Annotated in this window: 66 protein-coding genes and 2 other annotated features (2 of these 68 only partly in view); of the genes, 64 read left to right on the forward strand and 2 right to left on the reverse strand. The window is 43.2% G+C overall.

Features of this window, described 5'->3' with window-relative positions; genetic code table 11:
* The 6 genes from H7992_RS01050 to H7992_RS01075 all read left to right on the forward strand — a co-directional run.
* A protein-coding gene (locus tag H7992_RS01050) for a GntP family permease (RefSeq protein WP_187046443.1) crosses the window boundary here: on the forward strand, window positions 1-1,097 show its 3' portion. It extends 217 nt beyond the left edge of the window; the window shows 1,097 of its 1,314 coding nt (coding positions 218-1,314); its start codon lies off the left edge, out of view; it ends in the stop codon at window positions 1,095-1,097.
* A gap of 76 nt (window positions 1,098-1,173) precedes the next feature.
* Window positions 1,174-2,106, forward strand: a complete 933-nt coding sequence (locus H7992_RS01055; protein WP_187046444.1) for a 3-hydroxyacyl-CoA dehydrogenase family protein — start codon at window positions 1,174-1,176, stop codon at window positions 2,104-2,106.
* Window positions 2,107-2,118: 12 nt separating this feature from the next.
* On the forward strand, window positions 2,119-2,883 hold the full coding sequence (locus H7992_RS01060; RefSeq protein WP_187046445.1) for an SDR family NAD(P)-dependent oxidoreductase: 765 nt from the start codon (window positions 2,119-2,121) through the stop codon (window positions 2,881-2,883).
* A 21-nt stretch (window positions 2,884-2,904) separates the two neighbouring features.
* Entirely contained in the window at window positions 2,905-3,672 is a 768-nt protein-coding gene (locus H7992_RS01065) for a 3-hydroxybutyrate dehydrogenase (protein WP_187046446.1), read from the forward strand.
* A 308-nt stretch (window positions 3,673-3,980) separates the two neighbouring features.
* Window positions 3,981-5,522 (forward strand): aldehyde dehydrogenase, encoded by a 1,542-nt coding sequence (gene adh / locus H7992_RS01070; protein ID WP_067204639.1) that lies wholly within the window; start codon window positions 3,981-3,983, stop codon window positions 5,520-5,522.
* Window positions 5,523-5,798: 276 nt separating this feature from the next.
* Complete coding sequence (locus H7992_RS01075) at window positions 5,799-6,155, forward strand: DUF779 domain-containing protein (protein ID WP_187046447.1); 357 nt, start codon at window positions 5,799-5,801, stop codon at window positions 6,153-6,155.
* Between the two features lie 54 nt (window positions 6,156-6,209).
* On the opposite strand, the gene H7992_RS01080 is transcribed toward H7992_RS01075, so the two are convergent.
* On the reverse strand, window positions 6,210-6,602 hold the full coding sequence (locus tag H7992_RS01080; RefSeq protein ID WP_187046448.1) for a thiol-disulfide oxidoreductase DCC family protein: 393 nt from the start codon (window positions 6,600-6,602) through the stop codon (window positions 6,210-6,212).
* Between the two features lie 194 nt (window positions 6,603-6,796).
* Between H7992_RS01080 and H7992_RS01085 the strand changes: the two genes are divergently transcribed.
* From H7992_RS01085 to bioB, 5 genes are all read left to right on the forward strand, one after another.
* Entirely contained in the window at window positions 6,797-6,979 is a 183-nt protein-coding gene (locus tag H7992_RS01085) for a hypothetical protein (protein ID WP_187046449.1), read from the forward strand.
* A 639-nt stretch (window positions 6,980-7,618) separates the two neighbouring features.
* Window positions 7,619-8,005 carry a hypothetical protein gene (locus H7992_RS01090; RefSeq protein WP_067204654.1) on the forward strand — a complete coding sequence of 129 codons (387 nt, stop codon included), beginning with the start codon at window positions 7,619-7,621 and terminating at the stop codon, window positions 8,003-8,005.
* Window positions 8,006-8,062: 57 nt separating this feature from the next.
* Window positions 8,063-8,248: a histidine kinase gene (locus H7992_RS01095; protein ID WP_156475936.1), complete on the forward strand. Its 186-nt coding sequence runs from the start codon at window positions 8,063-8,065 to the stop codon at window positions 8,246-8,248.
* Between the two features lie 148 nt (window positions 8,249-8,396).
* Complete coding sequence (locus tag H7992_RS01100) at window positions 8,397-8,993, forward strand: biotin transporter BioY (RefSeq protein WP_067204657.1); 597 nt, start codon at window positions 8,397-8,399, stop codon at window positions 8,991-8,993.
* A gap of 1 nt (window position 8,994) precedes the next feature.
* Complete coding sequence (bioB, locus tag H7992_RS01105) at window positions 8,995-9,999, forward strand: biotin synthase BioB (protein ID WP_067204660.1); 1,005 nt, start codon at window positions 8,995-8,997, stop codon at window positions 9,997-9,999.
* 41 nt (window positions 10,000-10,040) lie between these two features.
* Here the strand turns inward: bioB and H7992_RS01110 are convergent, their stop codons facing one another.
* Window positions 10,041-10,625, reverse strand: coding sequence for a GNAT family N-acetyltransferase (locus H7992_RS01110; RefSeq protein ID WP_067204662.1), 585 nt, complete (start codon window positions 10,623-10,625; stop codon window positions 10,041-10,043).
* A 224-nt stretch (window positions 10,626-10,849) separates the two neighbouring features.
* Between H7992_RS01110 and H7992_RS01115 the strand changes: the two genes are divergently transcribed.
* From H7992_RS01115 to rplO, 53 genes are all read left to right on the forward strand, one after another.
* Window positions 10,850-12,550 (forward strand): hypothetical protein, encoded by a 1,701-nt coding sequence (locus tag H7992_RS01115; RefSeq protein ID WP_187046450.1) that lies wholly within the window; start codon window positions 10,850-10,852, stop codon window positions 12,548-12,550.
* Window positions 12,551-13,424: 874 nt separating this feature from the next.
* Window positions 13,425-13,895, forward strand: a complete 471-nt coding sequence (locus H7992_RS01120) for a CtsR family transcriptional regulator (protein WP_067204668.1) — start codon at window positions 13,425-13,427, stop codon at window positions 13,893-13,895.
* Window positions 13,896-13,927: 32 nt separating this feature from the next.
* Complete coding sequence (locus H7992_RS01125; protein ID WP_067204672.1) at window positions 13,928-14,482, forward strand: UvrB/UvrC motif-containing protein; 555 nt, start codon at window positions 13,928-13,930, stop codon at window positions 14,480-14,482.
* Window positions 14,472-15,560 (forward strand): protein-arginine kinase McsB, encoded by a 1,089-nt coding sequence (locus tag H7992_RS01130; RefSeq protein ID WP_067204675.1) that lies wholly within the window; start codon window positions 14,472-14,474, stop codon window positions 15,558-15,560. The genes H7992_RS01125 and H7992_RS01130 overlap by 11 nt, the downstream gene beginning before the upstream one ends.
* 358 nt (window positions 15,561-15,918) lie before the next feature.
* Window positions 15,919-18,393 (forward strand): ATP-dependent Clp protease ATP-binding subunit, encoded by a 2,475-nt coding sequence (locus tag H7992_RS01135; RefSeq protein ID WP_067204678.1) that lies wholly within the window; start codon window positions 15,919-15,921, stop codon window positions 18,391-18,393.
* A gap of 79 nt (window positions 18,394-18,472) precedes the next feature.
* A complete protein-coding gene (radA, locus tag H7992_RS01140) occupies window positions 18,473-19,849 on the forward strand; it encodes a DNA repair protein RadA (protein WP_067204680.1) in 1,377 nt (458 codons plus the stop codon).
* Window positions 19,850-20,036: 187 nt separating this feature from the next.
* On the forward strand, window positions 20,037-21,140 hold the full coding sequence (locus H7992_RS01145) for a PIN/TRAM domain-containing protein (protein WP_067204683.1): 1,104 nt from the start codon (window positions 20,037-20,039) through the stop codon (window positions 21,138-21,140).
* 37 nt (window positions 21,141-21,177) lie between these two features.
* Entirely contained in the window at window positions 21,178-21,861 is a 684-nt protein-coding gene (gene ispD / locus H7992_RS01150; protein WP_187047752.1) for a 2-C-methyl-D-erythritol 4-phosphate cytidylyltransferase, read from the forward strand.
* Between the two features lie 226 nt (window positions 21,862-22,087).
* On the forward strand, window positions 22,088-22,564 hold the full coding sequence (gene ispF, locus H7992_RS01155; RefSeq protein WP_067204689.1) for a 2-C-methyl-D-erythritol 2,4-cyclodiphosphate synthase: 477 nt from the start codon (window positions 22,088-22,090) through the stop codon (window positions 22,562-22,564).
* Window positions 22,565-22,634: 70 nt separating this feature from the next.
* The gene (gene gltX, locus H7992_RS01160; protein ID WP_187046451.1) at window positions 22,635-24,098 is read left to right on the forward strand and encodes a glutamate--tRNA ligase; all 1,464 of its coding nucleotides are present in this window, start codon (window positions 22,635-22,637) and stop codon (window positions 24,096-24,098) included.
* Window positions 24,099-24,139: 41 nt separating this feature from the next.
* Window positions 24,140-24,357 (forward strand) — a binding site (T-box leader).
* A 447-nt stretch (window positions 24,358-24,804) separates the two neighbouring features.
* Window positions 24,805-25,467, forward strand: a complete 663-nt coding sequence (cysE, locus tag H7992_RS01165) for a serine O-acetyltransferase (RefSeq protein WP_067204694.1) — start codon at window positions 24,805-24,807, stop codon at window positions 25,465-25,467.
* Window positions 25,464-26,864 carry a cysteine--tRNA ligase gene (gene cysS, locus H7992_RS01170; RefSeq protein WP_187046452.1) on the forward strand — a complete coding sequence of 467 codons (1,401 nt, stop codon included), beginning with the start codon at window positions 25,464-25,466 and terminating at the stop codon, window positions 26,862-26,864. Before cysE ends, cysS begins: the two co-directional genes overlap by 4 nt.
* A complete protein-coding gene (locus H7992_RS01175) occupies window positions 26,861-27,292 on the forward strand; it encodes a Mini-ribonuclease 3 (RefSeq protein WP_067204700.1) in 432 nt (143 codons plus the stop codon). Before cysS ends, H7992_RS01175 begins: the two co-directional genes overlap by 4 nt.
* Window positions 27,289-28,065, forward strand: coding sequence for a 23S rRNA (guanosine(2251)-2'-O)-methyltransferase RlmB (gene rlmB, locus H7992_RS01180; RefSeq protein WP_187046453.1), 777 nt, complete (start codon window positions 27,289-27,291; stop codon window positions 28,063-28,065). The genes H7992_RS01175 and rlmB overlap by 4 nt, the downstream gene beginning before the upstream one ends.
* Window positions 28,062-28,577, forward strand: a complete 516-nt coding sequence (locus H7992_RS01185; RefSeq protein WP_067204704.1) for an NYN domain-containing protein — start codon at window positions 28,062-28,064, stop codon at window positions 28,575-28,577. Before rlmB ends, H7992_RS01185 begins: the two co-directional genes overlap by 4 nt.
* A gap of 62 nt (window positions 28,578-28,639) precedes the next feature.
* A complete protein-coding gene (gene sigH, locus H7992_RS01190; protein ID WP_370569943.1) occupies window positions 28,640-29,299 on the forward strand; it encodes an RNA polymerase sporulation sigma factor SigH in 660 nt (219 codons plus the stop codon).
* Between the two features lie 198 nt (window positions 29,300-29,497).
* Window positions 29,498-29,647 carry a 50S ribosomal protein L33 gene (gene rpmG, locus H7992_RS01195; RefSeq protein WP_082786457.1) on the forward strand — a complete coding sequence of 50 codons (150 nt, stop codon included), beginning with the start codon at window positions 29,498-29,500 and terminating at the stop codon, window positions 29,645-29,647.
* A gap of 52 nt (window positions 29,648-29,699) precedes the next feature.
* Complete coding sequence (gene secE / locus H7992_RS01200; protein WP_067204707.1) at window positions 29,700-29,885, forward strand: preprotein translocase subunit SecE; 186 nt, start codon at window positions 29,700-29,702, stop codon at window positions 29,883-29,885.
* A gap of 164 nt (window positions 29,886-30,049) precedes the next feature.
* The gene (nusG, locus tag H7992_RS01205) at window positions 30,050-30,583 is read left to right on the forward strand and encodes a transcription termination/antitermination protein NusG (protein WP_187046454.1); all 534 of its coding nucleotides are present in this window, start codon (window positions 30,050-30,052) and stop codon (window positions 30,581-30,583) included.
* Window positions 30,584-30,751: 168 nt separating this feature from the next.
* Window positions 30,752-31,177: a 50S ribosomal protein L11 gene (gene rplK, locus H7992_RS01210; RefSeq protein WP_067204710.1), complete on the forward strand. Its 426-nt coding sequence runs from the start codon at window positions 30,752-30,754 to the stop codon at window positions 31,175-31,177.
* A gap of 120 nt (window positions 31,178-31,297) precedes the next feature.
* A complete protein-coding gene (gene rplA, locus H7992_RS01215; protein ID WP_067204712.1) occupies window positions 31,298-31,999 on the forward strand; it encodes a 50S ribosomal protein L1 in 702 nt (233 codons plus the stop codon).
* 42 nt (window positions 32,000-32,041) lie between these two features.
* Window positions 32,042-32,189: a sequence feature (ribosomal protein L10 leader region), on the forward strand.
* Between the two features lie 31 nt (window positions 32,190-32,220).
* Complete coding sequence (gene rplJ, locus H7992_RS01220; protein ID WP_067204715.1) at window positions 32,221-32,721, forward strand: 50S ribosomal protein L10; 501 nt, start codon at window positions 32,221-32,223, stop codon at window positions 32,719-32,721.
* 67 nt (window positions 32,722-32,788) lie between these two features.
* Complete coding sequence (rplL, locus tag H7992_RS01225; RefSeq protein WP_067204716.1) at window positions 32,789-33,148, forward strand: 50S ribosomal protein L7/L12; 360 nt, start codon at window positions 32,789-32,791, stop codon at window positions 33,146-33,148.
* Between the two features lie 154 nt (window positions 33,149-33,302).
* On the forward strand, window positions 33,303-33,905 hold the full coding sequence (locus tag H7992_RS01230; protein ID WP_067204719.1) for a class I SAM-dependent methyltransferase: 603 nt from the start codon (window positions 33,303-33,305) through the stop codon (window positions 33,903-33,905).
* Between the two features lie 230 nt (window positions 33,906-34,135).
* Complete coding sequence (gene rpoB / locus H7992_RS01235; protein WP_067204721.1) at window positions 34,136-37,669, forward strand: DNA-directed RNA polymerase subunit beta; 3,534 nt, start codon at window positions 34,136-34,138, stop codon at window positions 37,667-37,669.
* Window positions 37,670-37,798: 129 nt separating this feature from the next.
* Window positions 37,799-41,386, forward strand: coding sequence for a DNA-directed RNA polymerase subunit beta' (rpoC, locus tag H7992_RS01240; protein WP_067204724.1), 3,588 nt, complete (start codon window positions 37,799-37,801; stop codon window positions 41,384-41,386).
* Between the two features lie 145 nt (window positions 41,387-41,531).
* Window positions 41,532-41,780, forward strand: a complete 249-nt coding sequence (locus tag H7992_RS01245) for a ribosomal L7Ae/L30e/S12e/Gadd45 family protein (protein ID WP_067204727.1) — start codon at window positions 41,532-41,534, stop codon at window positions 41,778-41,780.
* Window positions 41,781-41,882: 102 nt separating this feature from the next.
* Window positions 41,883-42,305, forward strand: coding sequence for a 30S ribosomal protein S12 (rpsL, locus tag H7992_RS01250; protein WP_067204730.1), 423 nt, complete (start codon window positions 41,883-41,885; stop codon window positions 42,303-42,305).
* Window positions 42,306-42,373: 68 nt separating this feature from the next.
* Window positions 42,374-42,844, forward strand: a complete 471-nt coding sequence (rpsG, locus tag H7992_RS01255; protein WP_067204733.1) for a 30S ribosomal protein S7 — start codon at window positions 42,374-42,376, stop codon at window positions 42,842-42,844.
* Between the two features lie 50 nt (window positions 42,845-42,894).
* Window positions 42,895-44,973, forward strand: a complete 2,079-nt coding sequence (fusA, locus tag H7992_RS01260; protein ID WP_067204735.1) for an elongation factor G — start codon at window positions 42,895-42,897, stop codon at window positions 44,971-44,973.
* 129 nt (window positions 44,974-45,102) lie between these two features.
* A complete protein-coding gene (gene tuf / locus H7992_RS01265) occupies window positions 45,103-46,290 on the forward strand; it encodes an elongation factor Tu (protein ID WP_067204738.1) in 1,188 nt (395 codons plus the stop codon).
* A gap of 220 nt (window positions 46,291-46,510) precedes the next feature.
* Window positions 46,511-47,830, forward strand: a complete 1,320-nt coding sequence (locus H7992_RS01270) for a Na+/H+ antiporter family protein (protein ID WP_067204741.1) — start codon at window positions 46,511-46,513, stop codon at window positions 47,828-47,830.
* 254 nt (window positions 47,831-48,084) lie between these two features.
* The gene (rpsJ, locus tag H7992_RS01275; protein WP_067204744.1) at window positions 48,085-48,393 is read left to right on the forward strand and encodes a 30S ribosomal protein S10; all 309 of its coding nucleotides are present in this window, start codon (window positions 48,085-48,087) and stop codon (window positions 48,391-48,393) included.
* 43 nt (window positions 48,394-48,436) lie between these two features.
* Complete coding sequence (gene rplC, locus H7992_RS01280) at window positions 48,437-49,066, forward strand: 50S ribosomal protein L3 (protein WP_067204747.1); 630 nt, start codon at window positions 48,437-48,439, stop codon at window positions 49,064-49,066.
* Window positions 49,067-49,091: 25 nt separating this feature from the next.
* Window positions 49,092-49,715, forward strand: coding sequence for a 50S ribosomal protein L4 (gene rplD, locus H7992_RS01285; protein ID WP_067204749.1), 624 nt, complete (start codon window positions 49,092-49,094; stop codon window positions 49,713-49,715).
* On the forward strand, window positions 49,715-49,999 hold the full coding sequence (gene rplW, locus H7992_RS01290) for a 50S ribosomal protein L23 (protein ID WP_067204752.1): 285 nt from the start codon (window positions 49,715-49,717) through the stop codon (window positions 49,997-49,999). Before rplD ends, rplW begins: the two co-directional genes overlap by 1 nt.
* Before the next feature lie 46 nt (window positions 50,000-50,045).
* Window positions 50,046-50,876: a 50S ribosomal protein L2 gene (rplB, locus tag H7992_RS01295; RefSeq protein ID WP_067204755.1), complete on the forward strand. Its 831-nt coding sequence runs from the start codon at window positions 50,046-50,048 to the stop codon at window positions 50,874-50,876.
* A gap of 60 nt (window positions 50,877-50,936) precedes the next feature.
* Complete coding sequence (gene rpsS, locus H7992_RS01300) at window positions 50,937-51,215, forward strand: 30S ribosomal protein S19 (protein WP_067204757.1); 279 nt, start codon at window positions 50,937-50,939, stop codon at window positions 51,213-51,215.
* A gap of 19 nt (window positions 51,216-51,234) precedes the next feature.
* A complete protein-coding gene (rplV, locus tag H7992_RS01305; protein ID WP_067204760.1) occupies window positions 51,235-51,579 on the forward strand; it encodes a 50S ribosomal protein L22 in 345 nt (114 codons plus the stop codon).
* A 3-nt stretch (window positions 51,580-51,582) separates the two neighbouring features.
* Window positions 51,583-52,245 (forward strand): 30S ribosomal protein S3, encoded by a 663-nt coding sequence (gene rpsC, locus H7992_RS01310; RefSeq protein ID WP_067204763.1) that lies wholly within the window; start codon window positions 51,583-51,585, stop codon window positions 52,243-52,245.
* 1 nt (window position 52,246) lies between these two features.
* Window positions 52,247-52,681: a 50S ribosomal protein L16 gene (gene rplP, locus H7992_RS01315; protein ID WP_067204766.1), complete on the forward strand. Its 435-nt coding sequence runs from the start codon at window positions 52,247-52,249 to the stop codon at window positions 52,679-52,681.
* Window positions 52,671-52,871: a 50S ribosomal protein L29 gene (gene rpmC, locus H7992_RS01320; protein ID WP_025783856.1), complete on the forward strand. Its 201-nt coding sequence runs from the start codon at window positions 52,671-52,673 to the stop codon at window positions 52,869-52,871. Before rplP ends, rpmC begins: the two co-directional genes overlap by 11 nt.
* Before the next feature lie 17 nt (window positions 52,872-52,888).
* Window positions 52,889-53,155 carry a 30S ribosomal protein S17 gene (rpsQ, locus tag H7992_RS01325; protein WP_067204770.1) on the forward strand — a complete coding sequence of 89 codons (267 nt, stop codon included), beginning with the start codon at window positions 52,889-52,891 and terminating at the stop codon, window positions 53,153-53,155.
* A gap of 40 nt (window positions 53,156-53,195) precedes the next feature.
* Window positions 53,196-53,564 (forward strand): 50S ribosomal protein L14, encoded by a 369-nt coding sequence (rplN, locus tag H7992_RS01330; protein WP_067204773.1) that lies wholly within the window; start codon window positions 53,196-53,198, stop codon window positions 53,562-53,564.
* 36 nt (window positions 53,565-53,600) lie between these two features.
* Window positions 53,601-53,912 (forward strand): 50S ribosomal protein L24, encoded by a 312-nt coding sequence (rplX, locus tag H7992_RS01335; RefSeq protein ID WP_067204776.1) that lies wholly within the window; start codon window positions 53,601-53,603, stop codon window positions 53,910-53,912.
* A gap of 26 nt (window positions 53,913-53,938) precedes the next feature.
* On the forward strand, window positions 53,939-54,478 hold the full coding sequence (gene rplE / locus H7992_RS01340) for a 50S ribosomal protein L5 (RefSeq protein WP_067204779.1): 540 nt from the start codon (window positions 53,939-53,941) through the stop codon (window positions 54,476-54,478).
* 19 nt (window positions 54,479-54,497) lie between these two features.
* The gene (locus tag H7992_RS01345) at window positions 54,498-54,683 is read left to right on the forward strand and encodes a type Z 30S ribosomal protein S14 (protein WP_067204781.1); all 186 of its coding nucleotides are present in this window, start codon (window positions 54,498-54,500) and stop codon (window positions 54,681-54,683) included.
* Between the two features lie 30 nt (window positions 54,684-54,713).
* Window positions 54,714-55,112, forward strand: coding sequence for a 30S ribosomal protein S8 (rpsH, locus tag H7992_RS01350; protein WP_067204783.1), 399 nt, complete (start codon window positions 54,714-54,716; stop codon window positions 55,110-55,112).
* Window positions 55,113-55,142: 30 nt separating this feature from the next.
* Entirely contained in the window at window positions 55,143-55,682 is a 540-nt protein-coding gene (rplF, locus tag H7992_RS01355) for a 50S ribosomal protein L6 (RefSeq protein ID WP_067204786.1), read from the forward strand.
* Window positions 55,683-55,715: 33 nt separating this feature from the next.
* A complete protein-coding gene (rplR, locus tag H7992_RS01360) occupies window positions 55,716-56,078 on the forward strand; it encodes a 50S ribosomal protein L18 (protein WP_067204790.1) in 363 nt (120 codons plus the stop codon).
* Window positions 56,079-56,100: 22 nt separating this feature from the next.
* Window positions 56,101-56,601, forward strand: a complete 501-nt coding sequence (rpsE, locus tag H7992_RS01365; RefSeq protein ID WP_067204791.1) for a 30S ribosomal protein S5 — start codon at window positions 56,101-56,103, stop codon at window positions 56,599-56,601.
* A gap of 13 nt (window positions 56,602-56,614) precedes the next feature.
* The gene (gene rpmD / locus H7992_RS01370) at window positions 56,615-56,797 is read left to right on the forward strand and encodes a 50S ribosomal protein L30 (protein ID WP_067204794.1); all 183 of its coding nucleotides are present in this window, start codon (window positions 56,615-56,617) and stop codon (window positions 56,795-56,797) included.
* Between the two features lie 33 nt (window positions 56,798-56,830).
* A protein-coding gene (gene rplO / locus H7992_RS01375) for a 50S ribosomal protein L15 (protein ID WP_067204796.1) crosses the window boundary here: on the forward strand, window positions 56,831-56,896 show its beginning. 375 nt of this gene lie beyond the right edge of the window; 66 of the gene's 441 nt are visible here — the first part of the coding sequence; the start codon lies at window positions 56,831-56,833; the stop codon falls past the right edge of the window.

The raw sequence follows: 56,896 nt of genomic DNA on the forward strand, positions 1-56,896 counted from the left end.
TGTTCTTGACTGGAGCAATTTTCGGTAAAGTTATGGAAGATAGCGGTGCAGCAGAAAGTGTTTCGAAATGGATTGTAGGCAAGCTTGGTATGAAACGGGCAGCTCTTGCTGTTGTAATCGCTTGTGCAATCCTGACGTATGGGGGAGTTAGTTTATTCGTCGTTGCATTTTCTGTTTATCCAATGGCCATCAGTTTGTTTAAAGAAGCAAACTTACCAAGAAGATTCATCCCAGCGACATTAGCATTTGGATCTACAACGTTTACAATGACTTCTGCGGGTTCACCAGAAATTCAAAACTGGATTCCAATTGAGTTCCTTGGAACAACTGCATATGCTGGATGGCAAGTAAGTGCAATTGTAGCTGCATTTATGGCGATCTTCGGCTATTGGTGGCTGAAAAAAATGATTTCAAAAGCGTTGGCAAAAGGCGAACATTTTGTTGATAGAGAAACGGATCATCATGAGGTGAGGGAGCATTTACCGAGTCCATTGTTAAGTGTAATTCCCTTACTTGTTGTGTTGATTATCTCATTTATATTCCATAACTCATTGGGGACATCTGCGTTAATTGTTGCTCTTACGAGTGGTGTAATCGCAACGTATTTAATCAACAGAAAGTATTTCTCGAACTTTGGGAAAGCGGTTTCAGAAGGAACAATGGGTGCAGTTATTGCAATTGCCAATACAGCCGCGGTTGTAGGGTTTGGCGGAGTCATAAAAGCAACGCCCGCGTTTGGTGACGCTGTTAGTTTTATGACGGCTATACCAGGTAGTCCTCTCATAGGAGGAGGACTTGCTGTAGCAGTTATTGCAGGTTTAACTGGATCATCATCAGGTGGACAGGCGATTGCTTTACCGTTGCTTGCACCACATTATTTAGATTTGGGTGTCGATCCGGATGCGTTACACCGTGTGGTCGCAATTTCTTCAGGCTCTTTGGATTCATTGCCACAGGGCGGTTATGTTGTAACGACAATTCGTTCAATTGCTGGCGAAACGCATAAAGACGCATATCCTGCGTTTGGCGCATTAACGGTCATAGTACCAATACTCGGCGTCGTGTTAGCTGTCGTATTATTCTCATTAGGCATGTAAGTAATAGATACCCAACAAGCTAATTGTTATAGTTTGTTGGGTATTTTATCATATCGAAAAATGGAGGTAGACCGTTATGGAAAAACTAGCAATCATTGGTTGCGGCACGATGGGACATTCAATTGCGCTATCAGCAGCGTGGGCAGGGATAGAAGTCAAAATCTCTGGTATGAATGAACAAGACCTAGCAACAGCAGACAAAGGGCTTCGCAATAAATTAACGGTGATGGTACACAATGATTTATTTAATGAAGCAATGGCTGAGGAAATTCGTAAGCGCATTGTATTTTCAACTTCATTAGAAGAGATTGTACAAGAGGCGACTTTTATAATTGAGGTCATTCCAGAAAATAGTCAAATGAAGCGGGAATTGTATAAAGAGATTGAAGCAATATGTAGTAAAGATACTGTTCTTGCGAGTAATACGTCTGGATTTACGCCAACTTCTTTAGCGGAAGAAATGGAGTACCCGAATCGTTTTATCGTTACACATTTTTGGAATCCGGGACATTTAATCCCCCTTGTCGAAGTGGTTAAAGGAGAGAAAACTGATCAGGAAACGATTGAGCGTGCTATGAATTTATTGAACGAAATGAATAAAAAGCCGATTTTGATAAACAAAGAAGTCCCGGGATTCATCGGGAACCGGCTGCAGTATGCTTTATTCCGCGAGGCACAATCGCTGCTCGATGAAGGTGTTGCGACGAAAGAAGATATCGATGCAGCTGTAACGTATAGCATTGGGAGACGATTGCCGATAACGGGACCGTTAATGACTGCGGACATGGGAGGCCTTGACGTTTTCTCTGCGATTTCAAATTACTTGTTTGAAGATCTTAGCAATGAAAGTAAATCGGGAGTTCACTTATCAAATCTAGTCAATCAAAAGAAATTCGGTGATAAGAGTGGTGAAGGATTCTATATGTGGGATCAAGAAACTTCTGAAACAATCAATGCAGAGCGGGAGAAAACGCTTATTCACTTCCTAAAAAACGATCGGAAAGAGTAGGAGGATGCTAATATGAAACCATACTTTTCAGATTTAGAAAACAAAACGGTTATTGTAACGGGCGGTAGTAAGGGTATTGGAAAAGAAATTGCCCGGACATTCGCTGAACTAAAAGCGAATGTCGTTATCGTAGGTCGAGATGAGAATGCACTACATAACACGCTAGTGGAATTACACCAATACAATACGAAATGTAAATCGATTCAAGCGGACTTAAAGGATATCAAGCAGGTTCGGGCGATGGTTGATGAGGTAGCGACCCAATTTGGAACGGTAGATGTATTGGTGAACAATGCGGGGGTTAATATCGCTAAACCGGCGATAGAAGTGACGGAAGATGATTGGGATCAAGTGCTCGATACAAATTTAAAATCTACGTTCTTTTGCAGTCAGGAAGCCGCTACTTACATGATTCCGCAACGCAGTGGGAGGATCATCAATATCGTATCCCAAATGGCTTTTGTTGGTTATTATAATAGGGCGGCGTATTGTGCAAGTAAAGGTGGAGCGGTTCAACTGACAAAAGCGTTGGCAGTCGAATGGGCGCAAAGTGGAATAAATGTAAATGCCGTTGCTCCGACATTTATTGAAACAGAATTGACGACTAAAATGTTTGAAGATGAAGCATTTAAAAATGATGTAGAAAGTCGAATTCTCTTAGGCAAACTGGCACAACCGGGAGATATTTCAGGAGCGGTTCTTTACTTGGCATCGAACCTATCAAATTTTGTTACAGGTGAAACGATTAAAGTAGATGGTGGATGGACAGCAATCTAAAAGGTAAAGGTGGCAAAGAATATGATGCAAGATCAAGTGTTATTTATAACTGGAGCAGCAAGGGGAATCGGATTCGATATTGCAAAGGCATTTTCTGATGCTGGTGCTAAAGTTGTTATCTCTGATTTAACGCAACAAGCCGTCGATGAAGCACTTTCCAAAATTGAAAAAAATGTCGAAGGAATTGTCTGTGATGTTACAAAAGAAGAGGACATCAAAAAGGCAATTGAATTTACGGTTGAGAAGTTTGGGCGGATTGATATTCTTGTCAACAATGCGGGGATGCAACATGTATCATTTATCGAAGATTTCCCTACTGAAAAGTTTGAACTGCTTGTAAAAATTATGTTGACGGCACCATTTATAGCCATCAAACATGCACTGCCTCATATGAAGAAACAAGAGTTTGGAAGAATTATTAACATGGCTTCTATTAATGGCGTTATTGGATTTGCTGGAAAAGCCGCTTACAACTCTGCAAAACATGGGGTAATTGGTTTAACGAAAGTAGCTGCTCTCGAATCGGCTTCAGATGGAATTACTGTCAATGCGATTTGTCCAGGGTATGTCGATACGCCATTAGTGAGGAACCAATTTGCTGACCTTGCAAAAACAAGAAATATTGAAGTTGAACAAGTTTTAGAAGAAGTACTATACCCATTAGTTCCTCAAAAAAGACTGCTCGATGTGAAGGAGATAACGGATTTAGCTTTGTATATTGCAAGTGACTCCGCAAAGGGTATGACTGGACAAGCGATTATTTTGGACGGTGGCTACACTGCTCAGTAAAACCATTGTTATATAAAGGGCCTACTCGTAAGTCGATTTATAGACTTACGAGTAGGCCCTTTAATTTACCACGCATGGATAATAAAGTAGCTCCCGATGAACATGTCAATCTATGTCGAACGATTATAAAGTCTAGTAGTTGAAATAATCAACATAGTCTGACAGAATAAGAGGACAAGCTTCTTTTTTATTTCAAGTCTGTTGTAAGCGCATACATTAATTGCTTCTGGTAGAGGCGCATACGGAGGAAGTTTGCGACATATAGTGGCATTGTGTGAAAAATTCAACTCACAGGGAGGAATGGAAAAATGGTACAAGCGGTAGAAAATCAGATTTATGCTTTTCCGAATACGGAAGGTGCGAAAGTAAACTTTAAAGAACGCTACGATAACTTTATCGGTGGAAAATGGACAGCGCCGGTTAAAGGGGAATACTTTGATAACGTGACGCCGGTAACGGGGAAAGTATTTACAGAAGTTGCACGCTCGACTGCAGAGGATGTTGAACTTGCGTTGGATGCGGCACATGCTGCAAAAGATGCTTGGGGCAAAACGTCTGTTACGGTACGTGCGAATACGTTACTGAAAATTGCTGATCGCATTGAACAAAACTTAGAAATGCTAGCTGTTGCTGAAACGTGGGATAACGGCAAAGCGGTTCGTGAAACATTGAATGCAGATCTGCCGCTTGCTATCGACCATTTCCGCTATTTTGCTAGTGCAATCCGTGCGCAAGAAGGTGGAGTTAGTCAGATTGACGACGATACTGTAGCATACCATTTCCATGAGCCAATCGGTGTCGTTGGACAGATTATTCCATGGAACTTCCCTATTCTGATGGCGGTATGGAAACTTGCACCAGCACTTGCTGCAGGAAACTGTGTCGTGCTGAAGCCTGCTGAACAGACACCGGCATCAATTCTTGTACTTGTAGAATTGATAGAAGATCTATTACCTCCGGGTGTTTTGAATGTCGTGAACGGTTTTGGTCTTGAAGCAGGTAAACCGCTTGCATCGAGCTCACGTATTGGGAAAATTGCATTCACAGGTGAAACGACAACGGGACGTCTGATTATGCAATACGCTTCACAAAACGCAATCCCTGTCACACTCGAATTAGGTGGTAAATCACCGAATATCTTCTTCGAAGACATTATGGACGAAGACGATTCGTTCTTGGACAAAGCAGTAGAAGGCTTCGTCATGTTTGCACTGAACCAAGGTGAAGTTTGTACATGCCCATCGCGTGCACTGATTCAAGAATCCATTTACGATAAATTCATGGACCGTGCAATTGAGCGTGTAAAAGCGATTAAAACAGGAAATCCGCTTGATCCGACTGTCATGATGGGTGCGCAAGCGTCAACTGAACAGTTGGAGAAAATTCTTTCCTATCTAGATATCGGCAAACAGGAAGGTGCGGAATGCCTGATTGGCGGAGAGCAAAATCAGCTTGAAGGCGATTTGAAAGACGGCTACTACGTCAAGCCAACTGTCTTTAAAGGGAATAATAAAATGCGGATTTTCCAGGAAGAAATCTTTGGCCCTGTCGTTTCGGTTACAACGTTCAAAACAAAAGAAGAAGCGCTTGAAATTGCGAACGATACGCTATATGGCTTAGGTTCGGGTGTCTGGACACGCGACATGAATACGGCATATCGTTTCGGCCGCGGCATCCAAGCGGGAAGAGTCTGGACGAACTGTTATCACATGTATCCAGCGCATGCTGCGTTCGGTGGTTACAAAGCGTCCGGTGTTGGACGTGAAAACCACTTAATGATGTTGAGCCACTATCAACAAACGAAAAACATGCTTGTTAGCTACAGCGAAAACAAACAAGGTTTCTTTTAATTTCATTCAGCGGGGGTTCAAACCCCGCTGAATTGTGGATCTCAGACTAAGAACGCCGCGTCCTGCGGCAACGTCTGAATGACCAACATCCTGTTGGCCCAAAGCCTCCGGCGGATGTCACAGATTTTGAAGGGAGTTAAGGAAGGCAGTCTAAGTTCGCGACTTCCTGTCGCAACGACTGCATGACCTACATCCTGTAGGCCTCAAGCTCAATTCAAAATCTGGACGCAATCACGCCGAGGCGTGATTGATTCGAAAAGGAGGGAGGTAGTGCGGATGACGGAACGCGTACTCGCAACTGACGCTGCACTGGAACTCATTGTGTTTTTGGAAGAGAAACACGGTCCACTCATGTTTCACCAGTCGGGCGGCTGTTGTGATGGCTCATCGCCAATGTGTTATCCGAATGGGGAACTGATTATAGGTGATCAGGATGTCCTACTTGGTACTATTGGTGAAACACCGTTTTATATGCACAAAAACCAATTCGAGTATTGGAGGCATACACAGCTAATCATTGACGTTGTCAACGGTCGCGGCGGCATGTTTTCACTCGAAGGTGTCGAAGGCAAACGCTTTTTGACCAGGTCACGTGCGTTTACGGCTGAGGAAAACAAAGAGCTACAGGTGTAAGTGAATAACAAAAGGGCCCTCGATGAAAACTCGGAGGGCCCTTTTTGTCGTTGGTTAAATAAAGCGTTTCCGCTGTTCTGGCGATGGCAACATACATGCATCTTCTTTTTTGCCAAACCATTTATAGCGATTTTTAGCGACGTAGTTATATACGCCGTCACGGATTTTACGTGGTACGAGTATAAATAGGAAGAATAGATGCCATAATCCGTCCAGTTTTTTTGCGATACGGAGCGCTGCTGAAGACTTGGTGAACGCTTTACCGTTTTCAATCAAAACCAAGCTGTCAACGTCTTCCGGGATAGCATATTTTTTCGTGAGTTCCAGTCCTTTTTCGCTTTGTAATGAAGTAAATAGAAAATGATTGGCAGGATCTCGCTTTATAATGAACTGCACACTTGCATCACAAAAATTACAAACACCGTCAAATAAAATAATTCTTTTCATAAAATAACCTCCCGGCGTACTTATCTTCTATAGTATAGCCTGTTAGTGAATCGATAAAACGTGAAAGGTGTTACTATTTACACATGACAGAATATTTAGTATAATAGTAGTGAAAAGAAATGGAACATGCTATAAACGTTTGGATGTTTTCCACCGCATTTAGCCCCGGCAAAATGATGAGAGGATGATAGACTATGGAACGTTTACCTATTGAATCGTCAGAAATGGAGCTTAGGACTAATAAGGATTTCATCGCCAAATTAAAAATGATTGGCGAAGGTGGTCCTATTTATGAGCAATATGAAATGCTTGAGAAAAGAAGAGAAAAGTCCGATTCTTTCGATGATGGAAAAAAACTTCCGCGTGATTACCAATAACTAAACCTCACAGCGATGTGAGGTTTTTCTGTTTTTTTAATGCTCTATATAGGTTGAAATAAAGAGCTTCGATGAGGCGGAACGAAAAGGGCGAGTGCGAAGAATAATGACTATGAATGGTATTATGGCGAGTTATTCAGTCGCATTGCTGACATTTGTGTTATGGATGAATATTAATATTGATTATGATAGATCTCTCGTCCATAAAGTTATACTGGCTTTTCTGATTGCCAGTTCCATAAGCCCACTCTTTCTAGTGACTCGAGTGTTTCTATACTACAGAAGAATGCGTAATGCAGGAGTTCAAGACTAAGCGCTATAATCTATATTGAATATACGAATACATGTGGAAACTGGGTGAAGGCACCTTAAAAGGGGTAGCCAACCGAACAACGAAGAGTTCGGTTTGTATAATTTTTGCGTACTTTGCATAAATTATACAGTTTATACCAAGAAGTAATTCTATTATTTCCTGTGTCCCTCGTGGGAGGCATCCCCGAGCGCCACAGCGGATTTGAATGGAATCTTTATTTCAACATCTGTAGTTAGTAAACTATCCAATATTCATTAAAGTTCATAGTGTCTATCGCCCGTTTGTCTTCCTTCTTTTCACATCTACTAGAAGGAGGAGGTGATAGTATGATGCAACAAGGTAATTGGCAGCAGCCAAATTGTCATCAAGGGAATATGATGGGTGGTAATCAAGTACGCCCGGTAGTATGTCCGACGCAGTATCGTTGTCACGATCAATTTGTACCGCGTGAAGTTCCTTATATCCATCCGATCGTCAATGTGAATCGGGTGCATAACGTTGAAATTCCACGTCACTATTTCACAGAAACAACACAGAATGTGATGGGGCAAACACTCCCTGCTCGACCAGGTTTCGGTCCAGGAATGGGCGGAATGGGTCCAGGTATGGGACCAGGAATGGGCGGATTCGGTCCACAAGTTGGCGGTATCGGTAATCGTCCTGGCTGTGGACATCGTCCCGGTTGTGGCTGTGGAAATCGCCGCGGCTGGTGATAGGTCAGATTTATGGTAGAATAAAGCTACCATAATGATATACAGTAGGTGAGTTTGTTGAGAGCTTTTAAATTTGTCATTCCAGTCATGCTGCTCGTTGGAGGGTTTGGCTGGATGAAATTGACGAAAGAATTCCAAGAAGTGCCCGGATTAACGCGCTTGGCTATTATAATTGGTGCGATGATTTTGAGCGGGATCATTTCTTACTTTTTATTTCCAAAAGACGAAGGCGAAAAATCCTAAAGAGAGACCGATAGCGAATTTGCTATCGGTCTTTTGTTTATTTGCTAATACGTCATTTGTGTTAACTTTCGTTAAATATTTGTTGACTCATAATGTGTTATCTATTATTCTGTTAAAGATAACATAAACTTTAGGGGTGTATCATATCATGACAACAGCTACAGTAAAAACAAAAAGTAAAAGCGCAATGAGTCCGTTAACACTTGTCTACAGTGGAATGTTCGCAGCACTGATGATGATTGGCGCAAATATTACCGCATTTGTACCATTTCTAGTTGTGGGTGGTGTGCCGATTACATTGCAGACATTTTTTGCGATTCTTGCGGGACTTATTCTTGGTAGTCGCAGGGGTGCACTGGCGATGGCGGTCTATATGTTCATCGGGCTTGCGGGGGCGCCTGTATTTGCGAGATTCAGTGGTGGTTTTGGATCAATTATCAGTCCGACATTCGGATTTATCATATCTTATATTTTAGTAGCATTCATCGTCGGGAAAATCGTTGAAAAGAACGGGAAATTACATGGTTATATTATTGCTGCAATCGTTGGAATGGTTCTAAATTATGTAATCGGAACGAACTGGATGTATTATGCCTATAAGCTCTGGGCTGCGGCACCGGATGCCTTTACATACAAAGTAGCGTGGCTATGGATGGTGCCGCCACTGCCGAAAGATATTATCCTTGCCGTCCTTGCTGGAATCTTTGGACACCGTATGTATAAGGTATTGAAAGTGAGGCGTTAATATGACGAAGTATACTGAGTTAGCTGAACGTGTTCTAGTGGGACATGTCCTGACGGATGAGGAAGCCCTATCGATATTGGGGAGTCCAGAAGAGGACTTGCTGCCGCTTTTGCACGCGGCTTATATAATCCGGAAACATTATTATGGGAATAAAGTGAAGCTTAATATGATAATGAATACGAAATCTGGCTTATGCCCGGAAAACTGCGGGTATTGTGCACAGTCGATTATTTCAAAAGCGCCAATCGAAAAGTATGCCATGATGAAAAAAGAAGAAATTGTAGCAGGTGCAGCTAGAGCAGCCGAATTGAATGCAGGAACCTACTGTATTGTGGCTAGCGGGAGAGGTCCTGCGAACCGTGAACTCGAAATTGTTATCAATTCCGTGAAGGAAATCAAGTCGAAGTATGAGCATATGACCATTTGTGCATGTCTTGGACTGTTAAAACCAGACCAAGCGTCCCGATTGAAAGATGCTGGCGTCGACCGTTACAATCACAACATCAATACGTCGGAAGCCCACCATGGAAGTATCACAACGTCTCATACTTATGAGGACCGCGTAAACACGGTCGATCTTGTGAAGCAGTCGGGTATTTCACCGTGTTCTGGCGTTATCATTGGTATGCGTGAAACGAAACAAGACGTCGTCTCAATGGCACGCAGTTTGTATGCAATGGATGCAGATTCGATTCCGGTGAACTTTTTACATGCCGTGGATGGGACACCCCTTGGCGGGACAGACGAGTTAACACCGATCTATTGCTTGAAAGTACTATGCTTGTTCAGATTCATTAATCCCACAAAGGAAATCAGGATTTCCGGCGGGCGTGAAGTGAACTTACGCAGTCTTCAGCCGTTAGGGCTATACCCGGCAAACTCGATTTTTATTGGGGATTATTTGACGACAACCGGCCAGGAAAGTGAAAGAGACTATCAAACGCTGAAGGATATGGGATTCGAAATAGACTTAGAACCTTTAGCAAAACAGCCTGTTCCAGTGTGATTGAAAAATGGACATCCCATTTCGACGGGATGTCCATTTTTTCATTCAGGTGTATCAAATGGTTGCAGAATATCTCTTTTGCCTTTTGTGTGAAAAATAAGTACTTTATCAGTAGGATCGTACTTTTTACCATAAAATGTTTCATCTTTATAAGTGTGGATTTCATCGTACGTCTGTGTCATTGCATTGTAGATTTCTTCTTCACCTGAATCAGTTGGTGACCAGTATAAGATTTCAAGTACCGTATTTTCGCCTGTTGCAAGGGAGCGACGATTATAGCCGATGCGCTGTGCATGTGTGAAGTTTTCACGTGAGTAAAATTTAAGTCGTTTTGCAGTATCTGTATCTTCATAATCGACTGGCTCCACTTCAAGGAGAATCGGTTTATTCTTGGATTTTAACATTGTTAATAATTTGCTGCCAAGTCCCATGCCGCGTGATTGTGTTGAAACGAACAAGTAGTCGACGAATATAAACTTCTCGAACTCGACATACATGAGCACATGATGAGGTCCTTCATCCTTCTTATAAACACTTTTCTTGTCAGTTAGTAACGCATCCATATGTTCCTTTGACTTCATCTCTTCAACGGGGAAGTATTCATTTAGCTTCTCATACCAATTCAAAATGTGTTGCCTCCAATGGTTTATTTACCCCGGAGTTTTTTGTTTTGGATTGTGAGACCGAGGAAAAAAGAAGGGTAGTAAAAAATCCTCTATTCTACTGTATACCCATTATTTTAAATAAATAAACTTGCTCGGTTTTAATTAAGTAAATGAAACTATTTCCTAGATTATCCGTATACTTAGCTAACAACAAAAAATCTTACTCAGTGGAAAAGGGTGTATATATGTTTAATTTACTTATATTCTCAATTATTGTGGGCATCGTGTTCAGTCTAGTTATTGTCCCATTTATATTAAGTACTCAAGCGAAGCGCGGTGCGGATGAGGAAGCTGTAAAAACTCCTTTTAATAGAGGAGCTGCGATTGCTACCGTAGCTATATTATCTGCTATAGCCGTATTCGTGTTTTACTATACGACAAACATGGACCGTAACTGGACGTCTCTGTGGATGGTGCTTTTAGTCGTTACTTTGCTAGGTGCTTTGTCGGCAGGTGGCAAAGACCGCAAAGTGAAATTGGTCCTGTTCCTCGGTGCACTTGTTTTTGGGGCATATATACTTAGCGCGCCGCTCTTCAACGCCGACAAGAAATACAAAGCAGTTGAAATGGATCAGCAAGTGGAGATTTCAGCGTTCGATGAAACAAAAACGCCGGCAAGTGTTCCACCGAAGTTTGCACGCAATAAGATGAAGAAAGCATTCGGGCAAGTTCCGAATACGAGTTACTATGAGCTCGGCAGTCTGCAAATTCAAAAAGTCGATGGCAAATTTGTCTACATTGCACCCGTGGAGTTTTCGGGCTTCTTTAAATGGTGGAGTGCTGATACAACGCCTGGCTACTTTACGATGAGTGCAACAGACTCGGCTGATAACCCGAAATTTGTGAAAGCAGAAATGACGTATACACCATCGTCCTACTTCCACAAACAAGTGGAGCGTCATATACGGATGAAAATGCCGAACCTTATTTTTTACGGGGATGTTCAACTTGAAATTGACGACGATGGAAAACCGTATTATATCCGTTCTTATGGGGAATTCATTTCCGCGCGTAACGGCTTTGATGTAAAAGGGATTGTAATGGTCGATCCTGCTAATGGTGATGTGAAAAAGTATTCGCTTGCAGATATACCTGAATTCATCGACGGGGCTGTTTCACCTGAAGCGGTCAGTTTGCAAAATAGTTACTTCGGGAACTATATCCACGGTTTCTGGAATTCAGTCGTTGGGAAGAAAGATGTCAAGTTGCCATCTGATGAAGGAACAGAGGCGAATGTAAGCCCGATTTTTGACGAGAATGGTCATATGTATTACTTCACAGACTTTACAAGTCCAAAAGAAGGTGTCGACTCGATGCTTGGCTATGCGTTGACGGATGGTAAGACAGGAAAAGCAACGTATTATTCAGGTAATCTGGAAGAGTCCTATATGGATTCGCAAGGGGCACTGCAGATTATCGAGAAGAAATTCATTGAAAAGAAATGGTCCGGCGAAATGCCGGTCTTGTATAACTTCTACGGAGAAGCGAGTTGGTTAACGCCAGTGCTCGATTCAAATGGATTCCTGCAAAATTACTTCATTGTATCAGCAGCGAATCCGGAAATATCGGTTTACGGCAATACGCCGAACGAAGCATTGAAATTGTATAAGACAGCTCTTCAGCGCGGAGGTAGCGGTGTAGATGGTAGCTCGAGTGCGGAAGAGGCGAAAGCGGCCGTAACGGTCGTGCGTGTATTCAAAGAGCGCGTCGGTGATTTTACACTTGTTTCGTTTTTAGCGGATGATGGACGCAACTTCATCGTCTCTTCGGAAGCTGTGCCACTCTCAATCTATATTCAAGAGGGCGATAAGCTTGTTGTGACATATTTAGAGACGGGTGAACTATTCTTGCCTGTGAAAGAGTTGACGAATGTTAGCGTGGAATAACGGAAATGGAGTGCAAGGCGAATTCGCCTTGCACTCCATTTTTAGTTGCTATATATGTTGAATTAAAGAAACCCATTGAATCTACTGTGGCGCTCAATAAGGAGAGAGTATTAATTGGGGGTGTGGATTGTAGAACGCTTGGCGCTTTGGGGATGCCTCTCGCCGTAAGCCTGGATTAGCGCTTCGCATCCAGTCTTAGGGCTTCGGCGACCCCTGTTAAGGCGCCTTCGCCCAGTATATATACCGGATTCAACATATATAATTATTTTCAAGAAAGAAGTACTCCAACTTGCAGATTTCATCACAGATAATGAAATGCTCTTTCTCACATTGACCATCCAGCGAAGGCGCGTCTTCGTGGTAGCTGGAGCGATAAGCCACTGAAAAAGTTCTTTTTTGATAGTAAGAACTAGTTGATTGTAGTGAAGAGCGGCGACTCCGGCGGGAACAGCGCGAGCTGAAGACCCCGCAGGAACGCAGTGACGAGGAGGCTGAAGCCGTGCCCGCGGAAAGCGTCCGCTCGGAACGGAAATCAACGGTATTGAAGGAAATTGTACTTTTTCAGTGCCTTGGCTTATCGCGGGAGGCATCCACAAAGCGTATACATCGTATTCCTCTGTTCAACATATATAGAAAACTATAAAGTCTCGAACAGTGGATAACCTGCAAAAGGAGCTATTCCACGTCCGAACTCTTATGCTTCTGAACAGGCGCTTCCGCTTTTGTTTTTTCGTACGGTTAAAACGTATTGTCACATGCCGATACTTGTTAAGTCTGGTGCGTATCGATTGCGGAACATGCGGAATATCATGTACAATCAAGTCAAAGATAGTCAAAGTCAACGGCTTATCCCCCGTATGAAAGAGGTGAGGGTATGAGAAACATTTCCGACATTATTGAAGGATATTTGAAAGCAATAATCGAAGAGGGACAGTGTGGAACCATCGAAATTAAGCGCAATGAAGTCGCTGAAAAGTTCCAGTGCGTCCCGTCTCAAATCAATTATGTTATTAAGACCCGCTTCACGGCGGAGCGTGGTTATGCGGTTGAATCGAAGCGTGGAGGCGGTGGTTACATACGTATTTTCCGCGTTCAGGCGAATTCCCGTAAAGAATTGATTGAACATATTTTAGGCGGTATCCAATCGGGAGCCTCTTATACGATGGCTTTAGATGTCGTTTACAGACTAATTGAAGAAGAAGTCATAACGGAGCGCGAATCAAAGCTCATTCTTGCTGCGGTTGATAGAAGAACTATCCATCAGCCACTTCCAGACCGCGATATCATGCGTGCACGCATTTTACAAGCAATGCTCTTGACGCTTATTTACGAACAGCGTAACTAATCACCAATCCAACTGATATGAGGTGGCTTTCGATGATATGTGAAAATTGTAAAGAACGAACTGCGTCCATTACGATTACGCAAGAAAGTGTAGTCGGATCGCTGGAACGCCATTTATGTGAGAAATGCGCATTTCAATCACAAACATTCCATTTCGACCCCAATCAAGAGCCGTTGTCCATTCAGCAGTTCCTATCTCACTGGTTTAGCGGTTCTGATCCTTTCCAGGCACAACCGCAAACGCGGGGAGAGTCGTTTGAAGGACCCGAATGTCCCTCATGTGGTTTAACGTTTCCGAAGTTCCTCGATATTGGGAAGTTTGGCTGTGCCGACTGTTATGACACATTTCGTGGCAGCTTACCGCAAGTTTTTGGCAAGCTTCACAATGGCCATTCAACTCATACCGGGAAAGTACCGGTTTCATTTAATGAAATATATGCAGTTAAAAAGAAAATTGAAGAGATCCGAGTGAAGATGAAAGAGGCAGTAGAAGCTGAGCATTTTGAAGAAGCGGCAGCTTTGCGTGATGAAGCGAATACACTAAAGCAACACCTTTCCCTTGGAGGTGAAGAAAACGATGTCGATTGAAAAATTCATGCGTGATGCGGTAACCCCTTGGATGACTGCTTACGGAGAGCACTCAGACATCGTTATGTCGACGCGAATTCGACTTGCACGCAACTTGACGGGCTATCGTTTTCCTATCGCGTTCACTGAAGAAGAAGCGATGGCGGTAGACAGAGCGGTTACGGGTGTTTTGCTTGATACCATGCAAAGTGGCTATTCCTATACTAAGATGTCCGATCTACCTGCATTGGAACGCCAAGTACTTGTTGAAAAACATCTGATCAGTCCGCAACTCGCAATTCCTGACAGGCATGGCGCAGTTCTTCTATCAGAAGACGAGACCATAAGTGTCATGGTGAATGAGGAGGACCATATCCGCATTCAATGCATCTATCCTGGGTTACAGCTTGAGGATGCCTATAAACAGGCTGATCAGGTTGACGATTACCTTGAAAAAGAACTGCCGTATGCTTTTGATGAAGACTTTGGTTATTTGACAAGCTGTCCATCGAATACGGGAACCGGCATGCGCGCATCTGTGATGATGCATTTACCGGCACTTACAATGACGAAGCAGATTGATCGTATTATCCCGGCTATCTCACGGCTTGGAATCATTGTCCGAGGGAGTTATGGCGAAGGAAGTGAAGCACCTGGCAATGTCTATCAAGTATCAAATCAGACGACGCTTGGTAAAACGGAGCAAGAGATTCTCGCGGATCTTGGAAACATTGCATCTCGGTTAATTGGGCATGAACGGAAATCGCGGGAATTGTTACTTTCAAAGTCGCGAATTGCGCTTGAGAACAGGCTATTCCGTTCATTGGGTACAATTAGTTATGCGCGACTATTACCGTCAGGCGAGGCGGCACGATGCCTTTCGGACGTCAGACTCGGTATCGATCTTGGTATCATCCAGGACGTTGACATGTCGATTTTGAACGAACTGATGATATTCATGCAGGCAGGTTTCCTACAACAATATGCAAGCACGGAGTTATCACAAGAAGAACGGGATATATTCAGAGCGAAACTGTTTCGAGAACGACTCAATGTAGAGAAATCCTCTCCTCCGACTGAGATTAATACGGAAGAATGAGCAGGTATTTTGCACATTGTCTTTTGTTTAGGTATAGTTAGGTCAAAGATAGTCAAAGTCAATTTTCCCAATAAAGGAGTTCCTGCGTGTTCGGTTGAATACGTATAAAAGGGTGGCTGTTTTCTTACCTCTTTCTAGAGAGGAAAGAAAACATAAGCTATACTGCATGGATTGGTGTCTAGACGCCAGCCCCTAGGCCCATATGCCGTGGGAGGGATTGTGAAATGCATTATTCCTCCTACCTGTCGAGGCTGAACGGTGCCTTGCGCTTTTCTAGAAAAGGAATTCATTTGAGTAATGTATGGTTTTTTGGGGAATTGATTGTATATATATATAGTATAGAAGGAGAGGACTGAATATGATGTTTAATCGATTTACACAGCGTGCACAGAAAGTATTGCAACTTGCCCAAGAAGAGGCAATCCGCATGAAACACGAGTCCATTGGAACAGAACATATTTTACTTGGACTTATTCGTGAAGGCGGAGGTATTGCTGCAAAAGCGCTTGAAGCGATAGGTGTCAACTTTGAAACAATCGTACAAGGTGTAGAAAAACTTGTAGGTGCTGGAACAAAGGATGTCGGTCCAATCGTTCATTACACACCTAGAGCAAAAAAAGTTATTGAATTATCCGTGGATGAGTCACGTAAGCTGGGTCATTCTTATATCGGAACAGAGCACATCTTGCTAGCACTTATCCGTGAAGGTGAAGGGGTTGCAGCGCGTGTCTTGAATAACGCTGGCGTTAGTCTGAATAAAGCGCGTCAACAAGTACTTCAGTTGCTGGGAAGTAATGATAGCTCGGCTACAGGTCAAGGCGTTTCGAATTCTGCTGCAACGCCGACATTGGATAGCTTGGCACGTGATTTAACGGAAGTGGCACGTGAAGGCTTGCTCGATCCGGTTATCGGACGTAGCAAGGAAATTACACGTGTTATTGAAGTATTAGCACGCCGAACGAAAAACAACCCAGTACTTATTGGAGAACCAGGTGTTGGTAAGACTGCAATTGCTGAAGGGCTCGCACAGCAAGTCATTAATAACGAAGTGCCGGAAATTCTCCGTGACAAACGTGTTATGACACTCGATATGGGAACAGTCGTCGCGGGTACGAAATACCGTGGTGAATTCGAAGATCGCATGAAAAAAGTAATGGAAGAGATTCGCCAAGCGGGCAATATCATCCTATTCATCGACGAACTGCATACGCTGATTGGGGCAGGAGGAGCTGAAGGTGCAATCGACGCATCTAATATCCTGAAGCCTTCGCTGGCACGCGGTGAATTGCAATGTATCGGTGCAACGACGCTTGACGAATACCGTAAATATATTGAAAAAGACGCTGCGCTTGAACGACGCTTCCAACCGATCCAAGTCGACGAGCCAACTGTCGATGAAACAATCCAAATTCTCCATGGCTTGCGTGACCGTTACGAAGCGCATCACCGTGTGAAAATTACAGATGAATCAATCGAAGCGGCTGCTAAAATGTCGGATCGTTATATTTCTGACAGATTCCTTCCGGATAAAGCGATTGACTTAATCGACGAAGCGGGTTCAAAAGTACGCCTTCGTTCATACACGACACCGCCTAACTTGAAAGAGCTGGAATTGAAATTAGAAGCAATTCGTTCTGAAAAGAATGCAGCTGTCCAAAGCCAAGAATTCGAAAAAGCGGCATCGTTCCGCGACAAAGAACAAAAGATGAAAGAAGAACTTGAAACAACGAAAACAGATTGGAAAGAAAAGCAGGGTCAAAAAGAATCCGAAGTGACAGTTGAAGATATCGCAGAAGTTGTAGCGATGTGGACTGGAATACCGGTATCTAAAATAGCTGAAACGGAATCTGCAAAACTGCTCAACATGGAAGAAATGCTACACGAACGTGTCATTGGCCAAAGTGAGGCAGTAACTGCTATTTCCCGGGCAATACGACGTGCACGTGCAGGTTTGAAAGATCCGAAACGTCCGATTGGCTCGTTCATTTTCCTTGGACCAACAGGTATCGGGAAAACGGAATTGGCAAGAGCGCTTGCGGAAGTCATGTTTGGCGATGAAGATGCAATGATTCGTGTTGACATGTCCGAGTACATGGAGAAACATTCGACATCGCGTCTAGTCGGTTCACCACCAGGGTATGTCGGCTATGAAGAAGGCGGACAGTTAACAGAAAAAGTTCGTCGCAAACCTTATTCGGTAGTCTTGTTAGATGAAATCGAGAAAGCTCATCCGGATGTCTTTAACATTCTCCTTCAAGTACTGGAAGATGGCAGATTGACGGATTCAAAAGGACGCTTAGTAGATTTCCGAAACACAGTTCTTATCATGACTTCCAATGTAGGAGCACAAGAATTGCGGAAAAATCGTTATGTCGGATTTAATCTGGGAGATGCGGGGCGCGATTACGAAGGCATGAAATCAGCGATGCTTGAAGAGTTGAAGAAAGCGTTCCGTCCCGAGTTCTTAAACCGTGTGGATGAAATGATTGTCTTCCATGCACTTGAAAAAGAACATTTGCGTAAAATCGTCTCGCTTATGTCGAATGAATTGACGAAACGTCTAGGCGAACAAGAGATTGAACTAGAGTTGACAGATGAAGCGAAAACCAAAATCGTTGATGTTGGTTATGATCCGGAATATGGTGCTCGGCCACTACGCCGCGCTATCCAGAAACACATTGAAGACCGTTTGTCTGAAGAACTTCTAAAAGGAACAGTACTGGTAGGTAGTAAAGTACTTGTCGATGTGGTTGATGGAGAGTTTGTCGTCAAGACAGGAATCGACGCTGAACAACCGAAAGTTGCGAAAAAAGAAGAAGTACTCGAAAAATAAAGTGTGAACTGGATAGTCCATCCCACCGACAGTTCTTTTCGGTAGGAATGGGCTGTCCTTTTCGTGTTCGGAGGATTCCATGGCAAAAAGAAAATCGAAGTTTATGTGTAAATCATGTGGTTATGAATCGGCGAAGTGGATGGGGCGGTGCCCAGGTTGCGGAGAATGGAATACGATGGAAGAGGAAGTTGAAGTAGCCGTTCAAAAAGGGCCACGTGGTGCATTTCAGCATACAGAGGGCGTCCGTCAAAAGGCGCTGCCTATCAGCTCAATCGAGATGATAGAAGAACCAAGAATTGGCACAGACTTGGAGGAGTTCAACCGCGTTTTGGGTGGCGGAATTGTCCCCGGCTCACTTATTTTAATCGGTGGAGATCCGGGTATAGGAAAGTCGACACTCCTTCTTCAAGTATCTTCACTGTTGGCGAACAAAGGGCAACGTGTTCTTTACATTTCAGGTGAGGAATCAATTCGACAGACAAAACTACGTGCAGAACGACTTGGCGTAAAATCAGATGAACTTTATATTTATGCAGAAACTGATTTGGGATTAATTCACGAAACGATAGCGGATGTGAAACCGACGTTTGTCGTTGTCGACTCCATCCAGACCGTACATCATCCCGAAGTAGCATCAGCACCAGGAAGTGTATCTCAAGTGCGTGAATGTACAGCTCAGCTGATGCGCATTGCTAAAACGCAAAATATTGCTATTTTCCTTGTTGGCCACGTAACGAAAGACGGGCAGATTGCAGGACCGCGGTTACTTGAGCATATGGTGGATACAGTTCTTTATTTTGAAGGGGAGCGGCATCATACTTACCGAATTTTACGCAGTGTGAAAAACCGTTTTGGCTCTACGAATGAAATTGCGATATTTGAAATGTTGCAGTCCGGTTTGAAAGAAGTACTGAATCCGTCCGAGTTATTCCTGCGAGAAAGATCCCAGGGGGGAGCGGGTTCAACGGTTGTTGCATCTATGGAAGGAACCCGGCCGATTCTTGTTGAAATTCAAGCACTTGTCACACCATCTAGTTTTAACTATCCAAAACGTATGGCTACTGGGCTCGATCAAAACCGAGTGTCATTGTTAATGGCTGTACTTGAGAAACGTATGGGGATGCTGTTGCAGGCTCAGGATGCCTATATTAAAGTGGCGGGCGGCGTGAAGTTGGATGAGCCGGCAATCGACTTGGCTGTGCTAATGAGTATCGTTTCCAGTTATCGTGATTTGGCGGCTGGTTTGTCTGACTGCTTTATCGGTGAAGTCGGGCTGACAGGTGAAGTACGACGAGTATCGAGAATTGAACAACGTGTGACCGAAGCCGCAAAACTCGGGTTCGAGCGTGCGATTATTCCCGCTTCAAATATTGGCGGTTGGGAATATCCGAAAGGCATTCGCGTAATAGGCGTAGAAACAGTCAGTGATGCACTGAAAATTGCTTTTAAAGATTGAGTAGAAGACGGGGCTGCAATTGTGGCAGTCCTGTCACTTTTATACTGTAAAGATGCAGTAAATGAGAAACTTTCACATGTTGGAGGGAGTCCTAACAGAATAGAAGGAAATATCACACTTACCTGACCTTATAAAGGCGGTTTGAAGCGGAAACATGTATAATTAAAAAATAAAGGAGGTGGTTCATATGTTGAAAAAGGTAGTTCAAGTTTCATTTTTGCTTATCGGTGGAACACTGGGTGTATTATTTTTACCGCATTTATTTAAATTATTTTCTTTTACTACGAGCCCATGGATTAATAATCCATACGTGTCTGCAATCCTAGGAGCAATATTGCTCTTTTTAATCAGCCTTTTCCTAACAGAACCAATTGTTAATTTCATTAAATGGATGGAAGAAAGGTTATTGAAAGCACCGGTTTTTGATCTGATATTCGGTACAATCGGTCTTGTTGTCGGTTTGAGTGTCGCGTTCCTAGTCAGTTTTGGAGTGAGCAGTATCCAGATACCGATTATAACGTCTGTCCTTCCAATCCTGTTGTCGATTATTCTTGGCTATTTAGGTTTTCAAGTCGGGTTTAAGAAACGGGAGGAAATAATTCACACGGTGCAATCTACAAAAAGCGGTGGACTCAAAAAGAAAGAAGTGGAGGATACATCTACTCAGACTAAAGGTAAGCTTTACAAGATATTGGACACAAGTGTTATTATAGATGGTCGGATTGCTGATATTTCGGCAACCGGTTTTCTTGAAGGAGTGCTTGTTGTACCGCAGTTTGTGTTGACTGAATTACAACATATTGCGGATTCCTCAGACACGTTGAAACGGACGAAAGGCAGACGCGGGCTGGACGTTCTGAAGCGTATGCAAACTGATGATGGTCCGAATATCTTAATCACAGATGAAGATTTTGCTGGCGTTCCTGAAGTCGATATGAAGCTCGTCCATCTAGCGAAAAAGATGGGTGGACTCGTTGTGACAAATGATTTTAATTTGAATAAAGTAGCGGATTTACACGGTGTCTCCGTGCTAAACATCAATGACCTTGCAAATGCGGTGAAGCCGGTTGTTATTCCTGGTGAGGATATGCATGTTGTTATTGTTAAAGATGGTAAAGAACATAACCAAGGCGTCGCTTATTTGGATGATGGCACAATGATTGTTGTTGAAGATGGGAAATTCCACGTTGGCAATGCAATCGACGTTGTCGTAACAAGTGTATTGCAGACATCGGCAGGACGAATGATATTTGCGAAACTTAAAAACGGTAAGATTTCAAAGGTGAATTAAGTAGTTTTTAATCATGAAAAGAAAAGGAAGAGAAGTCTTGAACTATACAGTTATGATGCCAGCAGCTGGGAGCGGTCAGCGAATGGGCGCCGGCTACAATAAACTTTTTTTGAAATTAGATGACAAACCGATTCTTATCCATACACTTGAAGTATTCGAGGAGGATCCAGCGTGTGACGGGGTCATCCTTGCGGTAAAACCGGACGAACGTATGCAAATCGAGTCAATGCTTGAACAGTTTGCGATTACAAAAGTGGTAGCAATGGTCGACGGTGGCGGGGAGCGACAAGATAGCGTGGCTGCATGTATGAAAGCGCATGGCAAGGGCGGCATTGTCCTTGTCCATGATGCTGCAAGGCCGTTCATTCGTCGAACAGTCATTACTGAGCTTGTAAAAGTGGCTGACGAGCACGGTGCAGCAATCGTAGGTGTGCGGGCAAAAGATACGATGAAATATGCTGAGGATGGCATTGTCGAGGAGACGGTGGATCGTGGCAGGTTATGGATCATTCAGACGCCCCAAGCATTTCGTTATGCATTGCTGAAAAAAGCATCTGACGAAGCACAGGCACAAGGCTTTCTCGGTACGGATGAATCGATGTTGGTCGAACGTTTTGGAGAATCCGTACGAATTGTTGAAGGTACGTATGACAATGTGAAGATGACCACTCAGGAAGATCTCCTGTTCGGAGAGGTTTTATTGAGAAGAAAGAAAGTATAAGTTTTTAACCTGAACTAGTGTCTAGATCCAGGCGCCAGCCCCTTGGGTCATAAGCCGTTTTGCTGTGTGGCTGAAGTACGCCTCCTCGCAAACCGTCTTATGCCTGTCGGTGGCCTACAGGATGTAGGTCATGCAGCTGTTGCCACAGGAAGTGGCGCATTTAGGCTGCGTTCATTTATTATAGGCGCTTACGCTTTTCGTTAGAAGAAAAATAGGAGGTTTTTTGATGATTCGGATAGGACAAGGTTTTGATGTGCATAAATTTGAAGAGGGTCGCCCACTTATCATTGGTGGTATAACGATACCGCATGACAGGGGGCTGACAGGGCATTCTGATGCGGATGTGCTTTTACATACTATTACTGATGCAGCACTTGGAGCAATCGCTGAAGGGGATATCGGCCGTCATTTCCCAGATACAAGTGCTGAATTTAAAGATGCTGATTCTGCGGTGCTATTAGAAAAGATTTGGGCTCTTGTAGAAGGGAAAGGCTATAAACTTGGCAATATCGATTGCACGATTATCGCGCAAAAGCCGAAGATGTCACCTTATATTGAAGTAATTCGTAAACGTATTGCTGAGCTATTGAAAGCGGATATTTCACAAGTGAATGTTAAAGCGACGACAACGGAACAATTAGGCTTCACTGGAAGAGAAGAAGGAATTGCTTCTATGGCGACGATTCTGCTCATTAAGGCGTAACACCTTTTAAACAGCCCTGGCAAGTGGTAAAATAGCAAACAGTAGTAAAATCAGATTGGAGAGAATTCATATGACTTCAGAAGTACGCGTACGTTACGCGCCAAGTCCAACCGGCCATTTACATATTGGGGGGGCACGGACAGCACTTTTTAATTATCTTTTTGCACGTAACCACGGTGGGAAATTCATTGTTCGAATCGAGGATACAGATACTGAGCGTAATATCGAAGCGGGAGAACTTTCTCAACTTGAAAACTTAAAATGGCTTGGCATCGATTACGATGAATCGGTCGACATTGGTGGTCCATACGGTCCCTATCGCCAAATGGAACGTCTTGACCTTTATACAAAATATGGTCAAGAGATGTTGGAAAGCGGTCATGCTTATAAATGTTTCTGTACATCAGACGAACTAGAAGCAGAGCGCGAAACGCAGAAGGCTGCTGGAATTGCGGCACCAATGTACGGTGGTAAATGCCGGAATTTAAGTGCAGAAGAAGCGGCAGCAAAAGAAGCTGCTGGACTTACACATACTATTCGCATGCGTGTACCAGAAAACGTAACGTATAAAGTGGAAGACTTAGTTCGTGGAACCGTATCATTCGAATCTAAAGACGTCGGCGACTGGGTTCTTGTAAAAGCGAATGGCATCCCGACTTATAACTTTGCGGTTGTTATCGATGATCATTTGATGGAAATCAGCCATGTATTCCGCGGTGAAGAACATTTGACGAATACACCAAAACAATTGATGATTTTTGACGTCTTTGGCTGGCAGTCTCCGCAATACGGCCACATGACACTCATCGTCAACGAAGACCGTAAAAAACTTTCAAAACGTGATGAATCGATCATTCAATTCATCTCTCAATATAAAGATCTTGGGTATCTACCTGAAGCAATGTTCAACTTCTTTGCGCTGCTTGGCTGGTCGCCGGGTGGAGAAGAGGAGATTTTCACGCACGAAGAACTTATCAAGATGTTCGACGTAAGCCGTCTATCTAAATCCCCTTCCATGTTCGATAAACAAAAACTGACATGGACGAACAATCAATACGTGAAAAAGATGAATCTTGAAGAAGTAATTGATTTTGCATTGCCACATCTGCAAGATGCCGGTCTCATTAATAAAGAAATGACTGAGTCAGAAGCTGCATGGGCACATGATTTAATCGCTCTTTATCAGGATCAGTTAAGCTTTGGTGCGGAAATTGTTGAATTATCTGCCCAGTTTTTCGATCACGAGATTGAATATGATGAAGAATCCCAAGCTGTACTCGCTGGGGAGCAAGTGCCTGAGGTAATGGCTGCATTCAAAGAAAAGCTAGAAGCATTAGAAACATTCGATGCTGCATCTATTAAAGACGCGATTAAAGCAGTCCAAAAGGAAACGGGCCATAAAGGGAAAAACTTATTTATGCCGATTCGTGTTGTAACAACTGGTCAAATGCATGGACCTGAATTACAGGCATCTATTGCATTGATTGGGAAAGAAAAAACAATTGAACGAGTCGCTAAATACGCAAAACAATAACGTTGACTTTCATCGTTTGAAATGTAAAATGAAAGTTAATAACTAAACCGTAGAAAAGGATAAGTACACATTGCAAGCTCTTCAGAGAGGATCATCATCGGCTGTAAATGATCTGTGCCTCTGTAATGTGGAAATGCCCCTTTGAGTGCTGTGCCGAAAGTATAAGTAGGCCGGACGCATCGCCAGCGTTATAGGCGTCAAGCGGGAAGGCCAACACCTTCCAAGCGGAGTGGAACCGCGCATTCAATGCGTCTCTGTCATTTATTTGACGGGGACGTATTTTTTTTATGAGAAAAGCGAAATCGGCCGTGTAGATGCGACAGGTATAAGACGGACCTGCGAAGCGGAGCACTATCCCGCGTAGTAGGGCTGGCTTATGACCCGAGCATCTGGCCGATGTAGCTAGACAAGAAAAGCGGAAGCGGCCTTTACAAATGAACGCAGCTTAAGTGCGCCACTTAAGAGGAAGGCAGTCTAAAATCGCGACGTCCTGTCGCAACGACTGCATGACCAGCTTCATGCTGGCCTTGGCAACAAAGAGGGATGTAGTTCAATCCCTCTCCATTGCATGACCTACATCCTGTAGGCCCGTGACAGGCATAAGACGGACCTGCGAAGCGGAGCACTATCCCGCGTAGTAGGGCTGGCTTATGACCCGAGCATTTGGTCGCTGGAGTTAGACACAGAAATTATAGGGGGGAACGAGTTGTTTCAGAGAATGAAAGAAGACGTTCGATGTATATTTGAACAGGACCCGGCAGCACGTACTGTTTTTGAAGTTGTTCTAACTTACTCAGGTTTACACGCATTATGGTCTCATCGTATTGCACATGCTTTATATAAGCGGAAGTTGTTGTTTTTGGCACGGCTCGTTTCGCAAATTAGCCGATTTTTCACAGGTATTGAAATTCATCCTGGTGCAAAAATAGGGCGTAGGTTTTTCATAGATCATGGAATGGGTGTTGTAATTGGGGAAACATGTGAAATCGGCAACGACGTCACTATTTACCAAGGCGTGACTCTTGGTGGTACAGGTAAAGAAAGCGGCAAGCGGCATCCGACACTTCATGATAATGTACTTGTTGCATCGGGTGCTAAAGTGCTCGGTTCCATAACAATCGGTGAAGGTAGTAAAGTAGGAGCGGGTTCAGTTGTCCTGAAAGACGTCCCGCCGGAATCGACGGTTGTAGGTATTCCGGGGAAAGTCGTCATTTCGAACGGTGTTAGAGTGAAGAGTAAACATGATCACCGTGACATGCCGGATCCTGTGGCAGATAGATGCCAGACACTTGAAGATGAAATTAGTGAATTGAAAAATAGGCTCGAACATTTAAATGTTTCCAAAGTAAAGGAAGGAGATTTATCATGACAATTCAAATTTACAATACGCTGACACGCAAAAAAGAGCCTTTCATTCCATTGGAAGAGGGCAAAGTAAAAATGTACGTTTGCGGTCCCACTGTTTACAACTACATTCATATCGGAAATGCGCGTCCGGTTATCGCTTTTGATACAGTGAGACGCTACCTTGAATATCGAGGGTATGATGTAACGTACGTTTCGAATTTCACGGACGTTGACGACAAGATTATTAAAGCGGCTAATGAACTAGGGGAAGAGGTCGGCGAGCTAACAGACCGCTTCATCGCTGCTTACTTTGAAGATGTTTCAGCGCTCGGTTGCGGTAAGGCTGACGTACATCCGCGTGTGACGGATCATATCGAAGACATCGTCAAATTCGTGAAAGTACTAATCGATAAAGGTTTCGCTTATGAATCGCAAGGGGATGTCTACTATCGTACGCAGAAATTTGAAGGCTACGGAAAGTTGTCCCACCAATCGACGGATGAGTTGAAGGTCGGTGCACGTATCGAAGAGGGCATCAAGAAAGAAAATCCACTGGACTTTGCCTTATGGAAAGCTGCTAAGGCTGGCGAAATTTCATGGGAAAGTCCATGGGGATTGGGACGTCCGGGCTGGCATATCGAATGTTCTGTTATGGCAAGAGAACACCTTGGCGATACAATAGATATTCACGCAGGTGGCCAAGATTTAACGTTTCCACATCATGAAAACGAAATTGCACAATCCGAAGCGATGACAGGCAAACAATTTGCGCGCTATTGGATGCACAATGGTTACATTAATATCGACAACGAAAAAATGTCTAAATCACTTGGCAATTTTGTTCTTGTGAATGATATTAGGAAGCAGATTGATCCGAAAGTACTTCGCTTCTTTATATTGTCAGTTCATTACAGACACCCAGTCAATTTCTCGCAAGATCTTGTTGTCAGTGCAGAGAATGGACTTGCGCGTATCCGTACAGCGTACAATAATTTGAAGCACCGACTTGCGACGTCTGCGGATCTCGGCGATCAGAAAGATATCTGGATTCATAAAGTGGATGAAATCAAGAACGACTTTGAAGTGGCAATGGATGATGACTTTAACACAGCAAACGCTATCGCATCGGTATTCGAATTAGCGAAACTGGCAAACGTCTATTTAGTAGAAAAAAACACACAATCCGATGTGCTAGAGCATTTCATCCGCACATTTGACGGACTACTGACGGTTCTTGGATTGCCGATGGACGAAGAAAGAGGACTGTTGGATGAAGATGTCGAAGCGTTAATCGAAGAACGACTCGAAGCTCGCCGTAACAAAGACTTCAAGCGTTCGGATGAAATTCGTGATGAATTGAAAGCGCAAGGTATCATTCTAGAAGATACAGCACAAGGCATGCGCTGGAAAAGAGGATGAGCAACGTATATAACTTACGTGATATAGATGTGAAACAAATAAAAGCACTGGCTCTTGCCTACATGGGCGACGCGGTGTACGAACAGGCGATACGGGAGCACCTTTTGCGTTCGGGGCGTGTAAAACCGAATGTGCTGCACAGAGAAGCAACGCATTATGTCTCCGCGAAATCACAGGCAGCTACACTCAAGATGATGCAGGCATCAGGCTTTCTGACGGAAGAAGAAGAGGCGGTCATGAGACGTGGTCGCAATGCGAAATCTGGTTCAGTACCTAAAAATACGGATGTCGTAACGTACAATTACAGTTCAGGCTTTGAAGCGGTCATCGGTTATTCACACTTATTAGGAAGAACAGAACGCGTGCAAGAAATAATCAGTGAGGCAATTCGATTTATTGAAATGCCGAAGGAGGAAGAGTCAAAATGAATGAACATGAAAACGAAAATGAAATTGAATCTGAATTAATCGGCGGGAAAAATCCAATTGTAGAAGCACTGCGCTCGGGTAGGGAATTAAATAAGATATGGGTTGCTGAAGGACTTAATATGAAAAGCATCGGTGAAATCCTATCGTTGGCAAAAAAAGCAGGAATTATCGTGCAGGCGGTCCCGAAACAAAAGTTGGATGGTTTGCTTGATGTAAATCACCAAGGGATTGTCGCTTCGGTTGCGGCTTACGAATATGCGGAACTCGAAGATCTATTTACTGTTGCAACCGAGCGTGGAGAAGATCCATTGTTCCTTATTCTTGATGAACTTGAAGATCCTCATAATCTGGGCTCCATATTACGGACAGCTGACGCGTCGGGTGTTCACGGAGTCATTATACCAAAACGCCGTGCTGTCGGGTTGACGGGTGTTGTTGCAAAGTCATCCACTGGTGCAATCGAACATATCCCTGTCGTGCGTGTGAACAATCTTTCGCAAACGGTGGAGGACCTGAAAAAACGTGGTGTTTGGATTGCGGGGACAGATGCTGCTAAATCGGTGGATTACAGACTAATGGATGCGACTCTTCCGCTTGCTATCATTATTGGAAGTGAAGGGAAAGGAATGTCGCGTATTTTGAAAGAGAAATGCGATTTCCTCTATCATTTACCGATGGTTGGGCATGTTACATCATTGAATGCGTCTGTAGCAGCCTCCCTTCTTATGTACGAGGTACTGCGCAAGCGTCAACCGCATACTTCTGGCAGATGACAACAGATATACTCCTAGTCGATGGTTACAATATCATCGGAGCATGGGAGGAACTGGGCGGGATGAAGCGGAAAAAGCTCGCAGATGCACGTGACCGTTTGATCGAAAGAATGGCAGAGTACAAGGCGCATACAGGGTGGCGGGTCATTATTATTTTTGATGCGCATCTTGTGCCAGGTATTGAAAAAAAGAAACGGCATCACAATGTTGAGATTGTCTTTACTCGGGAAAAAGAAACAGCTGATGAAAGAATTGAAAAGCTCGTCTCTGAATTGAAGGGGAGACGGGTACAAATTCATGTAGCTACATCAGATTTGACAGAACAATGGGTCATTTTTGCGCATGGTGCACTCCGAAAGTCAGCTCGTGAGCTAGAACTTGAAGTAAATAAAATCGATGATCTCATTACGGCAAAAGTGAAGGCAATCCAAGGGCAGCGGCCGCTTTCGAAGATTCCTTTAACTGACGAAGTTGCTGAAATATTTGAAAAATGGCGACGAGGAATGAAATGAACGGTTGACGTAAAAATTTCCCATACGGTATACTTGTTATATAATAGTGATAACGAACCGGGGTGATCCAGGTGGTGGAGAAAACATACGTTGAAGGCAGCATATCGGATTTCACCGGATTATCCGACGGGGAAATCATAGCAATCATCCACGAAGGTAACACGGATGCGCTTAATTTCCTTATTAGGAAGTACCAATCTTTTGTTAGATTGAAAGCGCGCTCATACTTTCTTATCGGCGGAGACCGGGAAGATATCATTCAAGAAGGTATGATCGGCCTGTACAAAGCAATTCGTGATTTTAAAGAGGATCGATTGAGTTCATTCAAGGCGTTTGCGGAACTTTGCATCACGCGGCAGATTATCACGGCTATTAAAACTGCGACAAGGCAGAAGCATATCCCGCTTAATACGTCGGTGTCATTGGACAAGCCGGTATTTGACGAAGAGTCCGATCGCACATTGCTCGACGTAATAGCCGGGCCAGTATTGGATGATCCGGAAGGCCTCATGATTCACAGGGAAGATTTTGTTCAAATGGAAGATGAAATGAACAAAGTACTAAGTGGTCTTGAGAAGCAAGTACTGGCACTGTACTTAGACGGCCAGTCTTATCAGGAAATTTCCGAGGAGCTAAACAGGCAAGTTAAGTCTGTAGACAATGCGCTTCAGAGGATAAAACGTAAACTCGAGCGGTATATGCAAGTTGATACAGTGCGGTAGACGTCCATTTCCCTTGTATTGACATCATGAATGGTAGATGGTACCCTTTAGCAAGACTATGAGAAGATGTTCAAGAAGTCAGGGGACATAAGGTTGCAGCACTATTTATCAGCTTTTATCTCTGCTCCTAGCGCATTTTAACATGCGTTACCTCGACTCTTTTCGAATTTAGAACATTGAGTCGTAAGGGGTGAGGGAATGTCTAAAAAAATTATTTTAAGTTGCGATACATGCGGATCACGAAACTATTCCGTGCCGGCACGGAAAGATAAGCCAACAGAACGTTTGTCGATTAAAAAGTTTTGCAGGCATTGCAATGCACATACATTGCATAGGCAAACGGCATGAAGCGGTTAGTTAGGAAGCAGGATCATACTTATATTCGGAGGTTTACGGTATAATGAGCAAGTTAACTGGTTTTTTCAAAGACGTTGGCTCGGAAATGAGAAAAGTCAGCTGGCCGAGACGTAAAGAATTAACGCGTTACACAATTGTTGTTCTTTCGACAGTCGTTTTCATGGCAGTCTACTTCGGACTTGTTGACCTTGGCATTTCACGAGTGTTGGAATGGTACATTGCGTTATAATAAAAGCACTATAAATATTCCCCTTGAAAAATATCCCGTCTGACAGTATGAACGGGATTTTTCAATTGCCTAAACTCCAGCGTCTCTTTAATCCAGGCGCTTGCGTTTTTATTTAATTGTAGGGAAAAAGGAGGGACGGACGTTTAGTCCTCGTCACTATGGATATGGAAAAAAATTGGTACGTCGTTCATACGTACTCCGGTTATGAGAATAAGGTGAAAGCCAATCTGGAAAAACGTGTTGAAACGATGGGTATGTCTGACAAGATATTCCGAGTTGTCATCCCGGAAGAAGAAGAAACGGATTTCAAAGATGGTAAAAAACGCACGGTCCTGAAAAAGACGTTCCCAGGTTATGTTCTTGTGGAAATTATTATGACGGACGATTCCTGGTATGTTGTACGTAACACACCGGGCGTGACGGGTTTCATCGGTTCGTCAGGCGGCGGCGCAAAACCGACACCGCTACTTCCTGAAGAAGTCGAATTCATCCTCAAACAAATGGGTGTTAAAGAGCGTAAAGTTGAAATTGACTTCGCGCTTGGCGAAATGGTTGAAGTACTTGAAGGACCATTTGCGAACTTCCAAGGTAAAGTGGAAGAAATTGATGAAGATAAAGGTAAAGTGAAAGTATCTGTCGATATGTTCGGCCGAGAGACAAATATGGAACTCGACTTCGAACAAGTACAAAAAATATAAACGTTTACCACTTGCATATATCGTGAAATAGTGGTATCATTTCAAAGGTCAGACTGTAAACAAATGGTCTGGACGAACTATCAAATTCTACCGACGTAAGTCGGCAGGCACATATGAGTGGGAGGGGCAACCCTATTACCACATCACGGACTTAAGGAGGTGTGTCTCGTGGCTAAAAAAGTCATTAAGGTTGTTAAATTGCAAATTCCTGCAGGGAAAGCGAATCCGGCTCCGCCAGTTGGACCGGCGTTAGGACAAGCAGGTGTGAACATCATGGGATTCTGTAAAGAATTCAATGCGCGTACTGCAGATCAAGCAGGTCTTATTATCCCTGTTGAAATCTCTGTATTCGAAGACCGTTCATTTACTTTTATTACAAAAACTCCACCGGCAGCAGTTTTGCTGAAGGTTGCAGCTAATCTTACAAAAGGTTCAGGTGAACCGAATAAAAAGAAAGTTGCTACTGTGAAACGTGATAAAGTTCGCGAAATAGCAGAACAAAAGATGGAAGATTTAAACGCGGCGTCAGTTGAAGCAGCGATGGCAATGGTTGAAGGTACTGCTCGCAGTATGGGAATCACGATCGAAGACTGATCTTGATTTTATAAATCAATAGTTGTTTGTAGTGGGGGTTGCGCTTGTTCTCCGGAGCGCGCAACCCTTATTCGTGGGAGGTTTAACCCGTTAAAACCACAATCGAGGAGGAAATATTAAATGGCTAAAAAAGGTAAAAAGTTCACAGAAGCTGCAAAGCTAGTTGAACACATGAAAGCATACGGCGCTACTGAAGCGATCGAACTTGCGAAAAAAACAAGCACAGTTAATTTCGACGCAACTGTCGAAGTTGCATTCCGTCTTGGAATCGACACTCGTAAAAATGACCAACAAATCCGTGGGGCAGTAGTACTTCCAAACGGTACTGGTAAAACTCAACGCGTTCTCGTTTTTGCTAAAGGCGAAAAACTTAAAGAAGCTGAAGCTGCTGGTGCAGACTATGCAGGCGATGCTGAATATATCGCTAAAATTCAATCAGGTTGGTTTGACTTTGACGTTATCGTTGCAACTCCTGACATGATGGGTGAAGTAGGGAAAATTGGTCGTGTTCTTGGACCAAAAGGACTTATGCCTAACCCGAAAACAGGTACAGTAACATTTGACGTAGCGAAAGCTGTAGCAGAAATCAAAGCAGGTAAAGTTGAATACCGTGCGGACAAAGCTGGAATCATCCACGCTCCAATCGGAAAAGTTTCATTCGACGATGCTAAACTTGCGGAAAACTTCGCAACTGTTTTTGAAACTGTTCTTAAAGCGAAACCAGCTACTGCAAAAGGAACATACATGAAGTCGGTTAACATTACGACGACAATGGGTCCTTCTGTAAAAGTTGATCCTTCAAGCGTAGCAGTAAATAAATAATATTGACAAACAGATAATCTTTTGATAAGATGATTTTTGTTGTGAATATAACCATTTGTACCGTAGACAGCAGGAGCGCATGCCGCTTAAATATTCCTGCCGAGGACAAGACGCTCTTTTTCTTTTAAAAGATGACGACTTTTCAGCCCTCAGTCTACTTAGGTAGATTGAGGGCTTTTCATACCGGTATAAGTGACCCAAACTTTTTAGGAGGTGTCCAAATGAGCACAGTATTAGAAGCTAAACAAGCAGTAGTTGGTGAAATTACTGATAAGTTGAAATCAGCAGCATCTGTTGTTGTTGTCGACTACCGTGGTCTGACTGTAGGTCAAGTTACGGAACTTCGTAAACAACTTCGTGAAGCAGGTATCGACTTCAAAGTTTATAAAAACTCGATGTCACGCCGTGCTGCTGAAGCTGCAGGACTTGAAGGGTTGAACGAACATCTAACAGGCCCTAATGCGATTGCATTTTCAAACGAAGACGTTGTTGCTCCTGCAAAAATCCTTAACGATTTTGCAAAGAAAAACGATAAGCTTGAAATTAAAGCTGGCGTAATCGAAGGTCTACTTGCATCAGAAGCAGACATTAAAGCATTGGCGGAACTTCCGTCACGCGAAGGTCTACTATCTATGCTTCTCAGCGTACTTCAAGCTCCAATGCGCAACTTTGCGCTTGCAACAAAAGCAGTTGCAGAGCAAAAAGAAGAACAAGGCGCTTAATAAAGCAGCCTGAAATACCACTTGCGGGTTAAGCCCGACAAAAAAAGAATATTAGGAGGAAATTATAATGACTAAAGAAAACATCCTTGAAGCGATCAAAGAAATGACAGTACTTGAACTAAACGACCTTGTAAAAGCAATCGAAGAAGAGTTTGGCGTAACTGCTGCTGCACCTGTTGCAATGGCTGGTGCTGGTGCTGCTGCTGAAGAAGAGCAAACTGAATTTGAAGTAATTCTTACTGCTGCTGGACAAGAAAAAATCAAAGTTATCAAAGCAGTTCGCGAAATTACAGGCCTTGGCTTGAAAGAAGCGAAAGCAGTTGTTGATGAAGCTCCAAAAGCAATCAAAGAAGGCGTAACTAAAGATGAAGCTGAAGAAATCAAAGCGAAGCTTGAAGCTGTAGGCGCAAGCGTCGAAGTTAAGTAATTTTTGAATAATGAAGAAAAGCTTGTCGGATTTGGGCAAGCTTTTCTTCGTTTTTTTATCTGAACTTGTGACAAGCAGGTCATCGAACCGATAGTGTACGTAAGCTATCTTATTTTTTTGCGTTTCAAGTCTCTATACGAGGGGGAAGACTGGTATGTCTGAACATTACTACTCGGAAAATCCGAAAGTGAAGAGTGATCCAAAAGAATGGTCTGCAGAGTTACGCGGAAAAACATTTCGATTTAAAACGGATGCTGGCGTGTTTAGTAAAGGTGAAGTGGATTTCGGTTCGCAACTTTTAGCTGAGGCTTTTGTCTTGCCGGAAACGGAAGGTTTAATTCTCGATATTGGTTGTGGGTATGGTCCAATTGGTTTATCGATTGCCGCATCTTTTCCGGAACGGAGCGTTCACATGGTCGACGTGAATGAACGTGCACTCGCTCTAGCTGCGCATAATGCAAAACAAAACGGCATTTCAAATGCAGAGATTTATCCAAGTGATGCATTATCCGATGTCACGGCAGAGGGGTTTGCTGCAATTTTGACGAATCCGCCTATCCGTGCAGGAAAAGAGACGGTATTCAAATTTTACGAAGGCGCTTTTTCGAAACTTAAAGTTGGCGGTGAGTTGTGGATCGTCATTCAAAAGAAACAGGGTGCACCTTCAACGATAGATTGTTTAACAGGGCTATTCGGCAATGTTGAGACAGTCGTTAAGAAGAAGGGTTATTATATTTTAAGAGTCGAAAAAAATTGACTCGATAGTATTGATATGGTAATGTTATAAAATGCATAAATTATTATAGTGCGGTCGTATGCCCTTTTGCATGAATAATGGAAATGAAAGGCATACTGACAATGTATAAAAGATGGTAAAACCGAAAATGAGCTCTTGCCAGAACTCGTTTTCTTTTTGTTTTTTCGATATCATACACTATTTTTGTGGTTTCGCAAAGAACTAATATTGTTTTATAAGGGGTGAAAGAGTTGACAGGTCATTTAGTTCAGTATGGTCAACACCGTCAGCGGAGAAGTTTCGCACGGATCAGCGAAGTGCTCGATCTGCCGAATCTGATTGAAATCCAGACGGCATCTTATGAGTGGTTCTTAGAAGAAGGACTGCTGGATATGTTCCGCGATATTTCTCCGATTCAAGACTTTACGGGAAATCTATCGTTGGAGTTCATCGATTATACTCTTGGGGATCCTAAATACCCTGTAGAGGAATCGAAAGAGCGTGATGTAACGTTTGCAGCGCCGCTACGTGTAAAAGTTCGTCTCCACAATAAAGAGACGGAAGAAGTAAAAGAGCAAGATGTCTTTATGGGTGATTTCCCGCTCATGACAGAAAATGGTACATTTGTTATTAATGGTGCGGAGAGGGTAATTGTCTCCCAGCTCGTCCGGTCTCCAAGTGTTTATTACAGTGATAAAACGGACAAAAACGGTAAACGTGGTTTCGGTGCAACTGTTATTCCGAATCGCGGTGCTTGGCTTGAGTATGAAACAGATGCAAAAGATGTTGTTCACGTCCGCATTGATCGGACACGTAAGTTGCCAGTTACAGTACTCCTTCGTGCACTCGGATTCTCATCCGACCAGGAAATCATTGATTTAATCGGTGATAATGAGTATTTGCGCAACACACTTGAAAAGGACAACACTGAAAGCTCTGAAAAAGCATTGCTTGAGATATACGAACGTCTTCGTCCAGGTGAGCCACCAACACTAGATAGCGCGAAGAACCTTTTGTTCTCACGATTTTTTGATGCAAAACGGTATGATTTAGCGAATGTAGGTCGCTATAAGATGAATAAGAAGCTTCATGCACAAAATCGCTTGTTCAACCAGGTTGTCGCTGAAACACTTGTCGACCCTGAAACTGGTGAAATTCTGCTTGAAAAAGACCAACTCATCGATCGCCGTGCATTGGACCGTCTTCTTCCGCATTTGGAAAAAGGAATCGGTTTCGAAGAGATCACTCATGCAAGTGGAGTTCTTGACGAAAAAATAACAATCCAGTCCATCAAAATTTATTCTCCGAAAAGTGAAGAAAAACAAGTAATCAACGTAATATCGAACGCGTATGTCGATGATTCTATCAAGCATGTAACGCCGGCAGATATCGTTGCTTCAATTAGTTATTTCTTCAACCTTCTTCATGGTGTGGGTAACACGGATGATATCGATCATCTCGGTAACCGTCGTCTACGTTCAGTGGGTGAACTTCTTCAAAACCAGTTCCGTATCGGGCTTTCTCGTATGGAACGTGTCGTAAAAGAACGTATGTCCATTAATGATACGCAGTCAATCGTACCGCAACAGCTGATTAATATTCGCCCCGTTATCGCATCTATTAAAGAGTTCTTTGGTAGTTCTCAACTTTCTCAGTTCATGGATCAGACGAATCCGCTTGCCGAATTAACACATAAACGCAGGCTGTCTGCACTTGGACCTGGTGGTTTGACAAGGGAACGTGCAGGAATGGAAGTACGTGACGTGCATTACTCCCATTACGGACGTATGTGTCCAATTGAAACACCAGAGGGACCGAATATCGGACTGATTAACTCACTCTCTACGTTTGCGAAAGTGAATAAGTTCGGATTTATTGAAACGCCATATCGAAAAGTTGATCCTATCTCTGGTCGGGTCACTTCTAGAATCGATTACTTGACTGCGGATGTAGAAGATAATTACGTCGTAGCACAAGCAAACGCAATACTTGCAGAAGATGGTTCTTTTGTTAGTGAAGGAGTCGTCGGTCGTTTCCAAGGGGATAACACTGTCTTTAAACGCGAACAAATTGACTACATGGACGTTTCGCCTAAACAAGTAGTTTCTGCGGCAACAGCATGTATTCCATTCCTTGAGAATGATGACTCGAACCGTGCCCTTATGGGAGCGAACATGCAACGTCAAGCAGTCCCTCTTCTCAATCCGGAATCACCTTTCGTAGGAACTGGTATGGAACACATATCAGCACGCGATTCAGGTGCAGCTGTACTTGCGAAGTTTGATGGAATTGTCGAACATGTCGAGGCTAGAGAAATTCGTGTTCGTCGTATTGAAACAGTTGATGGAAAAGAAGTAAAAGGCGATCTTACAATATACCGTCTTGAAAACTTTATCCGTTCGAACCAAGGGACATGTTATAACCAACGTCCAATTTGTAGTGTAGGGGATCGCGTTAAACCTCTTGATATTCTTGCAGATGGTCCTTCAATGGAGCAAGGAGAGCTAGCGCTTGGTCGTAACGTTCTGATGGCATTTATGACATGGGACGGCTACAACTATGAAGATGCGATAATCATGAGCGAACGTCTTGTGAAAGATGATGTCTATACTTCGGTCCATATCGAAGAATACGAATCTGAAGCGAGAGATACGAAACTTGGTCCTGAAGAAATTACGCGCGACATTCCGAACGTTGGTGAAGATTCGCTTCGTAACTTGGACGACCGTGGAATTATTCGTATCGGAGCCGAAGTTCGTGATGGTGATATTCTTGTTGGGAAAGTGACTCCGAAAGGCGTAACTGAACTGACTGCTGAAGAAAGACTTTTACATGCTATTTTTGGTGAAAAAGCACGTGAAGTCCGTGATACATCCCTCAAAGTACCGCATGGCGCGGGTGGGATCGTTCTAGATGTGAAAGTATTTAATCGTGAAGATGGCGATGAACTGCCACCGGGCGTTAACCAATTGGTCCGCGCATACATCGTTCAAAAACGGAAAATTTCCGTTGGGGACAAAATGGCTGGACGTCACGGAAACAAAGGGGTTATTTCCCGCATCTTACCTGAAGCGGATATGCCTTATTTACCGGACGGCACACCAATTGACCTCATGCTTAACCCGCTTGGTGTTCCATCACGTATGAACATCGGACAGGTTCTTGAAATGCATCTTGGCATGGCATCTCGTACTCTCGGCATCCATATGGCGTCTCCTGTATTTGATGGGGCGAACGAACAGGATGTTTGGGAAACGATGGAAGAAGCCGGGATGGATCGTGACGGAAAAACTATTCTGTATGACGGTCGTTCAGGAGAAGCTTTCGATAACCGTGTATCAGTCGGTGTCATGTATATTATCAAACTGGCCCACATGGTCGACGATAAACTTCACGCCCGTTCAACAGGACCATACTCTCTCGTCACACAGCAACCACTGGGCGGTAAAGCTCAGTTCGGTGGGCAACGTTTCGGTGAGATGGAAGTGTGGGCACTCGAAGCCTATGGGGCAGCTTATACGCTTCAAGAGATTCTGACTGTGAAGTCGGATGACGTCGTAGGACGCGTGAAGACGTACGAAGCGATTGTTAAAGGTGAAAGTGTTCCACAACCAGGTGTTCCAGAATCCTTTAAAGTTCTTATAAAAGAACTTCAAAGTCTTGGTTTGGATGTTAAGATGCTATCGATTGATTTTGAAGAAATCGAGTTACGCGATCTTGATGAAGACGATGATATGCAACCAACAGATGCTTTGAATCTTATAAAAGAAAATCAGCCTGTTTGATTAGCCTAGTGAATGATATAAATGAATCTAAGGGGAAATTAACGTTTTCCCCTTTATCTTTTGAATATAAAGTGTGCGCTTGCTCGGAAAAGCCAATTGCAGCGATAAGACTAGAGGGAGGTAGGCTCCTTGATAGATGTAAACAATTTTGAGTATATGAAAATAGGGCTTGCTTCATCTGATAAGATCCGTTCATGGTCATATGGTGAAGTGAAAAAGCCGGAAACAATTAACTACCGAACATTGAAGCCCGAAAAAGATGGTCTGTTCTGTGAACGTATTTTTGGACCTACAAAAGATTGGGAATGTCATTGCGGAAAGTATAAACGCGTTCGTTATAAAGGCGTCGTTTGTGACCGTTGTGGAGTAGAAGTGACGCGTCAAAAAGTCCGCCGTGAACGTATGGGACATATTGAACTAGCAGCTCCAGTTACACATATTTGGTACTTCAAAGGAATTCCAAGCCGAATGGGTCTTATCCTTGATATGACACCACGTGCTCTGGAGGAAATTATCTATTTCGCGTCTTATGTAGTCGTTGACCCTGCGGATACTCCGCTTGAAAGAAAGCAACTGCTTTCTGAACGGGAATACCGTATCTACCGCGAAAAGTATGGTTCTAAATTCCAAGCGCTCATGGGCGCTGAAGCAATTGAACGTCTTCTTGCAGCTATCGATCTTGAAAAAGAGATGGAGTTCTTGAAAGAAGAATTGAAAACAGTTCAAGGGCAACGTCGTACGCGTGCAATCAGGCGCCTAGAGGTTGTTGAAGCTTTCCGTAACTCGGGCAATAAGCCTGAATGGATGGTTCTTGAAGTGTTACCAGTCATCCCGCCGGAGCTTCGCCCGATGGTACAACTTGATGGTGGACGATTTGCAACATCCGACTTGAACGACCTGTACCGAAGGGTCATCAACCGGAACAACAGATTGAAACGCCTATTAGATTTAGGAGCACCAGGAATCATTGTTCAGAATGAGAAGCGGATGCTGCAAGAAGCAGTCGATGCGCTCATCGATAATGGTCGTCGTGGCCGTCCGGTTACAGGACCTGGTAACCGTCCATTGAAATCCCTTTCTCATATGTTGAAAGGGAAGCAAGGACGTTTCCGTCAAAACTTACTAGGAAAACGTGTTGACTATTCTGGTCGTTCCGTTATCGTCGTAGGACCTAACCTGAAAATGTATCAGTGTGGTCTGCCGAAAGAAATGGCGATTGAACTGTTTAAACCGTTTGTTATGAAAGAACTCGTTGAACGAGGTCTTGCGCACAACATTAAGAGTGCCAAACGTAAAATTGAACGCCTCCATTCAGAAGTGTGGGACGTTCTTGAAGAAGTCATCAAGGAGCATCCGGTCTTATTGAACCGTGCCCCGACTCTTCACCGACTTGGTATTCAAGCATTCGAACCAATCCTTGTAGAAGGGCGTGCGATTACACTTCACCCACTGGTTTGTACAGCTTATAACGCTGACTTTGATGGTGACCAAATGGCAGTCCACGTTCCGTTATCCGCAGAAGCACAAGCGGAAGCGCGTCTACTTATGCTAGCAGCACAAAACATTTTGAACCCGAAAGACGGAAAACCAGTCGTTACGCCTTCTCAGGATATGGTTTTAGGAAACTACTACCTTACACTGGAACGTAAAGGCGCGTCAGGAGAAGGTACTTCATTCCGTGATGCGGATGAAGCACTAATTGCTTATCATAACGGTTTCGTGCATCTTCATTCACGTATCGCTATTCAGGCAAGATCTTTGAATAATCCTACTTTCACTGAGGAACAGAATGCAAAACTTCTTATAACGACAGTCGGAAAAGTGATTTTCAACGAGATTCTGCCGAAATCGTTCCCGTATATTAACGAACCGTCAGACTTCAACTTGCAAATTGAAACACCAGACAAGTATTTTGTATCTGGAACTGTCAATATAAAAGAGCATGTTGCTGAACAGGAACTAATTGAACCGTTTAAGAAAAAAATCCTTGGAAATATCATTGCGGAGATCTTCAAACGTTTCCATATTACAGAAACGTCAAGAATGCTTGACCGCATGAAAAATCTTGGATTCAAATATTCTACTCGTGCAGGAATTACAATTGGTATATCCGACATTGTCGTTCTACCTAATAAAGATGATATCTTGCATGAAGCACAAGCAAAAGTGGATAAAGTGTTACAACAGTTCCGTCGTGGTCTCATTACAGAGGAAGAGCGATATGATCGCGTTATCTCTTACTGGAGCCATGCTAAGGATGTAATCCAAGACAAACTAATGGACTCACTTGACCACTCAAACCCGATTTATATGATGAGTGACTCGGGTGCCCGGGGTAACGCGTCAAACTTTACGCAGCTTGCTGGTATGCGTGGTCTGATGGCCAATCCGGCCGGTCGAATCATTGAACTACCAATCAAATCGTCATTCCGTGAAGGTCTGACAGTGCTTGAGTACTTCATCTCAACACACGGTGCTCGTAAAGGACTTGCGGATACTGCTCTTAAGACAGCCGACTCAGGTTACTTGACACGTCGACTTGTCGATGTTGCACAAGACGTAATTGTCCGTGAAGATGATTGTGGTACAGATCGCGGATTGGATATCGGAGCACTTATGGATGGAACGGAAGTAATCGAAGGTCTAGATGAACGTATCGAAGGCCGTCACACGAAGAAATCGATTTATCATCCTGAAACAGGCGCTTTGATTCTTAAACGAGATGGCTTGATTACTGCTGATGCAGCTCGTGCCATTTTGGATGCGGGACTTGAACAAATAACAATTCGTTCTGCGTTCACATGTAATACGAAGCACGGCGTTTGTAAATTATGTTACGGCATTAACTTGGCAACAGGTGAAACAGTCGAGGTTGGTGAAGCGGTTGGTATTATCGCTGCACAATCTATCGGTGAGCCGGGTACACAGCTTACAATGCGTACGTTCCATACAGGTGGAGTTGCAGGGTCCGACATAACACAAGGTCTTCCACGTATCCAGGAAATTTTCGAATCGCGTAATCCTAAAGGGGTTGCAGTTATTTCGGAAATCAAAGGTCAAATCATTGAAATTGATGAAATACGTGAAGGTCAGAAAGAAATTACGATTGAAGGCGAAGTAGAAACGCGGAAATATCTGACGCCATACAACGCCCGTCTTAAAGTTGATGTCGGTGATATGATTGACCGAGGTGAAGTCATAACAGAAGGTTCTATCGATCCGAAAGAACTGATTGTTGTTAAAGACGTCGTTACCGTTCAAGTCTATCTCTTGAAAGAAGTTCAAAAAGTTTACCGTATGCAGGGTGTTGAAATCGGTGATAAGCACATTGAAGTAATGGTTCGCCAAATGCTTCGTAAAGTGCGCATCATCGAAGCAGGGGACACGGATCTATTGCCAGGTTCACTACTCGACATTCACCAATTCTCAGATGCGAATGCGGAAGTACTTAAAGTCAATAAAATTCCAGCGACTTGTCGTCCTGTTATTCTCGGTATTACGAAAGCTTCACTTGAAACGGAATCCTTCTTATCAGCAGCATCATTCCAAGAGACAACCCGTGTCTTGACAGATGCAGCTATTAAAGGGAAAACGGACGAGTTACTAGGCTTGAAAGAAAACGTTATTATCGGGAAACTTGTTCCAGCTGGAACAGGAATGCAGCGTTACCGTCATATTGTAATGGAACAAGAAAAAGAAAAAGCTACAACTAAGTAAGTTATGATTCTGTAACTTAAACTGAAAACGGGGGAATACGAAAGTAACTCCCCCGACTTTTCGTTTATGTGTTGACAGTTTACCTTACAGGTGATAAAATACAAAAGGTTGATAGTTGGATGTCTGTACTTTGGAGGATATGGAAATGTCTTATGAAAAAGTCGAGCAGGCAAAGAAGACAATCATTGGTACAAAGCAGGCAGTGAAAGCAATCCGTGCAGGGATAGTGATAGAGATTATTATTGCGCAGGATGCAGAAGAACGGATTATTGCTCCAGTAATGGAGGAAGCCAAACTTCGTGACATTCAAGTGACGTATGTTGATTCGAGAGATAAACTCGGAAATGCATGTGGCATTCAAGTCGGTGCAGCTGTGGTTGCGATTACTGATTAATAGTTTTTGTGCATTGAAGCACAAAGACTTTGTTTTTACCCCAAAAATGAACCACCTGGATGTGTGGTCTTACAAAAAGAAGTTCGAAAGGAGGAAAAACCGATGCCTACAATTAATCAATTGGTCCGTAAACCACGTAAATCAAAAGTGACGGGATCTAAATCACCAGCACTCGGAAAAAGTTATAACAGCTTCAAAAAGTCAATGACAAACGTAAACTCACCACAAAAAAGAGGTGTTTGTACGCGTGTTGGCACAATGACACCGAAAAAGCCAAACTCGGCTCTTCGTAAATATGCACGTGTACGCTTGACTAACCAATTGGAAGTCAATGCATACATCCCTGGTGAAGGCCACAACCTTCAAGAACACAGTGTTGTTCTACTTCGCGGAGGACGCGTAAAAGACTTACCAGGTGTTCGTTACCACATCGTTCGTGGAGCACTTGATACAGCTGGTGTAACTGGCCGTATGCAAAGCCGTTCTATGTACGGAGCTAAAAAACCTAAAGTTAAAAAAAGCTAATTAAAATAATCATGATTGATGGTTATTTAAGCGAAATCGCTTAAAAACCTTGAAAGGAGGAATACAACATGCCACGTAAAGGCCCTGTTGCAAAACGTGACGTACTTCCGGATCCGATTTACAATTCGAAGCTCGTTTCACGTCTTATTAATAAAATGATGGTTGACGGTAAAAAAGGTACATCTCAAAAAATCCTCTATGGTGCGTTCGAGCTTGTGAAAGAACGTTCTGGAAAAGATCCACTTGAAGTATTCGAAGCGGCACTTACTAATGTAATGCCAGTTCTTGAAGTTAAAGCACGCCGTGTAGGTGGAGCAAACTATCAAGTACCAGTTGAAGTACGTCCTGATCGCCGTACAACTCTTGGACTTCGTTACCTTGTTAACTACTCACGCACACGCGGAGAAAAAACAATGGAAGAACGTCTTGCGAATGAAATCCTTGATGCTTCTAACAACACTGGTGCTTCTGTGAAACGCCGTGAAGAAATGCACAAAATGGCTGATGCTAACAAAGCATTCGCTCACTATCGCTGGTAAGATTCAGCGATTCATTACTACTCTAATCCGAGACGGAAGGAGATCATATCATGGCTAGAAAATTCTCCTTAGAGAATACACGTAACATTGGTATCATGGCTCACATCGATGCTGGTAAAACAACAACGACTGAGCGGATCCTTTATTATACTGGTAAAATCCACAAAATCGGGGAAACGCACGAAGGTGCATCTCAAATGGACTGGATGGAGCAGGAGCAAGAACGCGGAATTACAATCACTTCAGCTGCTACAACTGCTGAGTGGAAAGACCACCGCGTAAACATCATTGATACTCCAGGTCACGTAGACTTCACTGTTGAAGTTGAACGTTCACTTCGTGTTCTTGATGGAGCTGTAACGGTACTTGATGCTCAATCGGGCGTTGAACCGCAAACAGAAACAGTATGGCGTCAAGCGACTAACTACGGCGTACCACGCCTAGTTTTCGTAAACAAAATGGACAAAACTGGTGCTGATTTCCTTTATTCAGTAGGTACACTTGTAGACCGTCTTGGAGCAAACGCTCATCCAATTCAATTGCCGATTGGTGCAGAAGATACTTTTGCAGCAATTATCGATTTAGTTGAAATGAAAGCAGTTTTCTATGAAGATGATACAGGTTTAAATGCTGAAACAAGAGAAATCCCAGAAGAATATCGTGAGCAAGCAGAAGAATACCGTGAAAAGTTAATTGAAGCGGTTGCTGAATTCGATGAAGCTCTTATGAACAAATTCTTGGATGAAGATGAAATTACAAACGCAGAAATCAAACAAGCGATTCGTAAAGCGACATTGGCTGTTGAGTTCTATCCGGTTGTATGCGGAACTGCTTTCAAAAACAAAGGTGTACAACTTGTTCTTGATGCTGTTATCGACTACCTTCCATCACCACTTGACATCCCACCTATGAAAGGTACAGATCCTGATACTGATGAAGAAATCGAGCGTCACTCAGACGACAGCGAGCCTTTCTCGGCACTTGCATTCAAAGTTATGACGGATCCTTATGTAGGTAAACTGACATTCTTCCGTGTGTATTCTGGAGTTCTTCAATCAGGATCATACGTACAAAACTCTTCAAAAGGTAAGCGTGAACGCGTAGGACGTATTCTACAAATGCATGCGAACTCTCGTGAAGAAATTTCTGAAGTACATTCAGGAGAAATTGCTGCTGCAGTTGGACTTAAAGATACAGGAACTGGCGACACACTTTGTGAGGCTGGTGCACTGATCATTCTTGAGTCAATGGACTTCCCGGAACCAGTAATTTCACTTTCTGTTGAACCGAAAACAAAAGCCGACCAAGATAAAATGGGTATGGCTCTTGCTAAGCTTCAAGAGGAAGACCCGACATTCCGCGCACATACAGACCAAGAAACTGGAGAAGTAATCATTGCTGGTATGGGTGAGTTGCATCTTGACGTTCTTGTAGACCGTATGCGCCGTGAATTCAACGTTGAAGCTAACGTCGGAGCTCCGCAAGTATCTTATCGTGAAACATTCCGCGCTTCGGCGGAAGTTGAAGGTAAGTTCGTGCGTCAATCCGGTGGACGTGGACAGTTTGGTCACGTTTGGATTGAATTCTCTCCTAACGAAGAAGGAAAAGGATTCGAATTCATTAACAACGTTGTCGGGGGATCAGTTCCACGTGAATATATTCCTGCAGTAGAAGCGGGTATCCGTGATTCACTTAATAATGGTGTAATCGCTGGTTATCCTTTGATCGACATTAAAGCCCGTCTATTCGACGGTTCTTATCATGATGTCGACTCAAACGAAATGGCATTTAAAATCGCTGCATCTATGGCGTTGAAAAATGCTGTATCCAAAGTTAACCCAGTTCTACTTGAACCAATGATGAAAGTAGAAGTTCAAATTCCTGAAGAATACATGGGCGATATCATGGGCGATGTTACATCACGCCGTGGCCGTGTAGAAGGTATGGACGCTCGTGGTAATTCACAAGTAGTTCGTGCAATGGTTCCACTTGCTAATATGTTTGGTTATGCAACATCTCTACGTTCTAACACACAAGGACGCGGAAACTTCTCAATGTCATTCGATCACTATGAAGAAGTGCCGAAATCAGTTGCAGAAGAAATTGTTAAGAAAAACAAAGGCGAATAATTTTTATTTTAGCCTGCTATCCATTAAATTAATGAATAGATAGATATGGGATGTTAGAGGGGGCCCCCTTTAGCACCTATATCTATATAAAAACAAAAAAACTTTTATATTTCGAGGAGGATTTCCATAATGGGAAAAGAAAAATTCGACCGCTCCAAGCAGCATGCTAACGTTGGTACAATCGGTCACGTTGACCATGGTAAAACTACACTAACTGCAGCAATCGCAACAGTTCTAGCAAAAAGACTAGGTGGAACAGCAGCATCTTATGCTGACGTTGATAACGCACCTGAAGAAAAAGAACGCGGTATTACAATCAATACTTCACACGTTGAGTATGAAACTGCAACTCGTCACTACGCACACGTTGACTGCCCAGGTCACGCCGATTACGTTAAAAACATGATCACTGGTGCAGCACAAATGGACGGCGGAATCCTAGTTGTTTCTGCAGCTGACGGCCCTATGCCACAAACACGTGAGCACATCTTGCTTTCACGTCAAGTAGGTGTTCCACATCTAGTTGTCTTCATGAACAAATGTGACATGGTTGATGACGAAGAGCTTCTTGAGCTTGTTGAAATGGAAATTCGCGACCTTCTTTCTGAATATGACTTCCCTGGCGATGACATTCCTGTCATTAAAGGTTCTGCTCTTAAAGCGCTTGAAGGCGACGAAGGCTATGAAGATAAAATTATGGAACTTATGGCTGCTGTTGACGAGTATATCCCAACACCACCACGTGATACTGAAAAACCATTCATGATGCCTGTTGAGGACGTATTCTCAATCACAGGACGTGGAACTGTTGCTACTGGTCGCGTTGAGCGTGGAGTAGTTAAAATCGGTGATGTTGTTGATATCATCGGTATCGTTGAAGAACCAAAAGCTACTACTGTAACAGGTGTAGAAATGTTCCGTAAACTTCTTGATTATGCAGAAGCTGGCGACAACATTGGTGCACTACTTCGTGGGGTATCACGTGATGACATCCAACGTGGGCAAGTTCTTGCTAAACCAGGAACTATCGTTCCACACACGAAATTTACATCTGAAGTTTATGTTCTTTCAAAAGAAGAGGGTGGACGTCATACTCCATTCTTCTCTAACTACCGTCCACAGTTCTACTTCCGTACAACTGACGTAACTGGTGTTATCGAACTTCCTGAAGGCGTAGAAATGGTTATGCCTGGAGATAACATTGAAATGACAATCGATTTGATTGCTCCAATCGCTCTTGAAGAAGGTACGAAGTTCTCTATCCGCGAAGGTGGACGTACTGTAGGCGCTGGCGTTGTAGCAACAATCCTTAAATAATTATTTCTTAAAACCGCCCTTTGTGGCGGTTTTTTTGTTGCCTAGGAAACTATAAAATCTCGTTAAATGGACAAGCTACAACATAAGGATTACTCATTGAAGATCCTGACTCTGATGCTGCGCTAAAAATTCATTGACAGAAGAAATATCCTCTGCTATCTTAATAACTATGCTTCATCACTTTAGCTGGATAAAGAAACAAATCATAGGGGGAATACAAATGAATGCAGTTATTATCGCCATAGTCGTTATGTTGGCTTTAAGTTTATTACGGGTGAACGTTGTATTAGCCCTAGTTGTAGGTGCGATTGTGGGAGGATTTACAGGAGGCTTATCAGTTGATGAAACGATTGTCTCGTTTACTGGTGGTCTAGGTGAAGGAGCAACAATTGCCCTTAGTTATGCATTACTTGGTGGATTCGCGGTAGCTATATCGAAAACTGGCATTCCTCAATTGCTTGTTGAAGCTATGTTGCGGATTGTGAAGAAAGAGGGGGAGCCTGATCGTACAGCACTAGGAAAAGTATTGATTGTCTTAATGCTTCTAGCGATGGCCATATTCTCACAAAATCTTATTCCAATCCATATTGCATTTATTCCTTTATTGGTGCCACCGATTATACATGTCTTAAATATGTTGAAAATAGATCGTCGTCTCATTGCATCTGTTCTGACATTCGGGTTAACAGCACCATATATCTTGCTTCCATATGGATACGGTTTCATCTTCCATGAAATTCTTGCTAAGCAAATGGCGGCAGCGGGTATGGCGATTGATATGGCGGACATACCGAAAGCGATGGCACTTCCTGTTCTTGGTCTGTTCGTAGGACTGCTAATTGCTATTTTCTTCTCTTATCGCAAGCCGAGAGAGTATGAGGACAAGCAGTTAAAAATCACTGAAGAAGTGGTGGTTGTTAAAACACGTAATATCATCTTTACAGTACTAGCACTTATTGGCACACTTGCTGTACAGATACCAACACAGTCTATGATTGCAGGTGCGGTGACTGGGATTGCGATTCTGTATATTACGGGAGCACTTAAGTGGAAAGATGCTGATGGTTTAATCAATGAAGGAATGCGTATGATGGCATTCGTAGGATTTGTCATGATTACAGCAAATGGATTTGCTGCTGTGCTTCAAGAGACAGGAGATATTGTTAAGTTGGTGGAATACTCGAGCACTGCTCTAGGGGATAATAAGGGGATGGCAGCATTCGCTATGTTACTTGTCGGGTTAATCGTTACAATGGGTATTGGCTCATCATTTGCGACAATCCCAATTATTGCATCGATTTTCGTGCCGCTTAGTATGGCATTTGGATTCAGTCCGTTAGCCATCATTGCACTTGTTGGGACAGCAGCGGCTCTTGGTGATGCTGGTTCGCCTGCATCTGACTCTACGCTTGGGCCAACTGCGGGACTTGATGTCGATGGACAACATAATCATATATGGGATACATGTGTACCGACATTCATTCACTACAACATTCCGTTGTTGTTGTTTGGTTGGGTAACAGTCATGCTCTTTAATTAAGTAGTCAATAGTCCGAGTTAGTACTCTCGGACTTGCAATGAGTGAGAGAAAGAATTATAATAATAAAGTTGAGAAAAGAATTTCGCCAAGGCACTTGCGTTATTCTTTTTTTATGTGTATAATATTGAATGTTGGTCTTTGACTGCGATGAAGCGAGAGGTTGCCGACACACCAGGCCGCTTTGCCATGGCATGTGTGTGGGAAATTTTCGTGGAGAATGTCTATAACAAAATAGGCGCAAGGGAGGGAAAATAATGGCAAAACAAAAGATTCGTATTCGTTTAAAAGCATATGATCATAGAATTCTTGATCAATCAGCTGAAAAGATCGTAGAAACAGCAAAACGTTCGGGTGCTAGTGTATCGGGTCCGATTCCACTACCGACTGAAAGAACTGTCTACACGATTCTTCGTGCGGTGCATAAATACAAAGATTCGCGCGAGCAGTTCGAAATGCGTACTCACAAACGTCTAATCGATATCGTTAATCCGACACCACAAACTGTCGATGCTTTAATGAAACTCGATTTACCATCAGGCGTTGACATTGAAATTAAACTTTAATCGATACTAAATAAAGCACACATTAATTCAGGAGGTGGACTAAATGACCAAAGGAATCTTGGGAAGAAAACTCGGTATGACGCAAATTTTTGCTGAAAACGGAGATCTTATCCCGGTAACAGTGATTGAGGCTGGACAAAACGTTGTTCTTCAAAAGAAGACTACGGAAACAGACGGCTACGAATCAATCCAAATCGGATTTGAAGATAAACGCGAAAAGCTTGCTAACAAACCTGAAAAAGGGCACGTTGCAAAAGCTGATACTGCACCTAAGCGCTTCATTCGCGAATTCCGCGAATTAGACGTTAGTGGCTACGAAGTTGGTCAAGAAGTCAAAGTTGATACTTTTGCTGAAGGCGATATCGTCGACATCACAGGTACATCAAAAGGTAAAGGGTTCCAGGGTGTTATCAAGCGTCACGGATATTCACGCGGACCTATGACCCACGGATCACGTCATCACCGCGCACCAGGTTCAATCGGATCTGTTGACGCTCAACGTGTATTCAAAGGTAAAAAAATGCCAGGTCGTATGGGTGGCAAAACAGTAACAGTTCAAAACCTTGAAATTATACGAGTTGATCTTGAACGCAACTTGCTACTAGTTAAAGGTAACGTTCCTGGAGCACGCAAATCACTTTTACAAGTGCGCAGCGCTATCAAAGGAAACTGACTACTAAAGAAAGGAGGAAACAGGAATGCCTAAAGTATCCGTATTAAATCAGGCAGGAACTTCTGTCGGAGACATCGAACTAAATGAAGCAATCTTTGGTATCGTACCAAACGAATCTGTTTTATTCGAAGCATTGGTTCAACAACGTGCTTCATTGCGTCAAGGGAATCATAAAGTAAAAAGTCGCGGCGAAGTTGCTGGTGGAGGACGTAAACCATGGCGTCAAAAAGGTACAGGTCGTGCCCGTCAAGGTTCAATCCGATCACCACAATGGCGTGGAGGTGGTATCGTATTCGGTCCATCACCAAGAAGCTATAGCTACAAATTACCGAAGAAAGTCCGCAGATTGGCTCTTCTTTCAGCTCTTTCTACGAAAGTTCGTGAAGAAGATGTAATCGTTCTTGAAGGACTAACATTCAATGCACCAAAAACAAAAGATTTTATCAAAGTACTTGCTGATCTTTCGATTAACAGAAAAGCGTTGATCGTAACAGCTGACTTAGATGAAACTTTGGCTTTGTCTGCACGTAACATCCCTGGAATCAGTGTCGTAACAGCGACAGGTATTAACGTACTTGATCTTATCGGTCACGATAAACTTGTTATGACTAAAGCAGCAGTTCAAAAAATAGAGGAGGTGCTAGGTTAATGGAAGCACGTGATATTATAAAACGTCCGGTCATTACCGAGCGTACTTCTGAACAAATGGAATTCAAAAAGTACACTTTTGAAGTTGACACGCGCGCTAATAAATCATTTATTAAGCAAGCTATCGAAGAAGTTTTCGGTGTTAAAGTTGAAAAAGTGAACGTACAGAATTACAAAGGTAAACTTAAGCGTATGGGCAAGCATTCTGGTTATACGAACAGACGCCGTAAAGCGATTGTTACACTAACTGCTGACTCAAAAGACATCGAACTTTTCGAAGTCTAAGTTAAACAACTAATAGATATCTAATTATATGAAGGAGGGAACACAAATGGCGATTAAGAAATACAAACCTACCTCCAACGGACGCCGTAACATGACTACATCCGATTTTGCTGAGATTACTGCTGACAAACCGGAAAAATCATTGCTTGCACCGCTTAAGCGGAAAGGCGGCCGTAACAACACTGGTAGGATTACTGTTCGTCACCATGGTGGAGGCCACAAGCGCCAATACCGTGTCATCGATTTCCAACGCCGGAAAGATGGCATACCAGGACGCGTTGCTACGATCGAATACGATCCAAACCGTTCAGCTAACATTGCTCTAATCAATTACGTAGACGGAGAGAAACGTTACATTCTCGCTCCAAAAGGTCTTGTAGTTGGAGCAACTATTATGTCAGGCCCGGAATCAGATATCAAAGTGGGTAACTCACTTCCACTAGAAAACATTCCAATGGGTACTACAATTCATAACATCGAAATGAAACCAGGTAAAGGCGGACAACTAGTACGTTCAGCAGGAACTTCTGCACAACTACTTGGCCGTGAAGATAAGTATGTTATTGTACGTCTTCAATCTGGAGAAGTTCGCATGATTCTTGCTGTATGCCGCGCGACAATTGGTCAAGTTGGTAATGAGCAACATGAACTAATCAACATTGGTAAAGCAGGACGTTCACGTTGGATGGGTAAACGCCCAACAGTTCGTGGTTCTGTCATGAACCCTAACGATCACCCACACGGTGGTGGTGAAGGTAAAACTGGTATCGGTATGAAGTCTCCAGTAACTCCATGGGGTAAACCGACACTTGGTTATAAAACACGTAAGAAAAACAACAAATCCGACAAGCTTATTGTACGTCGTCGTAAGAAGTAATAGTAATGCACTGCGGTTCAATGATTGGACCGTAGTACAAACACGGAGGGAGGTTCCGACATGGGCCGCAGCTTGAAAAAAGGACCATTTGTAGACGATCATCTAATGAAGAAGGTCGAAGCACAAAGTGGATCTGAGAAAAAACAGGTTATCAAAACATGGTCACGCCGTTCAACAATCTTCCCGACATTCATCGGAATGACAATTGCTGTATATGACGGACGTAAACACGTTCCCGTCTATGTAACTGAAGATATGGTTGGTCACAAACTTGGTGAATTTGCACCTACGCGCACATACAGAGGTCATGGCGCCGACGATAAGAAAACAAGACGTTAATTGAGAGGAGGTTATTCTGATGCAACAAGCAAAAGCTACTGCCCGCACAGTCCGTATTGCCTCTCGTAAAGTCCGTTTGGTCGTTGATCTTATCCGAGGCAAAAAAGTCGGTGAAGCTATCGCGATTCTACGCCTGACGCCAAAAGCGGCTTCTCCGGTTGTAGAAAAAGTTTTGAAATCAGCGATTGCAAATGCTGAACATAACTATGAAATGGATGTCGAAAACCTATTTATCAGCGAAGTATTCGTTGATGAAGGTCCGACTATGAAACGTTTCCGACCACGCGCACAAGGACGTGCGAGCGCAATTAATAAACGTACGAGCCACATCACATTAGTGGTATCTGAAAAGAAGGAGGGATAATTCGTGGGTCAAAAAGTACATCCTAACGGTTTACGGGTCGGTATCATCCGTGACTGGGAGTCTAAATGGTACGCAGAAAAAGACTATGCGACTCTCTTGCACGAAGATTTGAAAATCCGTGAGTTCATCGAAAAACGTCTTGTAGAAGCTTCTGTTTCTAAAGTTGAAATTGAACGTGCTGCAAAGCGTGTTAACATCAGCATCCACACTGCTAAACCAGGAATGGTTATTGGTAAAGGTGGTACTGAGGTCGAAACACTTCGTAAAATGTTGAACGACATCACTGGTAAACGCGTTCACATCAACATCATTGAAATTAAACGTGCGGATCTTGACGCTAAACTAGTTGCAGAGTCAATTGCTCGTCAACTAGAAACTCGCGTATCATACCGTCGTGCACAAAAACAAGCAATCCAACGCACAATGCGTTCTGGCGCTAAAGGAATTAAAACACAAGTTTCTGGACGTCTTGGCGGTGCTGACATCGCTCGGTCGGAACATTATAGTGAAGGTACTGTCCCTCTCCATACATTACGTGCAGATATTGATTATGCACATGCTGAAGCAGACACAACGTTTGGTAAGCTTGGCGTTAAAGTATGGATTTATCGTGGAGAAGTCCTTCCAGTGAAGAAACAGAAGAACTCTGAGGAAGGAGGCAACTAATATGTTAATGCCTAAACGAGTTAAATATCGTCGTGTATTCCGTGGTAAAATGCGTGGTACTACAAAAGGCGGAGCAACAGTTCAATTCGGAGAATACGGTCTACAAGCTCTTGATTCGGCATGGATTACAAACCGCCAAATCGAAGCAGCACGTATTTCAATGACACGTTACATGAAACGTGGCGGTAAAGTATGGATCAACATCTTCCCGCACAAACCATATACAAAGAAGCCTCTTGAAGTACGGATGGGTTCAGGTAAAGGTGCTGTAGAAGGCTGGGTAGCAGTTGTTAAACCTGGTCGTATTATGTTCGAAATAGCAGGTGTATCGGAAGAAGTTGCGCGTGAAGCGCTTCGCCTGGCATCTCACAAACTTCCTATTAAAACTAAGTTTGTAAAACGTGAAGAAATCGGTGGTGAATCTAATGAAAGCTAATGAAATCCGTGACTTAACAACTGCAGAGATTGAGCAAAAGGTGAAATCACTGAAAGAAGAGCTTTTCAACCTTCGCTTCCAACTTGCGACAGGTCAATTAGAAAACACTGCACGCATCCGAGAAGTTCGTAAATCGATTGCGCGCATGAAGACAGTTATACGTCAAAGAGAAATCAGTGCAAATAACTGATGAAGGAGGTTGCAGCCATGACTGAGGAGCGTAACCAGCGCAAAGTATATACAGGCCGCGTTGTATCCGACAAAATGGATAAAACAGTTACTGTTATGATCGAAACGCAAAAGAAACATTCTAAATACGGTAAACGTGTTAAGTATTCTAAGAAATTCAAGGCCCACGATGAGCTGAACGAAGCTAAAATCGGAGATGTTGTTCGTATAATGGAAACTCGTCCATTGTCAGCAACAAAACGTTTCCGTCTACTTGAAGTAGTCGAAACAGCGGTCATCATTTAATTAACGTTCGGGTATATAAATCCGGGAGGAGGTAGCCTCAATGATCCAACAGGAAAGTCGTATGAAAGTCGCCGACAACTCAGGCGCTCGTGAAGTACTTACAATTAAGGTATTAGGCGGTTCAGGCCGAAAAGTAGCAAACATCGGTGATGTAGTCGTTGTAACGGTGAAAAAAGCAACACCAGGTGGCGTTGTTAAAAAAGGTGAAGTTGTCAAGGCTGTTATCGTTCGCACGAAGAGCGGAGTACGCCGTAAAGACGGTTCATATATTACATTTGATGAAAATGCTTGTGTTATTATCCGTGACGACAAGAGCCCACGTGGAACTCGTATTTTCGGACCAGTTGCTCGCGAACTTCGTGACAGCAACTTCATGAAAATTATTTCACTTGCTCCTGAAGTTCTTTAATCACATGATAGTGCCAAATCAAGGAGGTGCGACAGAATGAATGTTAAAAAAGGCGATAAAGTTATGGTCATCACAGGTAAAGACAAAGGTAAAACCGGTGTGATCCTAGTTGCTTTCCCTAAAAAGGATCGTGTGCTTGTTGAAGGTGTTAACATCGTCAAGAAACATACGAAACCTAACCAGGAAAATCCTCAAGGTGGAATCATCAGCCAAGAGGCAGCTATCCATGTATCAAACGTCATGGTGATCGATCCTAAGACAGGCGAGCCTACTCGTGTAGGATACAAGATCGAAAATGGCAAAAAAGTTCGTGTTGCTAAAAAATCCGGAGAATTGCTGGATAACTAAGTAACGGATGAAAGGAGGTCCAACAGATGAGCCGTTTAAAAGAAAAGTTTAAAAGCGAAATCACTCCTGCTCTTATGAGCAAGTTTGAATATACATCAGTTATGCAAGTACCAAAAGTCGACAAAATCGTCATTAACATGGGTGTTGGTGATGCTGTTCAAAACACGAAAGCACTAGATGCGGCAGTGGAAGACTTAACAATTATTTCAGGTCAAAAACCTGTTGTCACAAAAGCAAAGAAATCAATCGCGGGATTCCGTCTTCGTGAAGGTATGCCTATTGGAACGAAAGTTACACTACGCGGTGAGCGTATGTATGAATTCCTAGACAAACTGATTGCTGTTTCGTTGCCTCGTGTACGTGACTTCCGTGGTGTTTCTAAAAAAGCATTCGACGGTCGCGGTAACTATACGCTTGGCGTAAAAGAGCAACTAATTTTCCCGGAAATTGATTATGATAAAGTTTCTAAAATACGCGGTATGGATATCGTCATCGTTACGACTGCAAACTCGGACGAAGAAGCACATGAGTTACTAACGCAGTTCGGCATGCCGTTCCAAAAGTAAATAAGAGGGAGGCGTAAACGTGGCTAAAAAATCAATGATTGCTAAACAAAAACGCACACCAAAATTCGCGGTACAAGCATACACACGCTGTGAGCGTTGTGGTCGTCCGCATTCGGTATATCGTAAGTTCAAGCTTTGCCGTATTTGTTTCCGCGAGTTAGCATATAAGGGACAAATTCCTGGCGTCAAAAAAGCCAGCTGGTAAACCCCTAAATTTGGGAAGGAGGTAAATGTAATGACAATGAGTGATCCGATCGCAGACATGCTTACACGCATTCGTAACGCCAATATGGTTCGTCACGAAAAGCTTGAAGTACCTGCTTCAAACATGAAAAAAGAAATCGCAGAAATCTTGAAACGTGAAGGTTTCGTACGTGATGTTGAATATGTCGAGGATAGCAAACAAGGTATCATCCGCATTTTCCTTAAGTACGGTCAAAATAACGAACGTGTTATTACTGGTCTTAAACGTATTTCAAAACCTGGTCTTCGTGTTTATGCTAAAACTAGCGAAGTTCCTAAAGTTTTGAACGGTCTTGGTATAGCCCTCGTTTCTACATCAAATGGCGTACTTACAGACAAAGAAGCACGCGCTAAACAAGTAGGCGGAGAAGTAGTAGCTTACGTCTGGTAATTCGTAACAAATGAATGGAGGTGCACTTGAATGTCCCGTATTGGCAAAAAGCCGATTGAGGTACCTGAAAACGTGACTGTTACTATCGCAGAAGGTAACTTCGTTACAGTTAAAGGTCCTAAAGGCGAACTTACAAACACATTTAACTCGGATATTAAAATTGAACAGGAGAACAACGTGATCACTTTGATCCGTCCTTCTGAATCCAAAGAACACCGTTCTATTCATGGAACGACACGTTCACTTATCAATAACATGGTGGTTGGCGTTTCAGAAGGTTTCGAACGCAAACTTGAACTAGTTGGTGTTGGTTACCGTGCTTCACTTCAAGGTTCGAAATTAGTGTTGAACATTGGTTTCTCTCACCCAGTTGAATTTACACCTGAAGAAGGAATTGAAGTTGAAGTTCCTGCTAACACTAAAATTACTGTTCGTGGTATCAACAAAGAACGCGTTGGTGCTCTTGCATCGAACATCAGAAAAGTACGCCCACCAGAGCCGTATAAAGGCAAAGGGATTCGCTACGAAGGAGAAGTTGTCCGTCGTAAAGAAGGTAAAACTGGTAAATAATGCCGCTTAAGGCATCTGGAAGGAGTGATCACGATGATTACGAAAAAAGACAAGAATGCTACTCGTAAGAAACGTCATGCACGCGTACGTCGTAAAATCAGCGGGACTGCAGCTCGTCCACGCCTAAACGTATTCCGTTCAAACAAGCATATCTATGCTCAGTTGATTGATGACGTGAATGCAGTAACGATTGTAAGTGCTTCTTCAATGGAAAAAGATTTCGGATCTGAATCCAAAGCAGACACTGCAGCAGCAGTAAAAGTCGGCGAGATGATCGCAAAGAAAGCTGTTGAAAAGGACGTTAAGTCAGTAGTATTTGACCGTGGCGGATACCTATTTCACGGCCGTGTGAAAGCTCTTGCAGACTCAGCACGTGAAAACGGTCTGGAATTTTAATTAAGAAGGAGGTATACATTTCATGCGTCGTAATGATCAGAATAAAAGCGAATTCGAAGAACGCGTAGTTACCATTAACCGCGTAGCGAAAGTTGTGAAAGGCGGACGTCGTTTCCGTTTCACTGCTCTCGTAGTTGTCGGAGATAAAAATGGCCGTGTCGGTTTTGGTACTGGTAAAGCACAAGAAGTTCCAGATGCAATCCGTAAAGCTATCGAAGATGCGAAGAAGAATTTAATCGTTGTACCAATGGTTAAAGGAACTACTCCGCACCTAGTGCTTGGACATTTTGGAGCAGGTAAAATCCTTATCAAACCAGCAGCTCCAGGTACTGGAGTTATCGCAGGCGGACCTGTCCGTGCGGTACTAGAACTTGCAGGCATCACGGATATCCTTTCGAAATCACTTGGTTCAAGCACACCAATCAACATGGTTCGTGCGACATTCGAAGGATTATCGAATTTGAAACGCGCTGAAGATGTTGCTAAATTGCGCGGTAAATCCTTGAAAGAACTGTATAGTTAAGGGGGGAAATGCAATGGCGAACAAACTTGAAGTCACCCTTACAAAAAGTGTAATCGGCTCGAAGCCAGCACAGCGTAAAACTGTGGAGGCGCTTGGACTACGTAAATTACACCAAATGGTCGAACATCAAGATAATGTTGCAATTCGTGGCATGATCAACAAAGTAGACCACCTAGTAACAGTTAAAGAACTATAATTACGATTTTTTGAATAAGGAGGTGCCAATGAGATGAAATTACACACTATGAAGCCTGCTGCAGGTTCACGTACTAAGCGTAAGCGTATTGGTCGCGGA

It is taken from the genome of Sporosarcina sp. resist, assembly GCF_014302295.1.
GTDB classification, from domain to species: Bacteria; Bacillota; Bacilli; order Bacillales_A; family Planococcaceae; genus Sporosarcina; species Sporosarcina psychrophila.

Excerpts from the sequence above, each read along its gene's own strand:
- rpsJ (WP_067204744.1), top strand. The coding sequence starts at position 48,085 with ATGGCAAAACAAAAGATTCGTATTCGTTTAAAAGCATATGATCATAGA.
- H7992_RS01075 (WP_187046447.1), top strand. The coding sequence starts at position 5,799 with ATGACGGAACGCGTACTCGCAACTGACGCTGCACTGGAACTCATTGTG.
- H7992_RS01185 (WP_067204704.1), top strand. The coding sequence starts at position 28,062 with ATGACAACAGATATACTCCTAGTCGATGGTTACAATATCATCGGAGCA.
- rpsQ (WP_067204770.1), top strand. The coding sequence starts at position 52,889 with ATGACTGAGGAGCGTAACCAGCGCAAAGTATATACAGGCCGCGTTGTA.
- rplR (WP_067204790.1), top strand. The coding sequence starts at position 55,716 with ATGATTACGAAAAAAGACAAGAATGCTACTCGTAAGAAACGTCATGCA.
- H7992_RS01145 (WP_067204683.1), top strand. The coding sequence starts at position 20,037 with ATGTTGAAAAAGGTAGTTCAAGTTTCATTTTTGCTTATCGGTGGAACA.
- H7992_RS01175 (WP_067204700.1), top strand. The coding sequence starts at position 26,861 with ATGAGCAACGTATATAACTTACGTGATATAGATGTGAAACAAATAAAA.
- rplL (WP_067204716.1), top strand. The coding sequence starts at position 32,789 with ATGACTAAAGAAAACATCCTTGAAGCGATCAAAGAAATGACAGTACTT.
- rplB (WP_067204755.1), top strand. The coding sequence starts at position 50,046 with ATGGCGATTAAGAAATACAAACCTACCTCCAACGGACGCCGTAACATG.
- rpsL (WP_067204730.1), top strand. The coding sequence starts at position 41,883 with ATGCCTACAATTAATCAATTGGTCCGTAAACCACGTAAATCAAAAGTG.
- adh (WP_067204639.1), top strand. The coding sequence starts at position 3,981 with ATGGTACAAGCGGTAGAAAATCAGATTTATGCTTTTCCGAATACGGAA.
- H7992_RS01230 (WP_067204719.1), top strand. The coding sequence starts at position 33,303 with ATGTCTGAACATTACTACTCGGAAAATCCGAAAGTGAAGAGTGATCCA.
- nusG (WP_187046454.1), top strand. The coding sequence starts at position 30,050 with ATGGAAAAAAATTGGTACGTCGTTCATACGTACTCCGGTTATGAGAAT.
- H7992_RS01085 (WP_187046449.1), top strand. The coding sequence starts at position 6,797 with ATGGAACGTTTACCTATTGAATCGTCAGAAATGGAGCTTAGGACTAAT.
- rpmD (WP_067204794.1), top strand. The coding sequence starts at position 56,615 with ATGGCGAACAAACTTGAAGTCACCCTTACAAAAAGTGTAATCGGCTCG.
- H7992_RS01065 (WP_187046446.1), top strand. The coding sequence starts at position 2,905 with ATGATGCAAGATCAAGTGTTATTTATAACTGGAGCAGCAAGGGGAATC.
- rplD (WP_067204749.1), top strand. The coding sequence starts at position 49,092 with ATGCCTAAAGTATCCGTATTAAATCAGGCAGGAACTTCTGTCGGAGAC.
- rpmG (WP_082786457.1), top strand. The coding sequence starts at position 29,498 with ATGTCTAAAAAAATTATTTTAAGTTGCGATACATGCGGATCACGAAAC.
- gltX (WP_187046451.1), top strand. The coding sequence starts at position 22,635 with ATGACTTCAGAAGTACGCGTACGTTACGCGCCAAGTCCAACCGGCCAT.
- rplF (WP_067204786.1), top strand. The coding sequence starts at position 55,143 with ATGTCCCGTATTGGCAAAAAGCCGATTGAGGTACCTGAAAACGTGACT.
- tuf (WP_067204738.1), top strand. The coding sequence starts at position 45,103 with ATGGGAAAAGAAAAATTCGACCGCTCCAAGCAGCATGCTAACGTTGGT.
- rpmC (WP_025783856.1), top strand. The coding sequence starts at position 52,671 with ATGAAAGCTAATGAAATCCGTGACTTAACAACTGCAGAGATTGAGCAA.
- rpsG (WP_067204733.1), top strand. The coding sequence starts at position 42,374 with ATGCCACGTAAAGGCCCTGTTGCAAAACGTGACGTACTTCCGGATCCG.
- rpsH (WP_067204783.1), top strand. The coding sequence starts at position 54,714 with ATGACAATGAGTGATCCGATCGCAGACATGCTTACACGCATTCGTAAC.
- rpsS (WP_067204757.1), top strand. The coding sequence starts at position 50,937 with ATGGGCCGCAGCTTGAAAAAAGGACCATTTGTAGACGATCATCTAATG.
- rplA (WP_067204712.1), top strand. The coding sequence starts at position 31,298 with ATGGCTAAAAAAGGTAAAAAGTTCACAGAAGCTGCAAAGCTAGTTGAA.
- rplN (WP_067204773.1), top strand. The coding sequence starts at position 53,196 with ATGATCCAACAGGAAAGTCGTATGAAAGTCGCCGACAACTCAGGCGCT.
- rplJ (WP_067204715.1), top strand. The coding sequence starts at position 32,221 with ATGAGCACAGTATTAGAAGCTAAACAAGCAGTAGTTGGTGAAATTACT.
- bioB (WP_067204660.1), top strand. The coding sequence starts at position 8,995 with ATGACGAAGTATACTGAGTTAGCTGAACGTGTTCTAGTGGGACATGTC.
- rplW (WP_067204752.1), top strand. The coding sequence starts at position 49,715 with ATGGAAGCACGTGATATTATAAAACGTCCGGTCATTACCGAGCGTACT.
- rplX (WP_067204776.1), top strand. The coding sequence starts at position 53,601 with ATGAATGTTAAAAAAGGCGATAAAGTTATGGTCATCACAGGTAAAGAC.
- ispF (WP_067204689.1), top strand. The coding sequence starts at position 22,088 with ATGATTCGGATAGGACAAGGTTTTGATGTGCATAAATTTGAAGAGGGT.
- H7992_RS01090 (WP_067204654.1), top strand. The coding sequence starts at position 7,619 with ATGATGCAACAAGGTAATTGGCAGCAGCCAAATTGTCATCAAGGGAAT.
- H7992_RS01270 (WP_067204741.1), top strand. The coding sequence starts at position 46,511 with ATGAATGCAGTTATTATCGCCATAGTCGTTATGTTGGCTTTAAGTTTA.
- H7992_RS01245 (WP_067204727.1), top strand. The coding sequence starts at position 41,532 with ATGTCTTATGAAAAAGTCGAGCAGGCAAAGAAGACAATCATTGGTACA.
- H7992_RS01130 (WP_067204675.1), top strand. The coding sequence starts at position 14,472 with ATGTCGATTGAAAAATTCATGCGTGATGCGGTAACCCCTTGGATGACT.
- cysS (WP_187046452.1), top strand. The coding sequence starts at position 25,464 with ATGACAATTCAAATTTACAATACGCTGACACGCAAAAAAGAGCCTTTC.
- H7992_RS01100 (WP_067204657.1), top strand. The coding sequence starts at position 8,397 with ATGACAACAGCTACAGTAAAAACAAAAAGTAAAAGCGCAATGAGTCCG.
- rplV (WP_067204760.1), top strand. The coding sequence starts at position 51,235 with ATGCAACAAGCAAAAGCTACTGCCCGCACAGTCCGTATTGCCTCTCGT.
- rplE (WP_067204779.1), top strand. The coding sequence starts at position 53,939 with ATGAGCCGTTTAAAAGAAAAGTTTAAAAGCGAAATCACTCCTGCTCTT.
- H7992_RS01080 (WP_187046448.1), bottom strand. The coding sequence starts at position 6,602 with ATGAAAAGAATTATTTTATTTGACGGTGTTTGTAATTTTTGTGATGCA.
- H7992_RS01055 (WP_187046444.1), top strand. The coding sequence starts at position 1,174 with ATGGAAAAACTAGCAATCATTGGTTGCGGCACGATGGGACATTCAATT.
- H7992_RS01120 (WP_067204668.1), top strand. The coding sequence starts at position 13,425 with ATGAGAAACATTTCCGACATTATTGAAGGATATTTGAAAGCAATAATC.
- secE (WP_067204707.1), top strand. The coding sequence starts at position 29,700 with ATGAGCAAGTTAACTGGTTTTTTCAAAGACGTTGGCTCGGAAATGAGA.
- rpsE (WP_067204791.1), top strand. The coding sequence starts at position 56,101 with ATGCGTCGTAATGATCAGAATAAAAGCGAATTCGAAGAACGCGTAGTT.
- rplC (WP_067204747.1), top strand. The coding sequence starts at position 48,437 with ATGACCAAAGGAATCTTGGGAAGAAAACTCGGTATGACGCAAATTTTT.
- fusA (WP_067204735.1), top strand. The coding sequence starts at position 42,895 with ATGGCTAGAAAATTCTCCTTAGAGAATACACGTAACATTGGTATCATG.
- rplP (WP_067204766.1), top strand. The coding sequence starts at position 52,247 with ATGTTAATGCCTAAACGAGTTAAATATCGTCGTGTATTCCGTGGTAAA.
- radA (WP_067204680.1), top strand. The coding sequence starts at position 18,473 with ATGGCAAAAAGAAAATCGAAGTTTATGTGTAAATCATGTGGTTATGAA.
- H7992_RS01135 (WP_067204678.1), top strand. The coding sequence starts at position 15,919 with ATGATGTTTAATCGATTTACACAGCGTGCACAGAAAGTATTGCAACTT.
- H7992_RS01125 (WP_067204672.1), top strand. The coding sequence starts at position 13,928 with ATGATATGTGAAAATTGTAAAGAACGAACTGCGTCCATTACGATTACG.
- rlmB (WP_187046453.1), top strand. The coding sequence starts at position 27,289 with ATGAATGAACATGAAAACGAAAATGAAATTGAATCTGAATTAATCGGC.
- H7992_RS01115 (WP_187046450.1), top strand. The coding sequence starts at position 10,850 with ATGTTTAATTTACTTATATTCTCAATTATTGTGGGCATCGTGTTCAGT.
- H7992_RS01060 (WP_187046445.1), top strand. The coding sequence starts at position 2,119 with ATGAAACCATACTTTTCAGATTTAGAAAACAAAACGGTTATTGTAACG.